Genomic DNA, 57,001 nt, shown 5'->3' with positions numbered 1-57,001 from the left:
GTGATATGTACGCGTTCGCCCCACGGTCCGGCGCCCTTCGCTCTGCCTGTCAGCTGACTTTTCCAGGTGAAGCTAGGCTTCTGCGCAGCTGGCTGTCAATGCTGAAGCCAGCCCTTTACGATGGCGGGATGGAGTGGCTTGAGGCGAGCACGGAGAACTGCCCCGTCCAGCGCACGCTCGACGTGATCGGCGAGAAATGGACGCTGCTGATCCTGCGCGACGCCGTCAACGGCGTCCGCCGCTTCGACGACTTCCACCGCCACATCGGCCTGTCGGAAGCCGTCCTCAGCGACCGCCTCCGCAAGCTGACCTCGGCCAGCATCCTGAAGACCGTCCCCTACCGGGAGCCCGGCAGCCGCTCCCGTAACGAATACCGCCTGACCCGCAAGGGCTGGGATCTGTGGCCCGTGCTGATGGCGCTGAGCCAGTGGGGCGAGGCATACGCTCTTGGCTCCGAGGGTCCTGTACTGGACGTCCGCCACACCGAGTGCGACGCCCCGGTCCGCGTCGTCGTCGAGTGCTCTGCGGAGCACTCCACCCTCACTCCCCGTGAAGTCACCGCCCGGCTGGGAACAGGCGCCCGTCTCCGGTCGTGAACCGTCGAGCCCGCGGTTCACGTGTGAGGAATCCCGGCCGTCGCCTGCCGGACCTGGACGAGCTCGCGTGCGTCGCGGACCTGTGCGCTGCCGCAGGCCATGGTGGCGTCCGTCCATCGTCCCGATCCGGCAGGCGCGCGGATCTTGCGACTGCCGTGCCCGAGCCGCTCGGTCAGATCTTGGTCTTCTCCCGGACCCATACGCCGATCTGTGCGATGGCGGCGTCGACCTCCGGAACCCGGCCGGCACCGTAGACGTAGGAGTGCTGGCCTCCCGGGACCACCACGGTGGCCGTGTCGATTCCGGCGTCCTTGACGCGGGCGGCGAACTCCTCGTCCTCGCCGGCCAGGACCTCGTACGTTCCCCACGAGACGAGCGTCGGGGGCAGACCGCTCAGGTCCGCCCGGTGCAGGTTGATCCGGGTGTCCGTGAACTCGATGCCCGTGCCGCCGATCCAGGCGTCCCGGAAGAACTCCAGCAGTTCCTTGCTGAGTATCTTGTCCGTTCGGGCCTTGGTCACCATGGTCTCGTTCGCGATCTCGAGGTCGCACCAGGGGGAGATCGACACGATGGCGCCGGGCAGCGGCTGCTTCTTGTCGCGGAGGCGAAGCGCCAGGGCGACGGCGATGAAACCGCCGATCGAGTGGCCGATCGTGATGATGTTGCCCGGCTCGTACCCTTCGGACAGCAGCCAGTTGAAGGCCGCCTCAGCGTCGTCCACCTGCGCCGGGTACTTGTGTTCCGGTGCCCGCCGGAAGTCCAGGACCAGCACGGGTGCCCCTGCGGCCTTGGCGATGTGACCGGCGAGCTTTCGGTCGACGAACGCCGACGACAGGACGGAGCCGCCGGCGTGACCGTGCAGGAGGACGTAGTCGGTGTTGGCGTCGACCGGTTCGCACCAGATTCCCGCCACGCCCCCCGCGTCCACCTCCCGGTAGGTGACGCCTTCCGGCTCCCGGGCCTTGAGATGGACGCTCTCCGACACGATGCGCATCGCATCCAACTCGGACTCGGGAATCGTCAGTCCGGCCATGAATTCCGCGAACTCGACCGCTTCCGGGCTCAGTTCGACAGCAGTGTGATCAGTCATGTGGCACCTCCGTGGGGCCATCTGGGCATGCCGGCCCGCCAGGACCGGTATCGCCGGGTTTTGTCAGGCAGTGAGGGTGGGGTAATCGGTGTAACCGGCCTCGGCGCCGCCGTAGAAGGTGGCGGGGTCGGGGGTGTTCAGCGGCGCGCCGGTGCGTACGCGCTCGACCAGGTCGGGGTTGGCGAGTGCCATCACGCCGACGGTGACGATGTCGGCCAGGCCGTCTTCGATGTCCTTGGCGCGGGTGGCGATGTCGGTGCCGGCCCGGTTGAGGACCAAGGCGTTCGGCCACAACTGGCGCAGGGTGTCCAGGAGTTCGTCGTCCCCGCCGTGGCCGATGTGCAGGTAGGCGAGGTCGAGCGGGGCGAGGGCGCGCACGAGTGCCGGGTACAGCTCGTGGGTGTCGCTCTCCGCGATGTCGTTGAACGGGTTGCCGGGAGAGATCCGGAAGCCGGTGCGGCCGGCGCCGATCTCCTCGGCCACGGCGGTGGCGACCTCGACGGCGAAGCGGATGCGGTTGCCGAGGGAGCCGCCGTAGCGGTCGGTGCGCCGGTTGGTGTTGGTGGCGAGGAACTGGTGCACGAGGTAGCCGTTGGCGCCGTGGATCTCGACCCCGTCGGCGCCGGCCGCGATGGCGGCCGCCGCGGCGCGCCGGTAGTCGTCGACCGTCGCGGCGACCTCATCGGTGGCCAGTTCGCGCGGTACCGGTATCTGCTGAAGGCCTGACGAGGTGAACATCTCGCCCGCCGGCTGGACCGGGGAGGGTGCGACCGGCTGCCGGTGGTGGGGGGTGTTGTCGGGGTGGGACATCCGCCCGACGTGCATGAGCTGGATGACGATGCGTCCGTCGGCGCCGTGCACGGCATCGGTGACCTTGCGCCACCCGGCGATGTGTTCCTCGGAGTAGATGCCGGGGGTGAGCAGGTAGCCCTGGCCGTCGGCGTTGGGCTGGGTGCCCTCGGTGATGACGAGGGCGTGCGAGGCGCGCTGGGCGTAGTACTCGGCGTTCAGTTCGGTGGGTGTGCCTTCCGAGGTGGACCGGTCCCGCGTCATGGGGGCCATCGCCAGCCGGTGCGGCAGGGAGATCTCCCCGGCGACGACCGGGTTCCACAGAGCGTTGAGCATGGATGTGTCCTCAAGTAAGGGATGAGAGAAAGATGCGGGGCGGCGGCTGCCTGCCGCGCGGGGAGCACGTACGCGGTGAGTGACCGCACACCTGGCCGCCGCCGAGGGGACGCAGGACCCCGGCTGTTGGTAGAGGAGGGGCCGGACGCCGAGAGCGCCGGCGCCGGCGCCGGCGCCGGCGAATGAGTGGGGCCGAAGTGTCGGCCTCGCTTTATATTACGATAGGTATCTAAAGCCGTCCCGTCAACGGTCTCCCGGTCGAGCACGAGCACGACCCAGCCTCCCGGCCCTTCCGGGAGCACGGCGTGAACGGCATCCGCGTCACCGATCCGATGAAGTCTTGACGCTCCTCTGCTGAGTTTACTTTTCCATACTCAGTGGGTAGCGTCATGGCCATCAGGATGACCACCGGACCCCACACACAGAAAGCCGGTCGGCATGAAGGCATTCGTCGTCGAGAAGTACGGCAAGGACGGCGTCCGCGCCGCAGAGCGGCCCGAGCCGCCGGTCGGAGACCGGGACGTCCTGGTCAGAGTGAGCGCCGCCGGCATCAACCCGCTGGACAAGCTGGTCCGTGACGGGGAGTTCAAGCAGGTCCTGAAGTACAAGCTCCCGTTCGTGCTCGGCCACGACGTGGCCGGTGTCGTGACGCGGGTCGGCTCCGCCGTACGCGGCTTCCAGGTCGGGGACGAGGTCTACGCCCGTCCGCGCGACCTGCGGATCGGAGGCTTCGCGGAGTTCATCGCGATCGACATGGACGATGTCGCGCCCAAGCCGGCCTCCCTCACCCTGCAAGAGGCAGCCGCGGTGCCGCTGGTGGCCCTGGCCGCCTGGCAGATCCTCGTCGACCGTGCCCAGGTGCAGCCGGGCCAGAAGGTGCTCATCCACGCCGGTGCCGGCGGCCTCGGCTCGACGGTCATCCAGCTCGCCAAGCACCTCGGCGCCATGGTGGCGACGACCGCGAACACTGATTCCGAGAAGTTGGTCAGGGACCTCGGCGCCGACGTCGTCGTCGACTACACCCAGGAGGACTTCTCCAAGGTGCTGTCCGGCTACGACCTGGTGCTGGACTCCGTGGGCGGCGCGAACCTCGAGAAATCACTGGCCGTGCTCAAGCCCGGCGGCCTGGCCGTCAGTGTCGTAGGCCCGCCGGACGCCGGCTTCGCCAAGCAGCTCGGCGCCCCCTTCTTCATGGGACTGGTCATGAACGCGCTCAGCCGCAAGGTGCGTAAGAAGGCGAAGGCGCGGGGCGTGCGCTATGAGTTCTTCTTCATGCAGGCCAACGGCTCCCAGCTGCGCGAACTCGGCGCCCTCTACGACAGCGGGCGGCTCCGCCCGGTCATCGACAGCACCTTCCCGTTCGACCGGACGCTCGAGGCGATGGCACACGTCGAGCAGGGCCGCACCAAGGCCGGCAAAGTCGTGGTCTCGATGGTGCCCGACAACGGCTGAGACCGTGCCGGCCACCGGCCCTGCGTCCGGCCATGGACATGCATGCTCAGGACGGCAGCTTCGGTCCTCCGGACGACGCACGCTGCCACTGGGGAGTGCGGTCCTTGTCGACCAGGGCCGCGCGGACTCCCTCCAGGAAGTCCGGCGTGCGGATGGTCGTGCGCGTGAGGGCCAGTTCGGCGGCAAGGCACTCGCGCAGCGTGCGCTGCCTGCCCCGGGCCAGCAGTGCGTGAGTGATCTCCAGGCTCTGCGGCGAGGCCGACTCCAGGGCGGCCGACGCGGAGGCGGCCCAGGGGGTGTCGAGGTGGCGCAGGCGCTTCTCGATCTCACCGAGGGACGGCGCGCCGAACGCCCAGTCCACGTCTGCGCGTACCTCCGCCAGCCTGCTCCGCGCCACCGGGGGGCGGCCGGCGAGGCGGTTCAGGACCACGTCCACCGGGTCGTCGGGGTGGTCGGCCAGGGCATGCGGGACGGCATCGAGCCCGTCCGCGGGGACGAAGTGCGTGGCCAGCCCCGAGTACAGGGCGTCGGCCGTGTCGAGCCGGTGCCCCGTCAGTCCCAGGTACATGCCGATCGCGCCGGGCAACCTCGGCAGGAAGTAGCTGGCCCCGATGTCCGGGAAGAAGCCGATCCCGGTCTCGGGCATCGCCAGCACCGCGCGCTCGGTGACGACGCGGAAGCCGCCGTGGACGGACAGACCGAGACCACCGCCCATGCACACGCCGTCGATGAGCGACACGACCGGCACGGGATACTCGGCGATCCGGGCGTTGAGCCGGTACTCGGAGGCGAAGAACCGCTCACTGGCCTCGGCGTCCCCGGCGAGGCTGTGCTCACGGATGGTGCGGATGTCTCCACCGGCACAGAACGCCTTCGTGCTGGTGCTCGCGAGCACCACGGCGGACAGCGGCGTGTGCTCCCACTCGGCGAGCACACGGTCGATGGCGGCGACCATGCCGGTCGTCAGGGCGTTGAGCGCCTCGGGCCGGTTCAGGAGGATGCGGCCGACGCCCCGGTGGACGTCGGCGAGTATCTCGGCCGCAGCGGTGTCAGTCATGGGTCGTCATCTCGTTTCCGCGCGGGGTGGGCACCTCAAGATCCTGACACAGGGCTGCCGGCGCGGTCGGGATCATCGGTTTCTGCATGGGCGGATCCTTCGCCCTCATGGCGGCAGGCAGCGGCATCTTCGACGCCGCGTCCGCCAACTACGGCCAGCTCCCCGAAGACATGGACCAGGCCCTGGCCGGTGCCTGCCCCATCGTCGCCAGCTACGGGGGCCGCGATCGACCGCTCAAGGGAGCGGCGGCCAGGCTCGACTCCGCCCTCGACAGGCTCGGCGTCGTACATGACGTGAAGGAGTACCCACAGGCAGGCCACTCCTTCCTCACCGACGAACAATTCGGCCCGCGTCTGTTGCACCCGCTGTACCGTGTCGCCGGGTTCGGACCTGTCCCAGAAGCCTCTGTTGACGCATGGCTACGCATTGAGGCCTTCTTCGACACCCACCTCAAGCACACGACCAAGGCCTGATCCCACCTCAGGGTGCCCCAAAACTCCGCAGTTCATCAGCGAGATCGTCCACGGAGGCCATCAGTCGGTGGCGGACCATGGCGGGTTCGCCATGGCCGAGGTCGGCAACGACGGCTCTCTGCAACCGCACACCGTGTGACGCCGCACGGGAACCCGGTCGGCGGCTCGTTCGGTCAACCCGACGAACGTCAGATCCGGCCGACCCGGCCGCTCTGTGGCGGTTGCTTCACGGCATCCTGCTGGCCGATTCAGTCCTTGCCGGCAACGAGGTCCCGCACGATTGCCGGACGCGAGGTGTTTGTACCGTCGGCAGGACGCGGTCGCGAGACCGGCCCTGCCGACGACGGCGGCGCGGGACGGGAACGGATCGGTGTTCGCCGTCATGTCCCGCGGCCGCCGTCTCCGCTTTGCCGCCTTCAGGACTTGGTCGGCTTCACCTTCCTGTCGGCGCCGTTCACCCGCACGGTGATGTTCCCCTGGTTCCGTGCCCGGTCGGCCACGATCTTGTAGGACGTGACTTTCCCGTCCCGCCATTCGCAGCTGACCTCGTAGCCGCCGCGGGCGCGCAGTCCGGTGAAGGAACCCCCGGCTTTCCAGGCGTCGGGCAGGGCAGGCAGCAGGTGGATGACGTCGTCGTGGCTCTGCAGGAGCATCTCCGCGACGGCGCCCGTGATGCCGAAGTTGCCGTCCATCTGGAAGGGCGGGTGGTTGCAGAACAGGTTGGGCAGCGTGTTGTAGGTCAGCAGCCCGCGCAGCATGATCTGGGCGCGTTGCCCGTCACCGAGTCGGGCGAAGAGGGCCGCCCGCCAAGGCCAGGTCCACGAGCGGCGGCTGTCACCCGACACCGTCGCGGCCGTGAACGGAACGCCTTCCTTCTCGCCGCACCGGGCCTTGAGCGAGACGAGGGCGGCGGCCGCGAAATCGGGCGTCTTCGGTGTGATCTGGCGGCCCGGGTAGACCGCGAAGAGATGCGAGGTGTGGCGGTGGATGTCGGTCGGGCTGTCGATGTCCTCCTGCCACTCCTGCAGCTGCCCCCACTTGCCGATCTTGTTCGGTGCGAGGCGCGCCTGCATGTCCGCGACCTTGGCCCGGTAGTCGGGATCGGCTTCGAGCGCGGCCTCGCAGTCGAGGTAGTTCTGGAACAGGTCCCAGATGATCTGCTGGTCGTACATGACGCCGTCCTCGCGCGGCCCGTGTTCGGGGGACCAGCCGTTCGGTGCGACGAGGAGTCCGTCCTCGCGCTCCTTGAGATGGTCCTCCCAGAACTCGCAGATCTCCTTGATCATCGGATAGGCGACGGTACGGAGGTACGTCATGTCCTGGGTGAACGCCCAGTGCTCGTAGAGGTGTTGCGCGTACCAGGCGCTCGCGACGGTGTTCCACTCCCAGGCGTTGCCGCCGAAGATGCTCTGGCTGGTGCGGGCGGTCCAGCCTCGTGTGTCCTTGCCGAAGGCGTTGCGGGTCGCCACGCGGCTGGGCACCGCCACCTGCCTGATGAACTCGATGAGTGCTTCGTGGGACTCCGGCAGGTTCGTCGTCTCGGCTCCCCAGTAGTTCATCTGGATGTTGATGTTGGTGTGGTAGTCGGAGGCCCAGGCCGGTGAGTTGCTGTCGTTCCACAGACCCTGGAGGTTGGCGGGCAGGCCGTTCGGGCGCGAGGAACTGATCAGCAGGTAGCGGCCGTAGTCGAACATCGCCTGTTCGAGGGTCGGGTCCTCTCCGCCCGACGCGTAACGCGCGAGCCGGGCGTTGGTGGGCAGGGCGATGACGGCGTCGTCGGAGGTGCCCCAGTCGACGGAGACGCGGTTCATGAGCGCACGTGTCTCGGCGGTGTGCTCCTCGCGCAGTTCCCTGTAGGACCGGGCGGCCGCCTTGTCGAGTGTCCTGGTGATGACCGGTTCGGGATCGGTTCCGCGCCATCCGGCGGCGGCGTCGAGCTTGTAGTCGGTGCGGGCGTCGAGCAACAGGGTCAGGCTTGTGCAGCCGGTGAACCGGAGGGCCGACCCGTCGGCGCGGAAGTCGCCGTCGGTGTGCACGACCTGGACGGTGCACGCGTGCTTGAGGCCGTTGCCCATGACTCCGCGGAAGGCGATCCGCCGTGCGGCGGCGTCGACGGTCGTCGGGGCCCCCTGCTGTCCGGATGTCAAGGAGATCGCTCCGGACAATCCCCGGTCGGTGTCCGAGGTGTACCGGAAGACCATGACGTCCGCGGACCGGCTGGCGAACGCCTCCCTGAGAACGCGCCGCCCCGGCGCGCCGAACCGGGTGACATGGGTACCGTCGAAGAAGTCCAGGGCGCGCTGGTAGTCGACGAACGTACGCAGCGTGCGCGTGTCGAATCCCCTTCCTTCCAGGGCAACTTCCGCGATCTGGAAGCCGGTGGACGACTCGCCGGGGGTGAACGTGAGCCGGTAGGCGCGGTAGGCGGTGCTGTTGGTGACCCGGAACGCCCGGGTCTCACCGCGGTCGGCGAAAGGCGCGCCGGGGTTCTGCGTGTCGAGGGTCACCCACGCTCGCCCGTCCTGCGACGCCTCGAGCGTCCATCGCCGTGGGTCGTCCTGCGGACGGTCCGGGCCCGCCGTCAGCGTGTACGAGGTGACGGCGACCGCACGGGGCAGGTCGGCCTGCCAGACGACCGAGGGTGCGGCAGCGTCGACCCGCCAGACCGTGGCCGGCTCGCGGTCCACCGAACACGAGATGTCAGCGGTTTGGGATCCGGCCCCGGCCCCCGATCCCTCGGCGTGCCCGCTCGGCGACGACAAGTACAGCGCGGCGCCACCGAGGTCGACGCCGGACAGACCGATCTCGGCCACCTGGAAGTGGCTGACCCCTGCTTTGGGGACGAAGTCGAACCGGTAGAAGCGGTACGACCCGCTGCTGGCGCAGGTGAATTCCTTCGTCTGGAATCGGCTTTCGAAAGGAGCCGGCAGGGTACGGCTGTCCAGCGTGGTCCAGGTGGCGCCGTCGGCGGAACCGGAGAGCTTCCACTCCTGCGGATCGCGCTGCGGCACGTCGTTGGCACTGGTCAGCCGGTAGGAGGCGACCGCGACGGGCTCGGGGAGCTCGACCTGCCACTGCACCTTCGAACCGGGCCCGTCGATGCACCACTTGGTGCTCGCGTTGCCGTCGTGTGTCTTGTCCACGCCCTCCGACGAGGAGGTGCGGTACGGCCCCCCGGGGGCCGTGACCTTCGCGCGGCCGGTGAAGGTGACGACGACGTCGCCGAAGTTCCGGTACGAGCCGAAGCCGGTCATGCTGGTGTCGAACGCGCTGTCGGGCTTGCCCGCGAGCGCGTTGTCGTAGTTGTTGACCCCGCCCCACAGACTCTGCTCGTTGAACTGGATGCGCTCCTGGTCGGGGTCGGCGAACAGCATGGCGCCGAGACGGCCGTTGCCGATCGGCAGGGCCTGCGACTGCCAGTCCAGGGCGGGGACCGAGTAGTTCAGCGCCTTGCGCGACAGGGTCGGCCACCGGACGACCGCCGGGGCAGCGGAAGTGGCGGCGAAGGCCGGCCCCGCAGGGGTGCCGCCGGCCAGTTGAGTGATCAGGGGTGTGAGGGCGAGGGCGCCGCCCAGCTTCAGGACGCTTCTTCGCTGCGGGTGCGATGCATGGGTCACGGCAAGATCTCCCAGCCATGGATGTTCGACACGAGGGGAAGTGCAACCTCTTCGAGTCCTCCGAGAGGCACGTCATCTTTGCCGCGGCATAGATCGGATGTCTAGAGGGCTGCAGCACCAACTCACGCGAATAGGCAAGGCAACTCGGCAGGCCCCTATGGCGTGATGAGGAAAGAACTGCCCGCGCGGCGACCTAGCCCGGAAACAGTAGAAGTCAGCGAGGAGCTCTCCAATACATCGGATGTAAGCCACCTTGGCTGGCCGCGCCAATGAACGGCAGGCGAGCTCCCGACTCCCTGCAGATTCCCGATCGTTGGCGGTCATGGACGGGGCCGGAGTGCCCGCCCCGGCCGGCACTGCCCGACGGCGTCTTAGGAACCCCGCCCTTCAAAGAACGACTCTTTGACGAGGTGAGCAGGGCGACCTACTGAGTTGGGTCGACTACGCGCTTGCCTCGGGCGTGGCCGGTCTCGACCGCGCGGTGGGCGTCCTGGACTGCGCTCAGCGGGTAGATCTGCTCGACTACCGGGCGCAGTTCGGCGCGGTCCACATATCCGACCAGTGCCTCCATGTCGTCGCGCCGCATCTTTTCCGACATGAAACGCATCCGAGGGCCGGGGAGCAGCACGGAGAGCAGGGCGAACGGCAGGCCCTTCATCGTCATGGTGACGGCGCGGCCTCCCCTGCGCACCATCCGGTGGTACTGACGCGCGGAGCCTCCGTGGCAGTCTACGAGCGCGTCGAACTCCCCTGTCAGGGCGCCGGGCTTGACCGAGTCGTAGTCGAGGACCTGGTCGACTCCGAGCTCACGGCAGAAGTCGGCATTGCGGGCACTCGCGACGGCTGTGACGCTCGCGCCCATGACCTTGCCGAGTTGGACGGCGGCACTGCCGACTCCGCCGCTGGCGCCGACCACCAGCAGTCGCTGGCCGCTCTGCAACCGCAGCCCGTCCCGCAGGACCTGCAGAGCGGTGAGCCCGACGGCCGGCAGCGCTGCCGCCGAGACGAGGTCGATGGTGGTGGGCGCGGCCGCCATCTGCTCCGGTCTCGCGACGAGGTACTCGGCGACGGCACCGGTCCTGCGCATGCGGATGCCCAGGAAGCCCCATACCCGCTGCCCGAGTTCCAGACCTTCGACGCCCGGGCCGAGCGCGGCCACCTCTCCCGCGTAGTCCACGCCGGTCCCGCGAGGGAAGGACCCCAGCCGGAGCCGTCGCAGCTGAGTGTCGATGGGATTGACGCCGGACGCGTGCACCTTCACGAGGACCTGGCCGCGCGCCGGAGTCGGCACAGGGACATCGCGGATCTGCAGCACTTCCGGCCCACCGGAGCGGTCGATCTGAGCCGCTCTCATCGTACCGTTCGGCATGGTCATGCTCCTGTCTGAATTGTCGAACGCGGGGTCGGCCACTGGCCAGGAGCGCGTCGCGGACGCCTCCTGCGGCTACGGCCTTCTAGGGGGTGGGTGCCGCGGTCAGCAGGGAGGCGAACCGGGCTTCGCGGCTCCACCACTGACGAAGTCGGGCAGCGGCACCACGGGTAGCCAGCCTTCGCCAGTGGAGCAGGACGGCGGGTTGTCGTCGGGGGGAAACGGGTTGGGACGGGGAACCAGCTGTGGGGGCCTACGCGGGGATCGTCATACGGCGGTCCACCCGGCCTGAGGTGGATCGCGGCGGCGTCAGACCGGGTCCTCGGTCGGGATGTTGCGGACCACGTCGAGCGCATCGTTGACGAAAGCCGCGTCCGGTGGGCGGCTTGGGGCGGACGTATTCCTTGTAGAAGGGGAAGACGTCGTCGCGTGCGCCCTGGGAGGTGCGGCCGACGTAGAAGTGGCCGGATCTGCCGAGCCGCAGCCGGTCAGCGGGGTGACCGCATGCTGTGCCGACCGCGCGGTAGTGCTCGACGAGGGGGCGGACACGTCGGATGTCCCCGCCGATGAGGCCCAGCGCCATGGGCAGGCCGAGGCGTCCGGCGCGCTCCACGCTGGAGGGGGTGCCGCCCACGCCGAGCCACAGCGGCAACTGCGCCTGCTGGGGCGGGGGCTGGACGGACAGGCCGTCCATGGCCGGGCGGAACCGCCCGCGCCAGGTGACGTGTTCGGGGTTCTCACGGATGGTGAGCAGCAACCGCAGCTTCTCCGCGAACACGTCGTCGTAGTCCTCGAGGTCCACGCCGAACAAGCGGAACGCCTCGACGAACGCGCTGCGCCCCGCGATGATCTCGGTGCGGCCGTCGCTGATCAGATCGAGGGAGGCGAAGTCCTGGTGCAGCCGGACCGGATCGGCGGTGGACAGCACCGACACGGCACTGGCCAGCCGGATACGGCTGGTGGCCTGGGCGATCGCGGCCAGCGGGACGGCGGGGTTGGCGACGGCGAAGTCCCAGCTGTGGTGCTCGCCGAGACCGAAGACGTCCAGGCCGGCCTGGTCGGCGGCGACGGCGTAGGAGACGATCTCGCGGGTACGGCGCCCCGGGTCGTGCAGTTTTCCTGTGGCGGGGTCGGTCTGCAGGTCGGACAGGGAGATGATGCCCAGTTCCACGGTCGCCTCCGGTAGGCGGACAGGGGTGGGGAGGGAGCGGCCCGGCCGGCGTGGTCGCGGGCCGGGCCGCTGTGAAGGGGCGGGGGACCGGGTGGTCAGAAGGAGTAAGGCCCGAACCGGCCCCACATGATGACCGCGGCGACGATGAGCAGGATCGCGTTGAACCCGATGGCCTGTGGCTCCTTGCGGCGGGCGTGGACGCCCATGGCCAGGACCATGATCACAGCCAGGCCGGTGGCGGCCAGCGGGGTGAGCGTGGTGGCGATGCCGAAAGCACCCGGCAGGATCAGCCCGAGGCCGCCGGCGAGTTCGGCGACGCCGATCAGACGCACTACGGGTGTCGAGACGTCACTGACCCACGGCAGCTGGGATATGAGCTTTTCCCGGGGCTGGGTGGCCTTGAGGACGCCCGCGGCCACGAACATCGCGACGAGGACGCCCTGCAGGATCCACAGGAACACGTTCATCGGAGCGGAAACCTTCTTCTTCGGTCGCGCCGCGGCGGGGAACGCCGCGGCGGATGAGGAGTGAGCGGGTCAGGCTTCAACGAGGGAGAGCCGGGAGGCGTCAGGCGGTGAAGACGCGCTCGGCTTCGTCGCGCTGGGTGTGCAGGTCCCAGTAGAGAGGGGCGATGTCCTCGGCCTCGGCGGTCGGGATTTCGGGAGGGCCGCCCGCGCCGATCCACACGCCGATGGCGACGTGCGCGGCCTGGATACCGGTGCCGGCCAGCTCCTTGTGCAGGTTGAGCGCCCAGTTGCGCAGCGCCGCCTGGGCGGGGTTGACGTTGCCGAGCATCGGGATGGGGTCGACCGAGCCGGCGCCGTTGGTGAAGAGCAGGGTGCCCGCGCCGGCCTCACGCATCGCGGGCAGGACGGCCTGGGTGGCGGTGATGGCGCTGTGGAGCAGGAAGTCGATCCATCCCTGCACATCGGAGGGGCTGGTCTGGGACGGGGAGGTGAGGGTCATGGAGCTTATGGAGCCGTTGCCCGGAGAGGGGGAGTGCTCCAGGACGTCGATGCCGCCGAAGCGGGTGGCGGCGTCCTTGAGGGCCTGGGTCAGCGCGTCGTGGTCGAGCACGTCCGCCGGGAACGCCGCGGCGGTGATGCCCTCGGCGGTGAGCCGGCCGACGAGGTCGTCGAGCTTGGCACGGTTGCGGGCGATGAGAGCGACGTCGTAGCCGCGCGAGCCGAAGGTGCGGGCGATGGCGAGTCCCATTCCGGGGCCGGCTCCGACGATGGCGATGCTGGGCACGGTGAGGTCCTTTCGTGTTGCGGTGGAAGCGTCTGGGATACGGACTGGTCAGGCGACGGTGATGGCGATCTTGCCGACGGCGCCGGCGCCGAACGCGGCGAACGCCTCGGGGGCCCGCTCCAGGGCGAACTCTGAGTTCACCGACACCTTGAGGGCGCCGGAGGCGACCTGCCCGGCGAGGGTGGACAGGGTGTCGGCGGTCGGGTTGGACCGGAGCACGGCGGTCTGCAGCTTGCGGTCCTCCGAGGCCTCGGGGACTGGGGCGAGGGTGAGGGCGGAGGCGATGGCGCCGCCGTCGCGGGTGAGCGCGGTGAGCTCGGCCAGGTCGCCGGCGAGGTGCAGCACCGCGTCCACGCCGTCAGGGGCGATCGCCCGGACCTGCGCGGTCATGTCCTGGGTGTAGTCGATGACGGTCACCTCGGCGTCGGTCAGCGCTGAGACGAAGCCGCTCTCGGAACCCGGCTTGGCCGTGGCGAGCACCCTCGCGCCCCGGGCCGCGGCCAGCTGCACGGCGATGGCACCCACGCCGCCGGTGGCACCGGAGATCAGCACCGTGCTGCCCTCCAGCGGGCCGAGCAGGGCGAGACCGTCGAAGGCGGCGGTGCCCGCCAGCCCGAGCGCGCCGGCGTCACGCACCAAGACCCCGTCGGGCCGGTGGGTGATGCCGATGGCAGCGGGAACGGCGACGTACTGCGCCATCGAACCGGCACCCAGGTACGCCTTGGCGTCCACGCCGAACACGGCGTCGCCGACCGCGAAACCCTCGACACCCTCACCGACCGCCTCGACGGTGCCGGCGAAGTCCTTGCCGAGGATCAGCGGGAAACGGTGCTCCATCATGCCCTGCAGGTATCCGGCCACCGTGCCCAGGTCGAACCCGTTCACCGAGGACGCAGCCACCTTCACCAGCACCTCACCGGCCTCCGGGCGGGGCACCTCCACCTCGGTCACCTCGGGGCTGCCGGGTACCTGCGCCAATGTCACAGCGCGCACTGATCATCAACTCCTTGACCTGGGTATCGCCCGATTCGGAAAGGGCTATCTGATTCGCAATCCGGAATGGCCTGTCCGGTTCCGCCGGTACCCACGATAGCACTGAAAGTGGACTGGGCATTCCGATTCGGTAGACTGAGTGTCATGAACCTTGGCGCCCAATCCAGTGATGACCCTGCCGCACAGCCTCTCCGCAGCGACGCCGAGCGCAACCGCGCGCGGATCGTCGCCGCCGCGCGCACGGTGTTCAGGCGTGACGGCCTGCATGCCTCCATGGCTTCCGTGGCCCGCGAGGCGGGGGTGGGCATCGCCACTCTGTTCCGCCGGTTCCCGACAAAGGAGGAACTGGTAGCCGCGGTCTTCGCCGACCGTATGGACGCCTACGTCGACGCGGTCGGCGTCGCCCTCGACGACCCCGATCCCTGGCGCGGTCTCGCGGGGTTCATCGAAACCGGCTGCGCGATGCAGGCCGCCGATTACGGCTTCGCCGACGTGCTGACCATGACCTTCCCCACAGCCAAGGCTCTGGAGGAGCGCCGAGACCAGGCGTACGAAGGCGTCGTCCAGCTCATCGGCCGCGCCAAGGCCGCAGGACGTCTGCGTGAGGACTTCACCCCCGAGGACCTGGTGCTGGTGTACATGGCCAATGCCGGCGTCGTCAACGCCACCGGCGACACTGCTCCCGACGCCTGGAAACGCGTCGTCGCCCTGATGCTCCAGTCCTTCGAAGCCCCCGCCCGCGGCCCCCTGCCCGACTCGCCCGAGCCCCACGCCCTCTACAGGGCCATGCTCCGGGCCAGTCAGGCGTGCTCTGCCTCGCCGGAACCCGGGAGGAAAGACTGATAGGTCACGTGCGCCCGGATGCGCATCCAGCGGCTCGGCCCGGTGGCCGGCACCGTCGGTCCGAGGCGCCCAGGCCGACAGCCAACGCATCTGTCAAGCTCACGGGATGACTGGCAGCGCAGGTACGACTGATCTTCCGGGAGGATGATGACGCCGCCCGCCGGCCTCGCGCTGCTCGGTTACCGCTTGAGCTGAGCCAGCAGCTGTCTTGCTCTGATGTCAGGGCCTCTCGCTGGGGTACCGCAGCATCGCCTGCTCGGGAGCACGGGCCGTGACGATACGGCTGGATCGGCTCCCCTCGCTACGAGGAAAGGGGGAGCCAGGCATGGAGAACAACAGTCAGACCGACACGGCCCCACTGGTGGCGATGCTCATGGCGCGTGCCGCCGTGAACTGAGGCTGATCCTGGAAACGCCTGTGCGCGACGGTGGCCGCGGAGCTCGGGATCACCGGGGAGACGCTGCGCACGTGGGTCCGCAAGGACAACACCGGTCAACAGGCGCCGGTCACGCGAAATGGCAGCGGGCCAGAGAGCCCAACCGAAGAGCCGGCCCAGCTGCGGGACGAGAACGCCCGGATGCTCAGGGGCGAGGAGGAGTCATCATAGTGCGGGGCAGAGTCAGCCGCTGCGGGCACGGTCCGTGCGCTGAGGGCCCTGGCGCTTCTCTTCCACTTCCGTACAGGTCATTCGTACATGCGTGGGTGCCTCTTTGTCGGGCGTGGTGCGCGTGCGGGGCGCACCCGTAGGGGGAGTTCTGGAGGTGCGCCCTTGGGGCTACGACAGCGGCTGCCGACGGCAGGTCCGCGGGAAGGAGGGCATCCTCTTCAAGTTGGCGACGACCGCGGTCGACAAGCCCAACGAGGTTGGGCGCCGGGCTCTGTTCCCGGTGGTCGGGGAGAAGACGCTGCGCGAGCTGGTGACTGGGGCGAAGGCGAACGAGAAGGTCTTCAAGGCCAAGGTCCGCACCACCCTGCGCTCCTCGTACAGCTCGTACTACCGGCAGATGCTGCCCCCGCTGCTGAACATGCCGGGCTTCAGGTGCAACAACACCGCCTACCGGCCGGTGATGGACGCGATGAAGCTACTGAAGAAATACGCCGATGTCGACGGCAAGACCCGCTTCTACGACGCCGGCGACGAAGTGCCCATGGACGGCGTGGTGCGCAAGGACTGGCGCGAGGCGGTCGTTGACGACAAGGGCAAGGTCGAGCGCATCCCCTACGAGCTGTGCGTTCTGGTCGCGCTGCGGGACGCCGTACGGCGCCGCGAGATCCACGTCGCGGGCGCCGCGCGCTGGCGTAACCCGGAGGACGACCTGCCCGGCGACTTCGAGGCCACCCGTTCCGTGCACCACGCCGCGATCCGGCAGCCGCTGAACCCGAGGGCGTTCATCGCGGACCGGCGCGAACTTCTTGACGGCGGTGGCTGTGAGGCCGACCTTGAACTCCTTGCTGTCGGCCGGGTCGGGGATGCTGGGCGTGCCCAGCGCCACCAGCCGCTCGACGCCGTGTTCGTGCATGGCCGCGACGATGTGGCGGTAGCCGGTGACCAGCGGCGGGGCGTCGGCCCTTTTGGTTGTCGGGCCGAGCGTGCTGAGGACGGCGTCGCTGCCGCGTACCGCCTCGGTGATGGCTGCGGCGTCGTCGAGCTGTCCCTGGACGGCGGTGAGCCGCTCGTGCGTGGGCAGTTTCGAGGGGGTGCGGGCGTAGGCGGTGACCTCGTGGTCCTCGGCTAACCGGTAGCCCAGGGCCCCTCCGACCGCGTTGAACTCACGACCGAACACCTTGAGCAGGAGCTCCCCGAGTTCCTTCCTTGCCGCCACGGCCTCCGGGCTTCTCCCCTTCAGAGGCCTCTCCGCGAACGCTGCCGTGTGCTCCGACATCGCCTGCCAGTCGCGGTAAACCTCTGCCGCCAGCTCAGCGGTCTGCGCGGAGCTGGTCTTGCGCTCGCACTCATAGGTGTCCAGCAGGTCCGGGTAACCCCACCCGCAAAGGACGGCGGCCAGCTTCCAGGTGAGGTCGACCGCGTCGAGCGCACCGGTGTTCATCCCGAAGCCACCGGTCGTGGGCAGCTGTGGGCCGCGTCACCGACGAGGAGGACGCGCCCGTCACGGAAGCGCTCGCGCACCCCGATCCTGTTCGTCCAGGGGAAGACGCCGCTGAGGAACTCGAACCGTACCTCGCGATCGCCACCGAGCCTGCGGACAGCATCAGAGATGTCTTCCTTGGTCCCACCCTGCCGATGGACCATCAGGGTCACCCGGAACATGTCACTGCCATCGAGCGGCCACAGCGCCACAGACATGCCGCTCCGCTTGATGAGTGCGTAGTGGCCACCGGTCCTCACCGGGTAAGCCTCGGCCAGTTGTGGGCTACGGATCAGGGCTTCCACCGAGTGGCCCAGGTCGTTCCACACCTCTGCGCCTATACCCAACGCCTTCCGCACCCCGCTGCGGGCCCCGTCACAGGCGAGCAGGTAACGAGCCCTGAAGGCGTGGGTCCGCCCAGCCCCGTCCGTCGCCTGGACGGTGACCCCGGAGTCGTCCTGCTCAAGAGAGGTCACCTCCCATTGGAACCGAAAGTCGACCAGGGGCTGCTGCCGCGCCATGCCGGCGAGGATCGGGTTCAGCCATCGCTGGGGGCAGCGTTGATAGGAGGTCGGGCTGTACGCGGCGGGAGGGGCGTCGTCGATCGCAGGCCACGGCATCCGCACGATCTCGGGCTCGTACACTCCCGGGCCGTACACCACGTCCAAGACACGGTCGCGCGGCCAGCCGCAGTTCCGTAGCTCTTCCTCGATACCGAAACGGCGCATGAGCTCCATCGTGCGTACGTTGGTCGCCGTGGCCCGCGCATCGGGAACCGAACCGTCCGTCTTTTCGAGCACCAGCGTCCTGATCCCTCGGATGGCCAGGTCGGTCGCAGCGACAGAGCCGGTCGGACCACCACCGACCACGATCACGTCGTAGGGCGAGTCATTCTGTTGAGCGGTCACCATGTGCGCTTCCACATCCTTTGCGGCAGAGCAGTCACCATCGGGGTGAACCGGTACTCCGCGGCACCTCGACGGAGGAGTACTTGGTCCTGCCGAACTCAAGCCGTCGGCAGGCTCTCCGCGCTGCCGCTGCCGCTGCGGCTGACGGGCGCCAGTTCATCCGTCAGCCGCCGCCGTGCGCGGTCAGTGTCGGCGCTGGTCAGGATCAGGCACCGGCGGCAGGTACGTCACCCACGAGGTCGCGGCCGTCGCCCTGGGCGGGCGCCGCACTTGCGGTCTTCTCCTCTGCCTTCACCTGCCATGCCGGCCTCTTGCGCAGCAGCATCAGGCAGCCCAGAGCCACGACGTTCGCCGCCGCCATGTACGTCCCGATGAGCCACGACTTCCCGCTCTCGGTGAAGATGGCCGTGGCGATGATGGGTGCCAGACCACCGCCCACGATGGAACCGAGCTGGTATGCGAGCGAGATGCCCGTGTACCGGATCTTCGGCGGGAAGTTCTCCGTCAGCAGCGCCGGTATGCAGCTGAAGGAGAGGCAGCTGGAGGTGACCACCAGCACACCCCCGAGGGTGGCGAGCATGAGGTTGCCGGAGTCGAACAGCGGGAACAGGAGCAGCGCCGTGAGCCCCTGCATGACGGCCCCTGCCACGAGCACCGGCCGGAGACCGAAGCGGTCGGCGAGGCGGGCGAAGTAGACCACGGCAGGGATGGCGACGACACCGCACGTCATGGCGATCCACAGCAGCGAGGAGCGGCTGTATCCGACGGCACTCGTGCCGTAAGTCAGCGAGTACGTCTGGACGATGTAGGTGGAGATACCCGGTACACCGGCGACGATCAGGGTCTTGAGCAGCGTGCCGCCGTGTGAGCGCAACACCTCCAGCACGGGCACCGCCTCCGGTTCCTGGGCGACCGACGCCTCGAACAGAGGGCTTTCGCTCAGCTTCCGACGGGCCACCAGACCGATCACGATGAGGACCACGCTGCTGACGAAGGCGATCCGCCAGCCCCAGACGGTGAAGGCGTCCCCGGTGGCAGCCTCCAGTCCGATCAGGACGAGGTTGGACAGCACCAGCGCGAACGCGGGCCCGACGGCCGGCGCGGAGGCGTACAGAGCTCTCCGGTTCGGCGGCGCGTGTTCGATGGCCATCGACACGGCACCGCCCCACTCGCCGCCCATGGCGAGGCCCTGGACGATGCGCAGGGCCACGAGCAGAGCAGGTGCCCACACCCCTATCTGGGCGTAGGTCGGAACCAGCCCGACACAGACGGTCGAGATGCCCATGATCACAAGCGTTACGACGAGCATCCGCTTCCGGCCGATGCGGTCACCGAAGTGACCGGCGATGACGCCTCCGAGCGGCCGTGCCACGAATCCCACCGTGAACGTCGCCATGGCCCCGAGTTGCCCCACCACCGGGTCCCCGGTGGGGAAGTACAGCGGACCGAACACCAGGACTGCGCAGAGCGCGTAGACGAAGAAGTCGTACCACTCGAGCGTGGTACCGATGAACGTTGCCAGGACAACTCGACGAGCTTCCCGCGCTTTTGTGCGCGCGTCGTCATTGGCGTGCGACAGGGACATGGCTTGTTCCGCTTTCGTGAAGAGGGCGACCCGATGCCCGGGTCAAGAGGGAAGTGCTGCACGGTTGCCCCGACGGGGCACCATGGGCCTGCTGAAGATTTCGTGGTTCCGTGGGGCTGAAGACTTGGCAATTCAGCGCCCTTACCCGGCCGTTTCCAGTTGTCAGCCGGTCTTTTCGGATTCCTGGATGAGGGGGTAGTCGGGCATCCAGACCACGTCGAAGCGCTTCTCTGTTTCACCCAACTGTTCAGCGGTGGGGGCCCCATGAGGATCGAGATAGTGGAGGGTTCCCTCGAAGCCACCAGGTGCGTAGAACGCGATGAAGCGGGTCTTGGGGGCGGCGAACGCCCACGAGTGGGCCCAGCCAGTCGGCAGCAACCCGAAGTCACCTGGGTGGAGATCGGTGACTATGCGGTTGCCTTTCCTGTCGTCCTGCCAGACGCGGAGAACGCCACTCAGGACGTAGACACCCTCGGTCGTGTCGTGGTGGTAATGGGGAGGCGTGGGCGGTGCCGTGTCGCCTTCGCAGTACGTCAGGCCCATGTGGCCTTCGGTGTCTTCCTGGCGGGTGAGCAGCGTGCGGAGGCTGCTGCGGACAGCGATGTGCTCACCCTCTCCGGCCCTGAGCACATAGGGAGCTCCATTACCGACTTTGTCGAGGGATATGTATCCGGGAATACGCGTTCCTGCATCCGTCATTGATGACTCCTTGCAATGCTCTTACGGTTTCGTCGGCGCGTGGCTTTCCTGCACTGGGACTGCGCAGTAAGCAGAAGTGGTCCCGCCCGGGCAACTCAGGGGTGGCCTGATGCGCCTGGGGGAGGCTGGCGTCGTCGCGCACGAGACGGCGGCCGGGGAGGCCCCATGGAGAGCCGCCGTGAGGAAGCTACCAATGCATGCGGCCGCATACAATAGTCGCGATAGCTACCACCTTGCATGCACTAGTGCTATCGTTCGCACGCCACCGAGGCGTCATGCGCGGTCACTGACCGGACACCTGCCGGACGTGTGGCAGTGATCTCCCTGAAACGGGCTTCCGGCACCCGATCGCCAGCAAGAGGGCAAGGAGGACCTGCATGTCAGCCGTCTCTACCCGACGGGGCACGCTCTGCCTGACCGTCGACAATCTCGGCATGGCACTCGCTGTCGGTCGAGGTTGTGCGGCTCGCCCGGACGCAGACGAGCCCGGACTCCGCCGCGGCGTGCCGGCCTTCCTCAAGCTGTTTGCGGAGCTACGCCTGCGGGCGACCTTCTTCGTCGAAGGGTGGAACGCGTTGCATCACCCCGATGTGATCGAGCGGATCGCCTCGGCGGGACATGAGATCGGACTGCATGGTTGGGTGCACGAACGCTGGGCGGATGACCTTGACGACCGGGCCCGTGAACAGCTGCTGTGGGACGGCACGGCAGCGCTGCGACGTGCGGGCTTCACTCCCGTGGCGTTCCGCGCACCCGGCGGTTACCGCGGCGGCCGCACGCTCGAAGTGCTGAGCGAGCTCGGGTACCGGATCGACAGCAGCATCGACGCCGGCACCGGCATGCCGGGCACCACTCCCGAGATCATGCTGCTGCCGGGCGGACTCGTGGGCGTTCCGTGGACCTGGGACATGATCGACTTCTGGCAGTACGAGATGCGGCCGGACGGCGCCCAGAAGCCCGGCCAAGTGGCCGAAGACTGGCTGGACCTGCTCGAAGCTGCCGCGGAACGCGGCGGGTTGGTCACGCTGATCGTCCATCCGTTCGTGACCGGGGTTGATGCAGAGCGGATGGCGGGGCTCCGTCGCGTACTGGAGCACGCCGTCGAGCACCCACGCATCGACGTTCTTAGCGCGGGGCAGGTGGCTGCACGCACCTGAGACGGCTGTCGGCGAGGGGACGGACAGGCGCCGAACGGCGAAACAATCGTTGAGGAGAGCGAAACGTGGAAGAAGGAAGCCCGGACAACACTCGAAGCGGTGCTGAGCCCCTTGGTGCACAGCGTGACGGTGTCGGCTGGGGGACGGAGGATGGCGTCAGGGACGGAGCTCTCCAGCCGGTGATTCTCCGCGTGTACAGCGACGCCGCAGGTGAGAGCCATTTCGAGGACATCCGGATGCCGGGGGGTCACCGGCGTTCCGATGTGTCGACGTCTGTCGCCTGGTGGTCGGAGAGGATACCGGTGCGCAATGTGATCTGGCGGCGCGTGGAGGAGGAGGCTCCGCCCACGACACCGCACAACGCACCGCGACGCCAACTGATCGTGCCACTCTCCGGCGGAGTGGAGTTGGAAGTCAGCACGGGAGAGCGTCGCGCCGTACTGCCCGGACAGATCATTCTCGTGGAGGACACCACGGGGAAGGGGCACGTCACGCGCGCCCTTGATGACTCGACGCGCGTCACTCTGATACTTGAACTCGGTGACGAGGAACTTCTCGGAGATCAGTGACCTTGGGCTACGCGCTCGCTAGGAGTCGAGCGCGACTCGGTCGTCGGCGTACGCCATCGCCTCGTACAGCCGAGAGGGGGTGTAGTCATGGGCTCGCGCTGCCGCTTCGATCAGTTCGGGTTCTCCGCTCGCCACCGCGTCGACGATGCGGGCGTGGACGGCGAGACGCTCGTAGAGGTACTGCCGGAGGTTGTGCGTCGGCACGACGCGTTTCAAGTGCGATGCGATCGCGTCGAGCAGGTTGAGGTAGAGCGTCCGCAGGACGTCGTTCTGGCAGCAGGACGCGATCTGCCGATGCAGTTCCCAGCCGGCTCGGAAGAACTCCTCCGGCTCGTCGATCAGTCGCGACATGCTCAGGACGCGTGCGCGGAGGTCGTTCAGGACGGACGGCCTCGCGTGCCGGGCCGCGTCGAGAAGCAGGGGAAGTTCGAGGACCTCCAGGGTGGCCGCGGTGTCGCGCAGGGACGTCGATTCGGACGTCACCGCGAGCACGGTTTCCCCGAACGGCAGGAACTGCTCGAGGTTTCCGGTGGCCGTCTCCTCGGCTTCCTCGGCTCCCGGCTCGTCGAGCACCTTACGCATCAGGGTGGTCAACGCGGCAGCCTCCTCGTCGGTGAGACGCATGCCGAAGTGCTTCTGGACGGAGGAGTGGTGAACCGACAACACCCTGAAGTAGACGTCCTGTCCATGCTCGGTCAGTACGACGTCCAAGTTCCTTCGATCGCGCTCCGAAGGTCGGCGCTCGACCAGCCCTTCCTCCTCCATCCTCTTGGCCAGCCTGCTGACGCCGCTCTGACTGAACCGCGAGCGTCGCAGCAGTTCGTTCTGGGGAAGGGTGCCGCCGGCCTCTGTCAGCCTGGTGATCACGGAGTACCACTCCAGCGGGATCCCAGCGGTCTCTTCGAGATCACGGGACAGACTACGCACGACCTGGGCGCTGGCGTCCCGGACCACCTCCCACGCCCTCAGCCGTGCACTGTCCAGATCACGTCCTGCGCTGCCCTTCCCCGTAAACATATGCGGCAGCATACACCTCGGGCCCGCAAGAGCATCGCCTCCCCGAGATGGATGCTTGCAAACTCATACACTCCATGGTCCGGTCAGCTTTGGGCAGCCGCTCAGGGGGCCGGCGCAGTCGGAACCGGCGATCACGGCGCCGGTGCCATGGCGCGCTCCAGCAGATGCCCCAGCCATCGCCATAGCGCTCGACGCTTCCCTTCGTGCCAGGGCTAGCACGATCATCGTCTGGAGCGACGTCACACGGGCCGAACACCCGCGATGCCCCATCGTCAGGAAGGAGCGCGGCAGAGGAAGGCCTCGCCACAGGCCGTCAGCGTCGCACCCGCGGCATCCCCAGCCCGATCCACGAGATGATCTCCCGCTGGATCTCGTTGTTGCCGCCGCCGAAGGTGAAGATGACCGCCGAGCGGTAGCCGCGTTCCAGCTCGCCGTGGAGCACCGCGCCCGCCGAGCCCTCCTTCAGCGCGCCGGGGGCGGCGACGATCTCCATGAGCCAGGCGTAGGCGTCGCGGCGGGCCTCGGAGCCGTAGACCTTGACGGCGGAGGCGTCCTGCGGGGTGAGGGTGCCGTCCTGGACGGCACCGACCATCCGCCAGTTGAGCAGCTTCAGCGCGTCCAGCCGGGCGTGGGTCCGGGCCAGCAGGCGGCGTACCCAGGGCAGGTCGGCGACGCGGCGGCCGTCGGCGAGCTTGGTCTCCATCGCCCAGCGCTGCACGTCGTGCAGGGCGCGGATCGCCATGGTGCCGTGGGCGGCCAGGGTCACGCGTTCGTGGTTGAGCTGGTTGGTGATCAGCCGCCAGCCCTCGTTCTCGGCGCCCACCCGGTGGGAGACGGGAACGCGGACGTTCTCGTAGTAGCTGGCCGTGGTGTCGTGCGAGGCGAGGGTGTTGATGAGGGTGCAGGAGTAGCCGGGGTCGGTGGTCGGCACCAGGAGCATGGTGATGCCCTTGTGCGGCGGGGCGTCCGGATCCGTACGCACCGCGAGCCACACCCAGTCCGCCGTGTCGCCGTTGGTCGTCCAGATCTTCTGACCGTTGACGACGTAGTCGTCGCCCTCTCTCACCGCGCGGGTCCGCAGGGACGCGAGGTCGGTGCCCGCGCCGGGCTCGCTGTAGCCGATGGCGAAGTCGATCTCGCCGGAGAGGATCCGCGGCAGGAAGGAGGCCTTCTGCTCCTCGGTGCCGTACCGCATGATCGTCGGACCGACGGTGTTCAGCGCCATGAGCGGCAGCGGGACGCCGGCCTGGGCGGCCTCGTCGAAGAAGATGAACTGCTCCATCGCGGTCAGGCCGCGCCCGCCGTACTCCTCGGGCCAGCCCACGCCGAGCCAGCCGTCCGCGCCGAGCCGCCGGATGGTCTCGCGGTAGAACCGCTTCTGGGCGGCCGGGTCGCCGTGCCGGGCATACGCGTGGTCCGGGACCAGTTCGGCGAAGTAGGCGCGCAGTTCGGTGCGCAGCCGCTGCTGCTCGGGCGTGTATTCGAGGTGCACGGCGCCTCCAGGCTCCCAAGGCCGGTCCTGTCGGCGCACACGGTAGAACGCGTTACAGAAATTGGGAATGGCGAGGGACCGGGAACATCCCGGCCCAGCCCGCGAAAAGCCTCCTCAGTTCAGCGTGGCGAGGAAGTCGGTGCACGCCCGCGCGCACGCACGGCAAGCCGCCGCCGAGTCCTCCGCCCCCGGCTGCCGGTCGAAGACGTGCGCTGCTTCCAGGCACACGGTCCGGCACCACTCCACCTGGACGCGGATGGTGGTCTCGTCCACCTGGTTCTGCTCGGACAGCACACGGCAGGTCGCGTCGCAGACCTCCGCGCACATGATGCCCTTGCGTCGTACGAGTTCCTGGTTCTCGGTGCCGTCGGGATCCACGAGGCTCGCGCGCAGCGCACACGCCCGGGCGCACTCGGTGCACGCCTGGGCACAGGCGAAGCGGTCCTCCAGGAACCGGAAGAGCTCCTGCTGGGATGTCGTCACACCGCGCGGGTAGCCCCGCCGATGCCGGTCAAACCCGGTGCCGCCAAGGGTTCCGTACGGTTTTCCGGTCCCGGCCGCCGGGCACCCGGCAGGCCGGGAACGACGACGCACGGAGGTGAGTCACATGCCCGGACGAGAGGAACTTCCGTCGACCCTGGAGCGGTCCGCCAAGGAAGCGCAACGCACCTGGATCAAGGCGCACGACTCGGCCGTGGAGCAGTACGGAGAGGGCGAGCGCGCGCACCGCGTGGCCTTCGGGGCGCTGAAGCACACCCACGAGAAGGTCGGCGACCACTGGGAGCGCAAGGAGGGCGGCCGCAAGGGCCCGTCGGACCCGCGCTCGGCCCGGCCCCGGCAGCAGGGCGGCCGCAGCGGCGAGGGTGTCGACGAGCGTGCCTCGAAGGAGCACCTGTACGCCCTCGCGAAGCGGCTCGGTGTCGAGGGGCGGTCGCGGATGTCGAAGGCGGAGCTGCTGGACGCCGTCCGCAAGGAGAACCGGTCGAAGACCCGGGCCGCACGGTCGGGGTGAGCAGGTTCATGGTGAGGACCAGGGGTACTCGCGAGCCATGAATACCGCATGGATGGAGATGGCCGCGGGCGGGGACGCCCCCGGCTTCGGGTTCGTCGTGACGGGTCTTGTGGTCGTGGCCCTGCTGCTGGGCGCCTTCATCCTGGGCCTCCGGTACAAGCGCCGGCGCCCGCCGCGGCCCGACGAGCAGCCCAGGCTGCCCGACGGTGGCCCCGTCCGGGAGACGATGGAGCGCAGGGAGCCCGACGAGGTGCCCCGCGGCCAGGACCGTCTGACTCCGCACGAGCTGAAGACGCACGGCAACCAGAGCGACCGCAGGAGCGCGACCCAGGAGCGTCCCCGCTGGAACGAGGGCAGCAGCGGCTCGTTCGGCAGCGGCGGCCCGGGCGGCCGCTGATCCCCGCTCCCCGCACTCCGCTCCGCACCCCACGTCGTACACGTCGTACACAGGGAAGTGAGAACCATGGCTGATCCCGCCCGTAACACGCTGCCGCTGCCGGACTACGACCACCTGCCGATCGGCGGCCTGGAGAGCCGTGTGCGGTCGCTGTCCGCGGACGAGGTGGAGGAACTGCTGGCGTACGAGCGGTCGCACGCCGACCGGCTGCCGGTGACCGAGCTGCTGGGGTCCCGCCTGGAGCAGCTGCGCGAGGGCGCGGAGCCGACGGCCGGTGATCCGGGCGCGCTGCGTCCCGAGACGGGCGAGGGACACGGGGGCTCCCCGGTGTCGCCGGCCACGTCCCCGCAGCCGTTCAGCCCGCCGCCGCACGGCACGCCCGACCAGCGGGGCAAGCCGAAGGGCGACCGCACGTAGCGTCGCCGCCGGACAGCGCTGACAGAAGGGCCCGTGCCTGCGCACGGGCCCTTTCGCGCGCCCACCGCTCAGGGTGAGGTGGATCACAGCAGGCAAGTGCAGCGTGACGTGGGGTCCAGCGTCTTTCCAGTGGTGCAGGGGGTCACTGAGACGCGGGACGGTGGGGATGGAGCAGGTTCGGGCGGACGGCTTCGACGAGTTCGTGGCCGCCCGTTGGTCGGCGCTGCTCCATGTCGCGCGGCTGCTGACGGGCGGCGACCGGCAGCGGGCCGAGGACCTGGTGCAGGAATCACTGGTGAAACTGTGGTTCGCCTGGCCGAAGGTGGCCGAGCAGGCGCCGGAGGCGTACGTCCGCACGGTGCTGGTGCGGTTGGCGGCGCGCTCGGCGAAACGGCGCTGGTGGGGCGAACGCCCGGTGGAGCAGCTGCCGGAGCTGGCCGAGCCGGGTGATGTGTCGTCCACCGTGGCGGAACGCTCGCGGCTGGAGGCCGCGTTGGCCCTGCTGTCCGCCAAGCAGCGGGCCGCGGTGGTGCTGCGGTACTACGAGGACCTGCCCGAGGCCCAGGTCGCCCAGGCGCTGGGTTGCCCGGTGGGCACGGCACGGTCCCACGCCTCACGCGGAGTCGCCCGGCTCCGCCAGATCCTGTCCGACGCCGTCAGGCCCGTGGGGTGAAGGGAGAAGCGATGGACGACTTCGAGCGGGACCTGTCGCGGCTGCTGCGCGACACCCAGCAGCACACCCCCTACGAGCCCGAACACCGACGGCGGCTGCAAGCCGGCATCCGCTCCCGCCGCCGGTCGAGGCTGCTGTGGAAGGCGGGCGGCTCCGCCGTGGCGGTGGCCGGGCTCAGCGTGGGGCTCGCCCTGCTGCCGAGCATGCTCACCAGGGCCCAGCCCGCCGATCACCGGCCACAGCCCGCGACGAGCCGGGCGCCCTCGCTCGACAGCGAGCCCACATCGGACTCCCCAGACCCCAGTACGACCCCGACCGAACCGGAGTCGTCCGCGCCCGCGACCACGCCCGGCGGCAGCACGCCACCCGGCAGCCCGAGCCCGACGACCAGCCCCACCCCGACGGCCACGGTCTCCGGGAGCCGGACCACCTCGGCGCCTCCCACGCCGCCCCCTTCCCCGACGCCCACGACGGCTCCGCCGTCCGCCCTGGAGGAGACACAGGAGCCTTCCGCATCGGCCACCGAGTAGCCGCCTGAGCGGCCGTTCCCGTCGGCGGTGTCAGCGCCCCGGACCCGTCACCGCTCGAACACCGTCCCGCACCACCGCCACCGCACCACCGCCACGGGCGCCTTCGGCATGCCCGGAACCGGCGCTCGCGAACGTCCGGCGCCAGAAAGAGACCGTGAAACAGCCATGAGAACCGTACGGCGGCCGGCCCTGCTCGACCGCCCGCCAACCGAGCTGTCCGCGCTGCCGCGCCGGGCACCCCTGTCCGCGCGTCACCCGGACCCCGTCCTCGACGTCGTCGTCCCCGTGTTCAACGAGGAGAACGACCTGGAGCCCTGCGTCCGGCGCCTGCACGCGCACCTCGCCGAGACCTTCCCCTACTCCTTCCGGATCACCATCGCCGACAACGCCAGCACCGACCGGACCCCGTACATCGCGGCGCGGCTGGCCGCGGAGCTGCCCGGCACGGACTGGATCCGGCTGGCCGAGAAGGGGCGCGGCCGTGCGCTGCACGCTGCCTGGTCGCGCTCGGGCGCCCCGGTGCTGGCGTATCTCGACGTGGACCTGTCCACGGATCTCGCGGCGCTGCTGCCGCTGGTCGCGCCGCTGATCTCCGGTCACTCGGACATCGCCATCGGCACCCGGCTGGCACGCGGTTCGCGGGTGGTGCGCGGGCCGAAGCGGGAGATCATCTCCCGCTGCTACAACGGTCTGCTGCGCGGCACGCTGGCCGTGGGCTTCTCCGACGCGCAGTGCGGGTTCAAGGCGGTGCGGCGGGACGTCGCCGAGCGGCTGCTGCCGCTGGTGGAGGACCGCGAGTGGTTCTTCGACACCGAGTTGCTGGTCATCGCCGAGCGCGCGGGGCTGCGGATCCACGAGGTGCCGGTGGACTGGGTGGACGACCCGGACAGCCGGGTGCGCATCCTGTCCACGGCCCTGGCCGACCTGCGCGGCATGGCCAGGCTCGGGCGGGCCCTGGCCTGCGGGCGGCTGCCGCTGTTCGCGTTGCGCCGCAGCGGCGGCGACCTCGACGGCGACTTGCCGGCGGGCCTGGCCCGGCAGGTGGTGCGCTTCGCCGCCGTCGGAGTCGCCAGCACCCTGTGCTACCTGCTGCTCTACACCGCGTTCCGGCCGGCGGTGGGGGCGCAGGCCGCCAACGCGCTGGCCCTGCTGGCCAGTGCGGTCGCCAACACCGCCGCCAATCGGCGGCTCACCTTCGGGGTGCGGGGCCGCGTCGGCGCGCTGCGCCACCACCTCAAGGGACTCGCGGCCTTCCTGGTCGGGCTGTCGCTCACCAGCGGTTCGCTGGCCGCCCTCCACCATGCCGCCCCCGGGGCCGGCCACCGGGTCGAACTCATGACGCTCGTCGCCGCCAACCTGGCCGCGACGCTGCTGCGCTTCCTCCTCTTGCGGGCCTGGGTGTTCCCCGGCCACGACGCCCGCCCCACTCGCCGTACGACAGGATCCTCATGAGCACCGTCGAGCTGCGTCGACCGCCGTCCGGCCTCGACGACACCCCCGAAGTCCCGAGCGGCGCCCGGGAGTTCCGCCGACGGCTGCGCGAGGCCGCCGTGCGTTACGGACCCGTGCTGCTGACGTACGGCGTGCTGAAGCTGGCCGGGTTCGCCGTCTTCATGTACCTGCTGGACTCCGCGGGCGACTTCCGGAAGAAGAACCCGCGTTTCGGCGGCGGCGCACACCCCTGGGACGTCCTGGCCAGCTGGGACGGCTGGTGGTACCAGCAGATCGCCCAGCACGGATACGACCCGGCCCTGAAACCGGTGCCGGGGGCCACGGGCCTGATCACCCTGGAGGGCAACTCGGCGGCGTTCTTCCCGCTGTACCCGACGCTGATGCGGCTGGTCTCGGAGTGCACCGGACTGGGCCTGTACGGCGCCGGCATGACGGTCTCGGTCGTCGCGTCGTTCGTCGCCGCCCTCGGCATCCACGCCGTGACGCGACGGCTGGGCGGTCACCGGGCCGGGCTGGTCGCGGCCGGGCTGTGGGCGGTCTGGCCCGGTTCGGGCACGGAGTGGTCTGGCTACTCGGAATCCCTCTACACGGCCCTCGCCGCATGGGCCTGTCACGCCGTCATGTCCCGCCGCTGGCTCACCGCCGGGCTGCTGACCTGCGCGGCCGGGCTGTGCCGGCCCACCGCCGCCGCGCTGGTCGCCGCCCTCGGAGTCGCCGCGCTGCTGTCCCTGCGCCGGCGTGCGGACGGGGTCCTGCGTCCGCTGGGCGCCGTGGCGATCGCGCCGCTGGGTCTCTTCGGCTACCTGGCGTGGGTCAACTACCGCCTGGGCGACATCAACGGCTACTCCAAGCTCCAGGACGGCGCCTGGGCCCACAAGTTCGACTGGGGAGTCCACTCGTTCAACGTGCTGACGTCCCTCCCGGTCGGGCACTTCGACTACCTCTACGCGATGCCCTTCCTGGACGTCATCGGGGTCTGCGTGGTGCTGACGGTACCGGTGCTGACCGTGCTGCTGCTGCGTCTGAGACCGCCCGCCGTGCTCGTCGTCTACACGGTTCTCTCGTACCTCATGGTGATGGCCACCCAGCAGTACTTCGGCAACGTCTCGCGCTATCTGCTCCCGCTCTTCCCGCTGTTCATCCCGCTCGCCCTGGCCATGCGCCGGCTCCACTGGCCGTCCCTCGCCACCGTCCTGGGCACCGCAGCGCTGGCCTCCGGGTCGTACGCGGGGTATGTGCTGTTCGAGCTCGGAGTGCCGTAGAACAGCCCTTCGCCCCTCGCGCGTGCCACCGAAACATTCCCTTCACGCAGGAAGTATTTAGGGGTAACGACCGCTGCCTACCGTGCCTGCCTTGTCAGTCCCCAACCCGCAGCAAGGAGGCGTGGCATGAGTACCGAGCCACGACTGGCCGAGGTCACCGAGCCGGAGCCCGCGCAGAAGGCAGCACCGGGCGCCGACCAGGCCGTCAAGGAGACCCTCGAGGACTACACGCTCCGCTTCGCGCCGCGCAGTTACCGGCGCTGGACCCCGATGGTGGTGGCGACGACCGCGCTCGGCGGCATCGCCTACATGGCCGACTTCTCCATCGGCGCCGGCATCGGTCTGGCCCACGGGACGGGCAACGCGCTGCTCGCGATCGCCGTCGCCGCCGTCGTCATCTTCGTGACCGGCTTCCCGCTGGCCTACTACGGGGCCCGCTACAACATCGACCTGGACCTGATCACACGCGGCTCGGGCTTCGGCTACTTCGGCTCGGTCCTCACCAGCGTCATCTTCGCGAGCTTCACCTTCATCTTCTTCGCCCTCGAGGGCTCGATCATGGCCCAGGGCCTGAAGCTGGGCCTCGGACTGCCGCTGTGGCTGGGCTACTTGGTGTCCACACTCATGGTGATCCCGCTGGTCATCTACGGCATGACGGCGCTGAGCAAGCTCCAGGTGTGGACCACCCCGATCTGGCTGCTGCTCATGGTCGGCCCGCTGGTCTACCTCGTCGCCACCGACCCGGGGACCGTCGACCGGTTCCTCGCCTACGCGGGCACCGACGGGGACGGCGGCGTCAACACCGCCTCCGTGCTGCTGGGCGCGGGCGTGTGTCTGTCGCTGATCGCGCAGATCGGCGAGCAGATCGACTACCTGCGCTTCATGCCGCCCAAGACCGAGGCGAACAAGCGCAGTTGGTGGACGGCCGTGGTGATGGCGGGCCCGGGCTGGGTGGTGCTGGGCGCGCTGAAGCAGGCGATCGGCGTGTTCCTCGCGGTCTACATCATCGCCGAGGTCGGTCCCACCGCCGCGCCCGAGCCGATCCAGCAGTTCAAGCACGCCTTCGACGCGATGATGCCGTCCTGGCTCGTCCTTCCGCTGGCCGTGGCCCTCGTCGTGATCAGCCAGATCAAGATCAACGTGACGAACGCGTACTCCGGCTCCCTCGCCTGGACCAACTCCTTCACCCGCGTCACGCGGCGCTACCCGGGCCGGCTGGTCTTCGTCCTCGTCAACCTCGGCTTCGCGCTCGCCCTGATGGAGGCCGACATGTTCAGCTTCCTCAACAGCATCCTGGGCTTCTACTCGAACTGCGCGATCGCCTGGGTGGTCACCGTGGCCACCGACATCGGCATCAACAAGTACGTGCTGAAGCTGTCCCCGCACGCCCCCGAGTTCCGCCGCGGCATGCTCTACGCCGTCAACCCGGTCGGGGTCGTGTCCTTCGTCGCGGCCTCCGCTCTGTCCATCGCCATGTACTTCCACGGGCTGGGCGACACGCTCCAGCCGTACTCGCCCGTCGCCGCCGCCGTCATCGCGTTCGTCGTCACCCCGCTGATGGCCGTGGTCACCAAGGGCAGGTACTACCTGCGCCGCACCGACGACGGCATCGCCGAGCCGCCGCTCGACGAGGACGGCAACCCCAGCGCCGTCACCTACGAATGCCACGTATGCCGGCAGTCGTTCGAGCGGCCGGACGTGGCCGCCTGCCTGACGCACGACGCGGTCGTCTGCTCGCTCTGCCTGAGCACCGACAAGGTCGGCGACCACGTCCTGCCGGAGGCACCCGCCGTCGTCTGACCGGGGTGGGGCGGAGGCAGCGAGGCGCCTCCGCCCCCTCGGCGCGTTCCCACGGCGACTCCGCCGCTCCCGGTCGACGGCGGCTCCACCCCGCGCTCGGGGGTACCAAGTCGGTCTCGGAGTCCCTTCACCGGCCCTCGCGAAGGGGCGTGCTCCCGCACCGGACGGCATACTGATCTTGCGTTGCGCAGTGCTGCGGGCCGATGGTCGGAGAGGAGATGACGGGACGTGACCAGCGAAGGACCGGGCGGCGGACGGGGAACGCCCGACGAGGCGGACGGCACTCCCCCGATCCCGGACGACGTGTGGCAGAAGTTCCTCACGGACAGCGAGCACGCCATACGCGCCTCCGCCCCCAGGGAGCCTTCCGCGCGGGAGCGGGCGGCCGGACGGCGGCTCCAACCCCCGTACGCCGTCGGTGACCTGTGGCAGCCGGAGGACCTGTGGGTCCGCGTGGCCTGGGGTGACCTGGACCGCCGTGCGAAGGTCCGGCGTGTGGGACGGGTCGTCGCCACCGCCGCCGCCGTGGCTCTGGCGCTGGGCGCCTGGTCCCAGTTGTCCGCCGGCGCGGGCACCCGGCCCGGGACGGGGACCGTGCGGCAGGTGGAGGGAGCGACCGCGAGGCAGCCCACTGCCACTCCCTTCCCGTCCGGATCTCCCGTCCCGGCGCCCTCCAGGTAGCACACGCAGGACGGGTGCGGTCCCGCACAGCCGCCTAGGATGACCTCACAGGCCGGGATCTGGACGCTCGTCCGGGCGCGGCCCCCCACAGGCGGAGTCATCGGAAACGCGCACGCCGACGGAAGGGGGACGGACATGAGCGCGCCACGCCTCAGCAGTACGCCGTTGCCGGGCATAGGTGTCCGCTACGACCTGACCACCCGGGACAGCCGCCGGCTGTCCGTGGTCGCCCACCGCGACGGCCACCGGACGATCAGCGCCTACCGCGAGGACGACCCGGACGCCTGCGACCTGTCGGTGCGTCTGACGGCGGAGGAGGCGGCGGCGCTCATCGACGCGCTGATGCCCGCGCACCACACGCCGAACCTGCTGTCCACGACCGACCTGGGGCTCGTCGCCGAACGGATCGAACTGTCCGGCACCTCGCACTGGAACGGCCGGCTGCTGGGCGAGTCCCGGATCCGCACCGACACCGGCGCGTCCATCGTGGCGGTGCTGCGCCGGGCCGAGGCGATCCCCTCCCCCACGCCGGACTTCCGGCTCGCCGGCGGTGACACGCTCATCGTCATCGGGACCCGCGAGGGCGTGGAGGCTGCCGCCGCGATACTCGGGCGGGAGTGACCCGCCATGCATTCCTCCGCGGTGTTCCTGATCGAGTTCGGCTGCCTCATCCTCGGGCTCGGGCTGCTCGGCCGCCTCGCCGGGCGCTTCAGCTTCTCGCCGATCCCGCTCTATCTGCTGGCCGGACTGGCCTTCGGCGAGGGCGGACTGCTGCCGCTCGTCGCCAGCGAGGACTTCGTCGCCATCGGTGCCGAGATCGGCGTCATCCTGCTGCTGCTCATGCTGGGTCTGGAGTACACGGCCACCGACCTCGTCTCCAACCTCAAGACCCACTACCCGGCCGGGGTCGTCGACGCCCTCCTCAACGCCCTGCCCGGTGCGGTGCTCGCCCTGCTGCTCGGCTGGGGACCGGTCGCGGCCGTCGTGCTGGCCGGTGTCACCTGGGTCTCCTCCTCCGGCGTCATCGCCAGGGTCCTGGGCGAGCTGGGGCGGCTCGGCAACCGTGAGACCCCGGCCATCCTGAGCATCCTGGTCCTCGAGGACCTCTCCATGGCGGTCTACCTGCCGATCGTCACCGCCCTGCTGGCCGGGGTGGGCCTGGCCGCGGGCGCCGTCACGCTGGCCATCGCCCTGGGCGTGGCCACGGTCGTGCTCGTCCTCGCCGTGCGCTACGGCCGCCATGTCTCCCGCTTCGTCTCCAGCGACGACCCCGAGAAACTGCTGCTGGTGGTGCTCGGCGTGACACTGGTCGTCGCCGGGCTCGCGCAGCAGCTCCAGGTGTCCGCGGCCGTGGGCGCCTTCCTGGTGGGCATCGCGCTGTCCGGCGAGGTCGCCGAGGGCGCGACGAGCCTGCTCGCGCCGCTGCGGGACCTGTTCGCCGCGGTGTTCTTCGTCTTCTTCGGCCTGCACACCGACCCCGCCAGCATCCCGCCCGTACTGCTGCCCGCTCTCGCCCTGGCGGCCGTCACCACCGCGACGAAGATCGCCACCGGCTACTGGGCCGCGCGCCGCGCCGGGATCGGACCCAAGGGCCGCTGGCGCGCCGGCGGCACGCTCGTGGCCCGCGGCGAGTTCTCCATCGTCATCGCCGGGCTGGCCGTCACGTCCGGCATCGAGCCCTCCCTGGGCCCGCTGGCCACGGCGTACGTCCTCATCCTGGTCCTGCTCGGCCCCCTGACCGCGCGCTACACCGAGCCCATGGCGACCGCCCTGACCGGCCGACTGCGCCGCAAGCGGACGACGTCCGGCACAGCGTCGGCCCCTGCCCCACCGGGCGCCCACGAGACCCTCGACGACCAGGACATCGTCGGCCGCACGTGACGGGCCCGGGGGGACGGACGACCGATGCGCTTCGCTACCAGCAGTCCACGCCCTCTGCCGCCTCGACGCCGACGGCGCGCACGCGTCGGCCCGCACGACTGACGTGGGGGGCGCCTGCCTGGCGGGGCGCCTGCACCGGCAGGGCGCCTGCACCGGCAGGGCGCCTGCACCGGCGGGGCGCTGCGCCCGGCAGCCACCCGCGGGCCGCCGCCCGTCGGGCCCTCGCTCGGGGTGGGCACCTGAGTGCGGGTAATGCCGTCGCCCCGTGAGGCCCGGCACACGGCAGCCTCCGCGCGTCCGGCGACGACTACGACTGCGCTCCCGTGCCGCCGTGCAAGGGTGCCACGCGCCCGCGGGGCGCCCAGCCGCACTTCCGCCGCCCGCCATACGAGCGCGCCGCGCGCAAGCCCCCACAGGACGACGGCGTAAGGCCCCGCTCCCATGCCCGGCACACGGAGGCCCGGCACACGCCAGCCTCTGTCGGCCAGCGGCGCGCGGCCGCGTCTCTCCCCGTCCACCACGCGGAAGCCCGGCGCACGGAGGCCTCCGTCGGTCAGCGGTAGGCGGTTCCCTGGCCGCCACGCGAAAGCCTCAGCGGCGCACAGGCGCGTCTCACCCCGTCCGCCACGCGGAAGCACCCCGACCGTGGCGCTGTGTCGAGGTGTGGTCAGCCCGTCTTCCAGCCGCGGCGGGTGTCGATCCGTTCCCATTCCGCGTCCCACTGGGCCATGCGCCGCCGGTCCAGGGACAGCCGGGTCAGCCAGGCAACGCCCAGCACCATCCCGCCCGCGAGGGCTCCTGCCAGGCCGCCGCCCACGGACGTGTGCAGCCAGGCCTCGCCGTCGGACACCGGTGGCGTCGTGATGTCACCGCTCCTGTTCACCCACAGGGGGATCGTGCTCCCGGCCGGAGTCCTGGGCGGTACCCGCGCCTGCTCCGTGTGCGTCGAGCCGTCCGGCGCGGTCCACCGCACCTTGGCCCACACCCGGTGGTCGCTCGCCGCGCGGGCCGGTGACGGACCCGGCGCGTCCTCGACGGCGACCGCGGAGACCTGACGGCTCTCCGCCCGCTGCCGTTCGACGGCCTGCTCGACCGCCCCCGCCGCCAAGAGCCCCGCGCACACGCCGCCGAGCAGGGCGAACACCCAGCCGGCGAGCACGACCCAGGCTTCGACGACGTCGATACGCCGTTTGAGCGCGTTGCGCCGCCACCGCCACCACCGCACGGTCATACGCTCTGTGGTTCCCATCGGCCGACACCCCCTCGTGAGCACCGGCAGCACCCTTCCAGTGTGCGCCTGAACCGTGCCCCTGTCGGCGTATGGCTCAGCCGGAAGGCGCGGCGATCCGTGCCCGGTCGCTCGCGTCACCGGACAGGAAGGACGCCATCGCCCGCCCTTCCTCGGCGACGGACTCGCGGTCGGTCCGGGAGAAGCGGCGCAGCGGGGTGACCAGGACGGTGTCCGCCTCGACGGTCCAGGTCGCGGCGACCCGGCCGTCGACGAGGACGACGCGGGCGCCTGCGACCGACAGGCCGCGGTGGGCGTCGTCGATGATCCGGCCGCGGTCGTGGTAGCCGAGGATCGCGTTGTCGAACGCCGGCAGGAACCGCACCGGCGCGGGAGTGCCGGGGTCGGGGCGCGGCGCGTCGGGGAGGTCCAGCAGTTCCCGGCCGCGCTCGTCGCGGAAGGCGACCAGTCCCCCGCGCAGGGCGGAGACCGCGGCCGGCAGTCCCGCCAGTCCGCACCAGGCGCGCAGATCGGCCGAGGCGGCGGGTCCGAACGCGGCCAGGTAGCGCCGTACCAGCGTCTGTCCCACGGGATCGGAGTCGTCGGGAACCGGCGGGTCGATCTCGCGCCCCAGCCAGGAGGAGACCGGCGCGTAGCGCACTCCCGCCGTCGTGCGCCACAGTCCGCGCGGCGGCAGCTGCACCATCGGGAGCAGGCCGGCGACCAGCATTTCGCCCAGGGGCCGGGTCCCCGCCGCCGGCCAGCGGGCGGCGACGGCGCGTGCGAGGTCGCCCATGGAGCGGGGTTCGCCGTCGGCCATGACCTCCCGCCCCGCCGCCGCGAGTTCACCGAGGTCCACGCCCTCCAGCTCGCGGCGGTACGTGCCGAGCACCCGTTGGCGCAGCATCGTGTCATGGCGGGCCCGCCAGGCCACGAGGTCGTCGGCGGTGACGAGGTGGACGGTGCGGCGCATGAGATGGGTCCGCACCACGCGTCGCCCGGTGAGCAGTTCCGACAGCACCGCCGGGTCGAACGCCCGCAGCCGGGACCAGAGCCCGATGAACGGCTCCTGAGGTTCCTGCGCCTGGAGACCGCACAGGTGCGCGACGGCGTCGAGGACCGGCAGGTCGGCGCGGTCGAGGAGCAACTGCCGCGCGAGGGTGGCGCGGTTGAGCGCCCGGGCGTCGAGAACCGTCAAGGGAGCACCTCGGCCTTCGAGTCGTGTGCCGACCGGAGGTTCGAGGGGCCCGGGCGGCTTGCCCGGTCACCGTGGCACGCGATGCGGTCAGGTTGTGACCGCATCCACCGACTGACCCTCGCACCCCTGGATTCCCTAGTTTTCCTATAGAATTACTAGGGAAGCATTGACGGGGGCCGAAGGCGCTGCACACGATGATGTGCGTGCCTCAGACATCGACTTGAGGAGACCTCTGCCATGGGCGTTGCCCCTGCGCCGTCCGGCTCCGACGCGGAATCGGACCGGACCGGGCCCGGGATTGCTCACTGGCTGCGCGTGGCCCGCGAGACGGCGGACGACCTGGCCACGGACGCGGTGGCCAGGGACCAGGCGGGCAAGCCCCCGTTCGACGAGGTGTCCCGGCTGCGCGAGTCGGGGCTGCTGACCCTCCTCGTACCGGCCGGGCTCGGGGGCGGCGGCGCGGACTGGCCGACGGCGTACGCGGTGGTCCGGGAGATCGCAGCGGCCGACGGCGCGATAGGCCAACTGCTCGGCTGTCACTACTTCATGTCGTGGAGCGCCCGGTTCTTCACCGAGCCCGCCCTCGCCGCCCGGCTGGAGCAGCGGTCCGCCGCTCAGGAGTGGTGCTGGGGTGGCGGTCTGGCGCGTCAGGAGCCTGCTCTGACGCTGGCCGGGGACGGGCGGGACCATGTGCTGACCGGCCGTCAGAGCTTTGCCGCCGGCGTCCTGGTCGCCGACCGCCTCGCCGTGCGGGCGGTGCGGGCCGACACGGGCGAACCACTCGCCGTCGTGGTCGATCCCGCACTCCCGGGCGTGGCGGTCGACGGCGACGCCGACCCTTTCGGGCAACGGCTCGCGGCCGGCGGAAGCGTGGAGTTCGACGCCGTGCCGATCGCCGCCGACGACGTCCTGGGCTCGCTGGCCGCGGACGAGGACGTCCTGTCACCCCTGACCGCTCTGGTGTCGCCGGTCGGGCGGCTCCTGTCGGTGCAGTTGCGTCTCGGCATGGCGGAGGGAGTGCTCGCGGAGGCCCGCGAGTACAGCAGGACCGGCCGGTCCCTCTGGCACCCGGAGTGGCCGGTCGGCTCACCTCAGGACCCGCAGGTGCTGACCGTGTACGGGGAGCTCACCGTGCTCACCCGCTCCGCGTCCGCCCTCGCCGACCAGGCGCGGGACGCCGTGCACGACGGGCTGGCCCGTGGTGAGGGTCTCGGCTACGACGAGTACGCGGAGATCTCCGTCCTGGTCGCCATGGCCGAAGCCGCCGCGTCCAAGGCCGTGCAGGAGTCCACCGCCCGTGCCCTCGACATCATCGGTGCCCGTTCCGCGTCCTCACGGCTGGGCTTCGACCGCTTCTGGCGCAATGCCAGGACCCACACCCTGTACGAACCCGTGGCCCACCGGCTCCGCGATGTCGGGGACTACTTCCTCAACGGTGCCCACCCGCCGTTCGTGCTCCCCGTCTGACGGGCCGCGTCTGCCGGACCCCACATGACGGACCCGCAGGACATGACGGACCCGCAGGAAAGGACCCCGCACATGACCACCGGCACCGGCTTCGACGTCCGCAGGATCGGCGGGCGCATCGGCGCCGAGATCCTCGGCGTGGATCTCTCCGGCCGGAGTCCGGCGGCGCGGCGGACCGGGTACGGCGCCAGTGCCCGCGCTGCGCCTCGGTCGCCGGGCGCCGCGGCCAGGACGCACGCCCCCGGTGGCAGCGCACGAACCCGCGGCCGTGACGCCGTACAGACGGCCCGGCCGCCCGCGCGGCCATGACGGGCGCGTGGGGGTACCGCCCAGGCCCTTGAGGCACTGGGGGAGGCACGACTGCCCGCAGCTCGGCTGCCCGCAGCCTGGCGCACCCCGCCGTATACGGCGCCCGCCCGCTGCCCCTCAGGCGCCCGCCGGGCCGTGGGTCGCCCGGCGCCCGGCGGCCACGGCTGCTCCCGCGAGCGCCGCGGCGACGGCCGTCCTGCGCAGCGCGGTGCGTCGTCGGCCGCCCCAGCCGCCGTGCACCGACCCCTCACCCTCGGCCGGTACGTGCAGCGTCCCGTGCGTGGCCGGGGCCTCCTCGTCGTGGGACAGGTGGGTCTTGTCCGTCTGCCGTGCCATGGCCCGCTCCGCGAGGCCGGGTGCCATCCGGGCCTGGCGTACCAGTGCGCGGCCCGCCGGACCGACCACCACTTCGCGACGTGGCCGGCTGACGAGTCGCACGACGGCCCGGGCGACGCGCTCGGGGCTGTACACGGGCGGCATGGCCACGACCTTGCGGCCGGTGTAGTTGGCCGCCTGCTGGAAATGCGGCGTGTCGATGGTCGCGGGCAGCACCGTGCACACGTCGATGCCCTTCACGCCCTCCACCCGGAGCTGCTGCCGAAGACTGGAGCCGAGCCCGCGGACGGCGTGCTTGGACATGCCGTACGGGTGGCTGTACGGCTGCGCCACGGCACCCACGATGGACGCGATGTTGATCAGCGTGCCGCTGCCCTGCTCCCGCATCACCCGCAGAGCCGCCCGGGCCCCGTGCACGTAGCCCATGACGTTGACGTCCAGGACCTTGCGGAAGTCCTCCAGCGGTACGTCCTCGAAGCGGCCGAAGGCGTTGACGGCCGCGTTGTTGACCCAGACGTCGATGCGGCCGAACTCCTCCACGGCCCGGCGCGCCAGGTCCTCGACCGCCTTGGCGTCCGTCGTGTCCGTCGGCACGACCAGTGTCCGTGCCCCACGGTGCTTCGCGCAGGCGTGGGCCGTCGCCTCCAGCGCCTCCTCACGCCGCGCGGCCAGCACCACGGCACACCCCTTGCGCGCGAACGCCTCGGCCGTGGCGCGTCCGATCCCGCTGGACGCTCCGGTCACCACCACCACGTGATTGCGCAGGCCCATCGCATACCTCCTCACGTCTGCCCGGACCGGGCGCTTCCTGCCCGGCTCCGCGGCGGAACGAGTACCCGGCACCGCCGAGTCACCCCGACATCATGGTTTGCCATGGTTTGTCATCCCGTGGTCGCGGCACTCGGGGCACGCGCGAGCGTCCAGCCGGCAGCGTCCGGCCGACGCCGCGCGAGCCCGCCCCGGTGACGGGGCAGAACAGAGGGTGACCGATGACGACGATCGGTGTGGAAGAGGAGTACCTGCTCCTCGACCCGGTTACCGGGCTGCCGGTGCCCCTGGCCGACAAGGTGCGTGCGGCGGCGGGCCTGGCGCATCTCGTGGCCGACCAGGAGGTGCAGTGCGAGCTGCTGCAGGCCCAGGTCGAGGTGGCCACGCCGGTGTGCGGCACGCTGGAGGAGGCAGGGGGACATCTGCTGAGGCTGCGGCACGCCATCGGGGCGGCGGCCGAAGCGCACGGCTGCCGGATCGCGGCCTGCGGAACGCCCCCGCTGCGCCATCGCCACCCGGTGGCCGTCACCGACCAGGCCCGCTATCGGGCCATGCTCACCCAGGCGCCCCAGCTGGTGGCGGAGCAGCTGGTCAACGGCATGCACGTGCACGTGGCCGTGCCCAGCCGCGAGACGGGCGTGCAGGTCCTGAACCGGATCCGGGTCTGGCTGCCGACCCTGACGGCCATGTCGGCGAACTCCCCGCTGTGGGACGGCCACGACACCGGCTTCGCCAGCTGGCGCACGGTGATCTTCGGCCGCTGGCCGGTGAGCGGCGTGCCTCCGTTCTTCCGTGACGTGGCCGACTACGACCGGCGCCTGACGCAGCTGCTGGAGACGGGTGTGATCTCGGACAGCGGGCAGTTGTACTGGCAGGCCCGCCTGTCGGCCCGGTATCCCACCGTCGAGGTGCGGTGCCTGGACGTTCAACTGCGTGCGGACGACGCGGTCATGCTCGCGGGTATGACCCACGCCCTCGTGGACACGGCCATCAGGGAAACGGCCGCCGGGGCGCCGGTGCCCGACTGCGAACCGGAGCTTCTCCAGATCGCCCTGTGGCATGCCGCCCGTCACGGTCTGAGCGACACCCTGATCTGCCCGGGCGGCCGGCCGCGCCGCGCCGGGGACGTGCTGTACCAGCTCCTGCGGCACGTCGCTCCGGCCCTCGACGCGTCCGGCGCGACCCGGCAGGTGACGGCCCTGGTACACCGGCTCCTCCAGAACGGGACGGGAGCGGACAGACAGCGCGCCGCTCTCGCCGAGGGCGGTATCCGGGCCGTCACCGACCTGATCGGCACGGAGAGCAGCATGTCGTGACTCCCCCGGGGCCCGTCACACCGCGGCGATGCCCTCCATGCCGGATTCGTCGAAGGCGGGCAGGCCCTCGGCCGTGGTGACCTTGGTGAGCGCGCCGTCGGCCTCGACGCGGAAGCCGTCGACGGTGCCCGAGACGGCGTTCTGGACGTAGACGAACTTCTCGTCCTCCGTCACGGCGAGGTCGATCACGCCCTGTGACGTGGCGGAGGGCGGAGTGGCGATGCCCACCCCGTTGGTCAGGCTGAGCGTGCCGTGCTTGTCCATGCGGTAGCCGGTGACGGTGGAGTTGCCGGTGTTGCCGCCGTAGAAGTGGTCGCCCGCGCGCTCCAGCCAGCACAGGGTCTCCTGGCCGTTGGCGAGCGGCTCCTGGATGATCTTCAGCTTTCCGTCACGCTTCACCCGGTACGTGGTGACCGTGGACTTCTCCGCCTCGGCGACCAGCATCCGCTGCCCGCTCCGGTCGAAGGTGATCGCGAAGGGAACACCGCCCGCGGAGTCGTTGACGACGGGCTGCGCGACGGCGGGCAGACCGTTTCGCTTCATCGGGAAGACCTCGACGGTGTTGTTGCCCTTGGTCGTGACCACCAGGTTGCCTCCGTCCGGGGTGAACTCGACTTCGCCTGGCGAGGTGTCGAAGCGCGGTATCTCCTCGTTGTCCAGGCCCAGGGAACGGTGGGACCCCTTCAGCGGCTTGAGTCCCTCTCCGGTGATCCTGAAGCCCTGGACACTGCCCTCGCCACCCGCGTTCATGACGTACGCGACCTTGCCGTGCACCGCGATACTGGCGGGGAACTCCCCACCGGACGCCACGACTTGCCGGTCTTCGAGCCGCTGTCCCGCGACACGGAAGGTCGTCACCGTGTTGCTGCCCGCGTTGACCGCCAGCAGTCTCCCCGAGGCGTCGTCGTAGACGAGCGAGCCCTGCGAGGCCAGCGAGTCGGTGGGGGCGTCCACCTGGTCACCGCCCTTGCCTCCGGTCCCGTAGGTCCCCGCGGGTTTCAGGGTGCCGTCGTCACCCCGTGCGAAGGCGTGGATGGTGTTGCCGTCCAACTCGTTGCCCTGGACGAAGACGGCGTGGTCGGCCCCGGCAGCGGTACCGGAGTACTGACCGGCCGAGGCCAGGGAGACAGCCACCGTGGCCGCTCCGGCGATGGCGAGGGCCCCGCCGCCGAACAGGATGCGCCGTGTCCTGGGCTTGGCCCGGTGACCCCTGCGGCTGCTGCTGTGCATGTTCACGTCCGTTCCTCGATCTGTCCGCGCCGCCCGTGCGGCGGAGTCCGCGACTGCGGACGGGAACAGAGTGACCAGAGGGACGGGTACGCCGATGCGGAACGGCGGTCGCGTCAGACTCTCGTAAGAGTCCTGCCGCGGGTCACCGCAGGGCGCTGTGATGGCGCTGTGAGTCGGCTACGTCCGTGGTGCGGCCTCGCGCCGGTCAATTCTGCCCGGCCTGTCTTTGCACCTGTTCCAGGACGTGTTTCGCGGAGCCGGCCCCGCTGAAGAGCTTGGGCCCGTGCTGGTTGAGCAGTTGGTTGACCCGCTCCCAGTTCGTCGTCGTACGCAGCGGAATCGCCGTGGCGTTGGCGGCTTCGAGAACCTCTCGGGCACCGGCGAGGCGGGCGTTCTCGTACCACGCGTGCTGCGCCGACTCACGTGAGGGATAGGCACGTCCCACCTCGCCGAGCCACTCCAGTTGCTTCTTGGCGGTCATCAGCGTGATCGCCTTGAACGCCCGCTCCGGGTCCGGGCAGGACTTGGAGATGCCGAACCCGGAACCGGACGAGTACGTCCTGCTGCCGTCCGGGCCGGCGGGAAGCGTGGTCAGGCCCACCTGGAAGCCGGCCTGGTTCTTCAGGTTCAGCAACGCCCATGGCCCGCTGGTGCCCATGGCCACGTTGCCGCTGAGGAACTGCCGGTCGACGAACGCGGGATCGACACCGGGCAAGCGGGGGGCGACCTTCTTCCTGGCCGCCAGGTCGGCGTACCACTGCACGCCCTCGATCATGGCGGGGGTGGTGAGTCGGAGGTTGCCCTCCCCGTCGGTGGGCTGCGCCCCGGTCTTGGTCAGCACCATGGGAAACATCCACACATCCTGAGGCCCCGCCACGAACCCGTATGTCCGGTTCCCGGTCAGCTTGCGGGCGGCCGACTCGAACTCGGCCAGAGTCCACCCCGGCTCGGGCTCGGGCAACCCCGCGTTCCGGAACATGTTCTTGTTGTACGTGAGGATCACCGGGCCGACGTCGTACGGCAGGGCGTACTGCTTCCCGTCGGCGCTCAGTCCCTCCATGACGGACTCGTCGAAGTCCGTCACATCGAACTTGTTCTTGGCGATCAGATCGTCGAGCGGCAGCATGCCCTGGGTGTAGCCCGTGGTGCGGAGCGCCTGCATCGAGACGATGCAGGGCGCGTCGTCGCTGCCGAAGCGGGTGCCGAGCTTGGCGAAGTAGTCATTGAAGGACGAGGTCTCGAGCTTGATCGCGATCTGCGGATCCTCGCGGGACACACGGTCCGCGAGTTCGTGCCAGACCCGCTGTTCCTCACCGCCGTCGGCCCACATCGACCAGGTCAACGTCGTCGAGCCGCCACCGTCGGCGCCGCACGCCATGACCAGCGTCCCGGCCAGCGCCAGGGCGACGGCTGCCCTCACTGCGATGCGCGCCCCTGCCATGGCCCGTCCATATGTTCCTTTTAGTGACAGTACGAACAAATTATGACATAGGGCATTACGCACCTGCCGCTGCCGCACCGTACGGGCTGGAGGGGTACCTGATGACGGGCCAGTACATCTAGGGCCGGTCGTCTCCAATGGTGACGATGCCCTTCGTCCTCACGCCGGTCTTGATGTCGTAGAGGACGTCGCCGGTGGACTTCTTCCAGATCTTGATGCGGAAGGTGTCCGGGCCGTCGGTGGCGGTGACTCGGAAGGCGTAGCCGCTCTTGCCGCCGACCGTGCCGGTGCCCTGGTAGACGGCCTGGGAGCCGTTGACCACGAGCCAGTCGGAGCCGGTCGAGCGGAAGGTGAGCCGGGCGGATCCGAAGACGAACGTGGCCTTGCCGGTGGGGACGGTGGCTCCCTTCCGGTACTGGGCGCCGAGAGTGAACGCCGCCTTTCCGGTCAGCCCCGGCCCGGCCGGGTAGGCACCGGCCGGCGAGGTGATCGTGCCGACGCCGGCGGCGGGCCCTGCGGCACGGTCGTAGACGATCAGCTCCGCGAGCGTGGTGGTGTCCGTGCCCCCGTCGTCGTCGGTGAGCGTGACGACCGGACGGTGGATGCCCGCGTCGTCGTAGACGTGGGCGGCGCGGCAGCCGGAGTCGGTGACCGTGCCGGTCGTCGGTCGGCTGCCGTCCTTCCAGTCGACCTCGCAGGTGTGGCTGTCGGCCGTGCCCGCGTCGGCGAACGAGGCCGTGACCACGGCGGACCTGCCCGCCGTGAGGGGCGAGCCGGGCCCGTCGGCGGACGTGATCGACGGGGCGGCGTTGGAGACCTTGACGGTCGCCGTGTCGGTGCCCCGTCCGCCGGTCAGGGTGACGTGGAAGGTCCCGTCGTCGGTGCAGGTGAGGGTCGTGCGGGCCGCCGCCGGGTCCTTGACGGAGCACGGGGCGCCGTCCTGGACGGTCCACTTGGGGGTGCCTGCCCCGGAGACGGTGCCCGCGAGCGTGATGGCCTCGCCCTCGGCACCGGTGGTGTCCGGCCCGGCGTGGACGACGGTGACCGGGTCGATGCCACCGAGGGTGGGTACCACCTTCTTGATCAGGCCGTCGGTGTCGAACTCCAGCTTGTCGATGGTGGTTTCGCGGTGGGTGCCGTCACCGCCGGGGATGGCGAAGCGGTGGTAGGCGATGTACCAGTCGTCGGTGTTGGGGACGTGGACGACGGAGTGGTGGCCCGGTCCCTTGATGCCCAGGGACAGGTCCTTCTCCAGGATCACACCCTGCTTGGTCCACGGGCCGGTGGGCGAGGGACCGGTCGCGTAGGCGACGCGGTAGTTCTCGTCGCGTGTGTCGTTCTCCGACCACATGAAGTAGTAGGTGCCCTTGCGCTTGATGACGAAGGTGCCCTCGTTGTAGCCGCTCGGGGTGATGTCCTGGACCTTCGAGGTGTCGATGGAGGTCATGTCGTCGCCCAGCGGGACGACGTAGGCGCGGCCGTTGCCCCAGTAGAGGTACTGCTTGCCGTCGTCGTCGGTGAAGACCGCCGGGTCGATCATCTGGCCGCGGAAGTCGCCGGCCTTCAGCAGTGGCTTGCCCAGGGCGTCCTTGAACGGCCCGGTGGGCGAGTCGGACACCGCGACGCCGATGTTCGCGTCGGCGCAGAAGTAGAAGTAGTACTTCCCGTCCTTCTCCGTCATCGCCGGCGCCCAGGCCCGGCTGTCGGCCCAGCTGACGTCCGGCCCCAGGTCGAGGATGACGCCGTGGTCCTTCCAGTGGACCAGGTCCGTGGAGGAGTAGGCCTTGAACTGCGTGCCGCTCCAGCCCTCGAAGCCGTCGGTCGTCGGGTAGATGTAGAAGGTGTCGCCGAAGCGCACGATGTTCGGGTCGGCGTTCAGGCCCGGCAGGACCGGTGTCTTCATGATCAGCGCCGAGACCTTCCAGGTGCGCTTCTTGCCGTCCGACCCGGTGACCTCGTACGTCACCGGCCGGGTGAAGTCGCGCACGCTGCCGGAGGCGGGGCTGATCGTCGCGCCCTCGGCGAGCGCGAACTCGGGCGCCAGCGCGGTGAGATCGGTGCCCTCCTTCATCGGCAGGGTGATCGTGCCGCCCGCGTTGTCGATGAGTGCGTCGACCTTGAGCGCGGGGTGCGTCGCCTTGGCGATGCCCGCCGTGTTGCCGCTGAGTTCCATGACCTCTGCGCCCGTGAGGGCACGGTCGTAGATGCGGAAGTCGTCGACCTCTCCGCCGAAGTAGGGGTCGGCCGCGTACAGGGACCGGCCGATGTAGCCGCTGTAGTCCTTGGCCGCGTCGTACAGCTCGGACGGCTTGATGGTGGTCGCCGTGCGGGCCGCTTCGACGCCGTCGGCGTAGAGGATCATCGTGCCGGTGGCGCCGTCCAGGGTCACCGTGACGTGCCGCCACTGGCCGGGCGTGAGCTGCGAGCCGGCCGTCAGCTTCGACTCCGCCGACCAACTCGCCTTGGTGATGGCCGAGTAGAGGCTGGAGCCGCCGTTGGACGGAGTGGCGAAGAGGTACTTGTCGCTGTCGGGTCCAAGTCCGAACAGCCACTGGAAGCTGCTGCCGCCCTTCCACTTGGCGTAGGTCGACACCGTCACACTGCCGGCGTTCTTCAGCACACCGTTCGGGATCTTCACGTACGGCGAGCCGGAGTCGCCGGACATCTTGAACGAGCCGCCGTCGACACCGGTGCCGAATGCGGGCGTGCGCACATAGGTGCCGTGGTGGCCGTGCCCACTGGAGTCACGGGCGATGCTGCCGCCGGTCTCGTCGAAGTCGTAGTGCAGCAGCAGGTCGGCCGGGACGTCCGGTCCCTCGTCGGACACGGTCACCTCGGCCCGGACGGGGATGGCGGCACCGCTCGGCAGGCTGCCGGTGACGGTGAAGGTGCCGGCCTGGGCGTACTTCGACGCCGGTATGTCCTCCCAGTCCACGGAGACGGGCCGCTTGACGCCGTCGGCGTACTCGGCGATCACCGTGGCCGGCAGGACCGGGGCCCGGCCGACCCGCGTCTTGACCGACACGTCCTCGACGCTCTTCACGACCTGGTCCGGCTGGTAGGCGCGCAGCAGCCGGTCGTACTCGGCCTGGGTGACCGGCAGCACGGTGCCGTGGCGGGGCTTGGCGGGCAGGTCGTAGCCGGTGGAGGGGGTCCAGGTGCCGGAGTCGAGGTCGGTCGTCTCGAACGGGATGTACCCGCGGCCGCCGAACTCGTCGAGGAACGCGTACCACTTCTCCTCGGTGTTGGACTTGAACACCAGCGGCCCCTCGGCGGCGTTCATCGCGCCCTTGCCGATGCCCTCGGCGACCGCCGTCCAGGACGGGTTCAGGATCGAGTCGCTCTTCTCCTGGAAGATGAACTTGCTGTTGGGGGTGGAGGAAGTGTTGTTCCGCTCGTCCTTGGACAGGCGGTAATACGTCCCGTCGTGCCGGATCATCGTGGAGTCGATGACCGAGTAGCCGCGGTCGATCCAGACCTTGGGCTCGCTGAAGGTGTGGAAGTCACGGGTGGTGGCGTACATCATGCGGTTGTACGTGTCGCCGGAGTGGTCGGCGTTGTCGTACAGCTTCGACGCCCAGAAGACGACGTACTCGCCGCGCTCGGCGTCGTAGAAGGCCTCCGGCGCCCAGGTGTTGCCCGCGCTGTCGGGCGAGACCCTGACCAGGCGCTGGTTCGTCCAGTGCACCAGGTCGGTGGACTCCCAGACCATGATGGACTTGCTGCCGGTGCGCTGGGAGGCGTCCCAGTCGCCGTTGCCGTAGATCCTGAGGTCGGTGGCGATCTGGTAGAACTTGTCGCCCTCCGGGGAGCGGATGATGAACGGGTCGCGCAGGCCCTTCTCACCGAGCGTGGAGGTGAGGACCGGCTTGCCGTCGTTCAGCTCCCGCCAGTGCAGGGGGTCGTTGCCCTTGCTGAGGGCGGCGTAGAGCTGTTCGCCGTCGGAGGTGCCCTCGCCGGTGAAGTAGCTGAACATGTAGCCCTTGAGGGCTGCCTCGGCGGGCAGTTCGGGCACCTTGGCCGTCATGACGCGGGTCGCCTCGGCCTCGCCCTTGGTGACGGTGGCGGTCAGCTCGACGGTGGTGGCGCCGTCGCCGTGCGCGGGGCGGTGGACCTCACCGTCGGCGGAGACGACGTCCGGCTTCGCGGAGGACCAGGTGACGGCCGTGCCGTACGCACCGCGCTTGGGCAGGGTGAGGTTGCCGCGGACGTCGTCGATGTTGTGGACCGTGAGAGCGTCGGCCGCCTGCCGGGTGGCGGCGGCGTCGTCGAGTGCCGGCCGGACCGTGACCTCGAAGGTCTTGGTGCCGGTCACGGTGCCCTTCTTCAGGGTCGCCGTGAGCGTGGCGCGGCCGTCGGGCGAGCCTGCCTCGGGGCGGGTCACCTTGCCGGTGTCCGACACCACGGACGGGTTGTCGCTGTCCCAGCTGATGGAGGAGCCGCCGGCCGTGCCGGTCTTTGGCAGCTCCAGGTCGGAGGTGACGCCGCTGGTGTCACCGAGGCTGAGGGCGTCCTTGTCCTCGGCGACGCCCTGCGTGGCGACGGGGAGGGAGAGCTGCTCGACCTCGGAGCCGGCCAGGGCCCGGTCGTATACACGGAAGTCGCGGATCCGGCCCTTGAAGAGCTTGTCGCCGTCGTAGACGGACTTGCCGATGTAGTTGGCCTTGGTGGTGCCGGAGCCGATCGCGCCGGGCGTGGTGGTGACCGAGGTGTTGCGGCCGACCTCGACGCCGTCTTCGTAGAGCACGCCTGTGGAGCCGGTCTGGGCGTACGTGACGTGCTTCCACACCCCGCGGGTCAGGTTGTGCGAGTCGGACGGCTTGGTGGTCTGCTCGGTCGACCAGTTGCCCGTCGCGACGGAGGTGCGGAAGGAGTTGCCGGTGGTGAACAGGTAGCCGTTGCCGGTGCCCGCGCTGGTGTTGCCGAAGCCGTACAGGAAGTAGGGCGTGCTCTGGGCCGGGTCGATCAGTACGTCCATGGAGACGGTGATCGAGTCCATGCCCTTCATGACGTCGTCCGGCACCTTGATGTAGGTGTCCGAGCCGTTGAAGGCGAGCCCCTGACCGGATGCCGACCAGTCGGCGGTACCGCTGACCGTGCCGTTCCGGCCGTTGCCGGAGGCGTCGGTCACGGTGCCGCCGGAGCCGGAGTCGAGCTTGTACCACAGGGCCAGGCCGTCGGTGATGTCCGCGGCTTCGGCCGCCGATGCCGCCTGCGTCTCCGATGCCGCCTGCGCGGGAGCGGTGGGTCCGGCGAGGGTGAGCAGCATCGACGCGGCGGTCAGTCCGGCGAGATGGCCCGCCAGGCGTCTCGCGCGGCTGCGAAGTCGTGCGACGTGCGTCATGTCGAGGTTCCCTGCTGAGGCATGGCTGATGACGGACAAGGCGGAACGAACACGAGGAGCCGACGAGGCGACGGCAAGTCCTTGTCGCGGACCTGTCGTTACACGGAGGTGAACTGTGTTGCGAGAGTGTCAGTCGGCGCCCCGGGCAGCGTCAAGAGGTTCCGAACAATGTCCGACAGGTCGAACGAACTGCCGTGGCTGCGGTGCCCTCCCTGGTCGCAGTGTCACTGAGAAGGAGACGGCCCCATCGCCGTGAGGCGGTACCTGGTCTCGGCCCGTGTCTCGAATGCGAGCACTCCTGGTTCCGGGTGCCGTACCCGAACGGGGCGCCCGTGCGCGGTCACCTGCAACCGGGTCGCAGACCTCACGAGCACTCGATTGCCCGAGCGGGAACGCAACTCACCACCCACCAACGCGCCCTCGCGCCACTCCAGATCCACCTCGAAGCCGCCGCGCGCGAGCAGGCCGCGCACCCGTCCGTTCGCCAACCCCGGAGGCAGCGCGGGCAGCAGATGCAGCTCACCCGCGTGGGACTGCAGCAGCCACTCCGCGACGCCCGCCGTCGCCCCGAAGTTGCCGTCGATCTGGAACGGCGGATGCAGATCGAAGAGGTTCGGCGCGGTGCGCTCGGGGGTGAGCAGATCGGCCAGCAGCTTGTAGGAGCGTGCGCCGTCCTCCAGCCGCGCCCAGAAGTTGATCTTCCAGGCGAGTGACCACCCCGTACCCGCGTCTCCGCGCTGCTCCAGTGTCCTGAGGGCCGCTGCGAACAGGTCGGGGGTGTCCCTCTTGGTGATCTGGTTGCTGGGGTGCAGACCGTACAGGTGGGAGACGTGCCGATGCTCCAGCTCCGGGGCGGTGGCGTCCCAGTCCTCCGACCACTCCTGCAACTGGCCCTGGGCACCGACCTTCATGGGCGGCAGCTTCCCGCGCGCGGCCCGGACCGCGTTCCGCATGGTGCGGTCCTCGTCGAGCAACCGCGAAGCCTTGAGGAATCCGTCGAAGAGGTCGCGCAGGATCTGGTTGTCCATGGTCGGTCCGGCGCACACGGACACGTCCGGGTGGTGGGCGTTCTCCGGGGAGACCGCGGGGCAGGTGACGAGGTGCCCGGTTCCCGGATCGGTGACCAGGGTGTCGAGGAAGAACCGCACCGCGCCGCGCAGTACCGGGTAGCGGCGATGCAACGCCTGCTTGTCGCCGGTGAAGCGATAGTGCTCCCAGACGCCGGTCGCCAGCCAGGCTCCCCCGGTTTGCCACATGCCCCAGAAGGCGCCGTCCACAGGGGCCGTGCCGCGCCAGGCGTCGGTGTTGTGATGGGTGACCCAGCCGCCGGCTCCGTATTGCACCTGGGCGGTTCTCGCACCGGCCTCGGCCAGGTCCCCGAGCATGTCGAAGACCGGCTCCCAGCACTCCACGAGGTTGGTGACGGGTGCGGGCCAGTAGTTCATCTCCGTGTTGATGTTGATCGTGTACTTCGAGTCCCAGGGCGGACTGAGCGAGTCGTTCCAGATGCCCTGGAGGTTGGCGGGCTGGGTGCCCGGCCGCGACGAGGAGATCAGCAGGTAACGCCCGTACTGGAAGTGCAGCGCTACCAGGTGAGGGTCGGCGGCGGTGGCGAATCCCGCCACGCGTTCGTCGGTGGGCAACGTCGCGGCATCGGTCCTGCCGAAGTCGATTTCCACCCGCCGGAACAGCTCCTGGTAATCGGCGACGTGACGTCTCAGCAACCGGGCGTGCGGGAGGCCCGACGCGGCGTTGAGCGCGGTGGTGGCCCTGGCGATGTGGTCACCCGTCGGGTCCTGGTAGTCGGTGTAGCTGGTGCCGATCGAGACCAGCAGGGTGACGGCGTCGGCTCCGGTGACTTCGAGGGTCCCGTTGCCGCTGGTGACGGTCCCACCCTCGGCGTGGGCACGGGTCAGGGCCCGGAACCGCACCTGTCCCTTGATGCCCTCACGGGTCTGCGTCGTTCCGTCGATCGCGATGGTGATCCGGTCGGGCGACGACGCAGTCGTGGTCTGGGGGCTGTCCAAGGCGGCCGTGAAGGAGAGGGACCCCGGGACATCGGCCGTCAGCCGAACGACGATCACCTGGTCGGGATGGCTGGCGAAGGTCTCGCGGCGATACGTCACCCCGCTCCGCCGGTACCGGACGGAGGTGACCGCCGAGTCGAGGTCGAGTGTTCGCCGATAGTCCTCCGCCTCGCCCTCGGCGGCGAAGGCCAGCCGCAGGTTACCGACCGGCTGGTACATCAACTGGCCCTCGGGGATGCCGAGAAAGTCCGAATCGATGAGGGACTGGGCGGCGCTCCACTCTCCGGCGAAGACGCGCCGGCGGATCTCGGGCAGGGCGGCCAGAGCCTTGGGGTTCGCCGGCTCATACGGACCGCCTGCCCACACCGTGTCCTCGTTGAGCTGGAGTAACTCGGCGTCCGTACCGCCGAAGACCATGGCGCCGAGCCGCCCGTTGCCGATGGGTAATGCCTCCAGCCATGCGGAGGCCGGCCGGGGATACCAGAGCACGAAGTCGCCCGGGCGCGGGCCGGCTTCCGCAGCGTCCCGTGGCGGCGTCCGGTCGGCGTCGGCTCCCCCAGCGGCATACGCGCCGCCGGACGGCACGAGAGCCGCAACGCCCGCTCCGGCTGTGGTGGACAGTGCGAGGAAATCTCTGCGATCCATGCCTCAAGCGTCGAGTCATGGGATGTCTGCTGTCGACCCGTAGGGGCCATATCCGAAAGTTTCAGCGGCCCTGGGACGAGGATCATCAGCCAACTCACAAAGGACGACCCTCCGCGCCTGACCGCCCGTCATCGAAGTCGGCATCGAGCCGGCACCAGCAGCGCCGCAACCCGCTGTCGACGGCTGTGAAACGTCAAGATCGACAACTGGTCAAGCCTGACACGGCCTGCGAGGATGAAGACCAGAGGCGCACATACCAGTCTCAGCAGGAGGTTCCCGTGAAGATGCTGATCAACGTCCCGGAGACCGTGGTCGCGGACGCGCTGCGTGGTCTGGCGGCTGCCCACCCGGAGCTGACCGTGGACGTGGAGAACCGGGTGATCGTGCGGCGGGACGCTCCCGTGGCCGGAAAGGTGGGGCTGGTCTCGGGCGGTGGCTCGGGGCACGAGCCGTTGCACGGGGGTTTCGTAGGGCCCGGCATGCTGTCGGCCGCCTGTCCGGGCGAGGTGTTCACCTCGCCGGTGCCCGACCAGATGCTGCGCGCGGCCGCCGCCGTGGACAGCGGGGCCGGGGTCCTGTTCATCGTGAAGAACTACACCGGTGACGTGCTCAACTTCGACATGGCCGCCGAGCTGGCCGAGGACGAGGGCATCCAGGTCGCGAAAGTGCTGGTCAACGATGATGTGGCGGTGACCGACAGCCTGTACACGGCCGGGCGGCGCGGTACCGGCGCGACCCTGTTCGTGGAGAAGATCGCGGGCGCCGCCGCCGAGGAGGGCATGCCGCTGGAGCGGGTGGAGGCCATCGCCCGGCAGGTCAACGAGAACTCCCGCAGCTTCGGTGTCGCGCTGAGCGCGTGCAGCACGCCGGCCAAGGGCAGCCCCACCTTCGACCTGCCGCCCGGTGAGCTGGAGTTGGGCATCGGCATCCACGGCGAACCCGGCCGGGAGCGGCGGGCGATGATGACCTCCGGTGAGATCGCGGAGGCCGCCGTCGAGGCGGTGGTGGAGGATCTGAGGCCGCGCAATCCCGTGCTGGTCCTCGTCAACGGCATGGGCGCGACGCCGCTGCTCGAGCTGTACGGCTTCAACGCCGAGGTGCACCGGGTGCTCGCCGCCCGCGGCGTCGCCGTCGCCCGCGTTCTCGTCGGCAACTACGTCACCTCCCTGGACATGGCGGGCGCCTCCCTCACCCTGTGCCAGGTCGACGAGGACATGCTGCGGCTGTGGGACGCGCCGGTGAAGACTCCCGGTCTGCGCTGGGGCCTGTGACGCGGAAGGGGCAGAGGATCACCACGTACCTACCAGGCAAGGAGACCCAGTGCTCGACGCCGATTTCTTCCGCCGTTGGATGACGGCGACCGCCGCGTCCGTCGACCGTGAGGCGGAACGGCTCACCGCCCTCGACTCGCCCATCGGGGACGCCGACCACGGCAGCAACCTCCAGCGCGGCTTCACGGCCGTGAGGGCGGCCCTCGAGAAGGAGGCTCCCGGTACGCCCGGCGGTGTCCTGACGCTGGCCGGACGCCAGCTGATCTCGACGGTCGGCGGTGCCTCGGGGCCGCTGTACGGGACGCTGCTGCGCCGTACCGGCAAGGCGCTCGGGGACGCCGCAGAGGTCAGCGCGGAGCAGCTGGCCGAGGCGCTGCGGACCGGGGTGGACGCGGTCAGGACGCTGGGCGGTGCCGCGCCGGGCGACAAGACCATGATCGACGCGCTGGTGCCCGCGGTGGACGCGCTGGGCGATTCGTTCACGGCGGCCCGGACCGCCGCGGAGGAGGGCGCCGTGGCGACGACCCCGTTGCAGGCGCGCAAGGGCCGGGCGAGCTATCTGGGCGAGCGCAGCATCGGGCACCAGGATCCTGGTGCCACCTCGGCGGCGCTGCTCGTCGCCGGACTCGCGGAGGCCGCCGGTGAGTGACGAGCGGCTCGTGGGGATCGTGCTGGTGTCGCACAGCGCGGAGGTGGCCGCGTCGGTCGCCGAGCTGGCGAAGGGGCTCGCGGGCGGTGGCCCGGCGGTGCCGGTCGCCCCGGCGGGCGGTACCGAGGGCGGTGGACTCGGCACCAGTGCCGAACTGATCGCCGCGGCGGCCGCGTCCGTCGACCGGGGTGCCGGCGTCGCCGTCCTGGCCGACCTGGGCAGTGCGGTGCTCACCGTGAAGGCGCTGCTCGCGGAGGGTGACGAACTCCCGGAGCAGACACGGCTGGTGGACGCTCCGTTCGTGGAGGGAGCCGTCGCCGCGGTCGTCACGGCGGCCACCGGGGCCGATCTGGCGGCGGTGGAGTCGGCCGCCGCGGAGGCGTACACGTACCGGAAGGTGTGAGACCGGGCCGGGCGCGCCGGAGAACGGCGCGCCCGGCGACCGTCACCGTCGACCGCCGGGCGGCAGAGGTTTACCTGACGTCGCCCCTGACACCCCGTCAATCACTCAGCGGGGCTGCCGACGAGCCGCCTCGCCAGCCGCTCCCCCGTCGCCACAGCCGCTGCCTGGTCCTCGATGCGCGACACGCGGACGTTCTTGAAGACGATGTAGGTGACGCCGGACGGCGTGCCGCCGCCGTGCGGGTCCGCGCGGATACCGAGGCCCTTGGCGGTCCCGTAGGACGCCTCTCCGATGATGTTCCGCGGGCCCGTGTCGCCGACGACCGCGTACTGCACCCGGTCGCGGTGGACGACGGCCACGACGGAACCGCCGCCCACACCGTACTCCCGGTAGTCCCAGATGCGGCTCGGGGCGGGCACGACGATGAAAGGGAGGCGTTCGGCACTGAGGGGGCGGCCGTCGGACTGCACGTAGGCGGTGCTGTCGGAGAAGTAGGGGTCCGTGCGGCGATTGCAGCGGGGCCCGGGCCGGCCGTCGCAGTCGATGTCCATATCGGCCTTCCAGAACACGGCGCCTCGCGTGCCGCAGACCGGGATGTCCGCGGGTGCGCCGCTGTCGCTGCGGTACCGGCCGCGGGAGACCGGAGCGCAGTCCCGCACCTTGGCCAGCAGGTCGGCGGCGCGGACGGGGGGCTCGCGCCACTCCGCCGGCTGGGGCGGGAAGGCGTGGGCTGTCGTCGGGGCGAGCAGGGCGGCGCTGGCCGCGGCCACTGTGAGCGACTGGACACGCACGATAGTGAAGCCTCTCCTGGGGAACCTGACGGGCACTCAGCCAATCTGGCCCCGGGCCGATCACCCGGCCACCGCTGGGGGGCCGGACGGTGCACGGCCCCAACCTCCGACAGGGGCCGGGGGCCTGAATCCGTGTGAGAACCCAGGCCGGCCCGGCCACCCGCGCCGGCGCGGCGTCTGCGACGACAGCGGTCCGCGCGACAGGCCCGAACTCCACCGTGTCCACCAGAAGTTCGGCCGTGAGGACCTTCAGCATACGTAACCCACCCGGGTGGTCACCAACGACGGGAGGTGACGCCCCGACAGAGGGCTTCCTCGCCCGCCCACTTGATGTGATCCCGCCAGCCGCGCCATATTGGTCCGGACCATTTCCGAGTGCCGCCCCGGGGAGGCAGTGTCGTGCGAGGCCTTTCCCTTCTCCCCTCCCACCTCCTTCGCATCGCGCTCTGCGCGGCTCTCGTTCTGGTCGCCTCCTGCGACCGGCCCGGCACGGACGAAGGATCAGGCGGCTCTCCGCCCGGCGCGCCGACAGGCGTCACCGCGGCGGCGGGCACGGCGACGAGCGTGCACGTCATGTGGAACACGACCGCCCGGGCCGAGGTCTACGAGGTGTATCGCGGCACCACGAAGGTCAGGGAAGTGCCGGGCTCCAGGCACATGGTGGACGTCACCAGGCTCCGGCCCTCCACCCTGTATGTCTTCACCGTGCGGGCGCGGGACGCCGAAGGACGACTGGGACCGCGCAGCCGGGCGGTCCGGGCGAGGACACCCGCGGCCGTCGCGGACGACCACTCCGCGCCCACCCGCCCGTCGGCGCCGCACGGCCGGGCGGCCGGCAGCCGGGCGGTCCAGCTGTCCTGGTCCGCCTCGACGGACGACCGGGGCGTGGCGTCGTACGACATCCATCAGGGGGACACGAAGATCCACAGCGTGGCCGGGTCCCAGACGGCCGCGGTGGTGACGGGGCTGCGGCCCGGCACGGCCTACTCGTTCACCGTCCTGGCCAGGGACGCGGCCGGGAACGTCTCCCCCGCCGCTCCCGCCGTCCGTGTCACCACGCCGGGCACGGACGACGGCCGGGCGACGGCCCCCACCGGCTTCCGGGCGACGAGCCACCGCGCGGACGGGGCGTACTACATCGACCTGAGCTGGGTGCCGCCGCGCGTGGACGGTGAGGTCACCGAGTACCAGATCCAGCTGGACGGCCGGCCCGCCACCTCTCTGGTGTACGGCGGGGACGCGCCGCGTGACCGGGCCACGTACAGCTTCTACGTGGGACGGGACGCCGGTGCAGACCACCGGGTCCGGGTCCGGGCGATGCTGCCGGACGGCACCTGGGGAGGCTTCTCGGCGGAGCGGACGGTGACGACGGGTCCGGGGCGCTGACGCGCTCCCCGGCATGGTCCGGCCGTGGGAACCCGTCACCTGCCCGGCGGCACCCGGCGTGCGCCCGGGGCCGGGGACGCCTTGGCTGACCCTGCAGGCAGCACGGGCGTTCCCCGACCCTCGGCGGCGCAAGGGATGTACCGCCAACCGTGCCGCCGGAGGGCAGTCCACATGCGCAACTCATCGCCACTTCTCCGCTCCGGCCTGACCGTGGCAGCCGCCGCCGCGCTGCCCCTCGCCCTGGCCGCGGTGCCCGCCGCCGCCGGCCCGGGCATCTCCGTGAGCACCACGGGTTCCACGGTGTCGGTCACGACCAGCGCGTGCACCCAGATCAACGGCAGCTGGGGCACCGCCTCGCTTCTCACCAGCAGTCAGGGCAGCTTCGCCCAAGGGCGCCAGGTGACCCTGTCGGGGACGTCGACCAGTCAGTCCGCCGCCTGGTCGAACGTCTCCTCGGGGACGTACACCGTCATCGTCATCTGCTCGGACGGCACCACCGCGGGCACGCAGTCGGTCGTCGTCTCCCCCACTGCCTC

Annotated in this window: 49 protein-coding genes and 1 pseudogene (2 of these 50 only partly in view); 26 read left to right on the top strand and 24 right to left on the bottom strand. The window is 70.2% G+C overall.

The annotated features are described in order from the left end of the window. Positions 1-24, bottom strand: the start of a protein-coding gene (locus ABZ192_RS26090; RefSeq protein ID WP_356926884.1) for a PaaI family thioesterase. 477 nt of this gene lie to the left of the window's left edge; the window shows 24 of its 501 coding nt (coding positions 1-24); it begins with the start codon at positions 22-24; its stop codon lies beyond the left edge, outside the window. 104 nt (positions 25-128) lie between these two features. Here ABZ192_RS26090 and ABZ192_RS26085 point away from each other — a divergent pair, with 104 nt between their 5' ends. Then, positions 129-596, top strand: coding sequence for a helix-turn-helix domain-containing protein (locus ABZ192_RS26085; protein ID WP_356926883.1), 468 nt, complete (start codon positions 129-131; stop codon positions 594-596). 172 nt (positions 597-768) lie between these two features. On the opposite strand, the gene ABZ192_RS26080 is transcribed toward ABZ192_RS26085, so the two are convergent. Beyond that, positions 769-1,686, bottom strand: a complete 918-nt coding sequence (locus ABZ192_RS26080; protein WP_356926882.1) for an alpha/beta hydrolase — start codon at positions 1,684-1,686, stop codon at positions 769-771. A 63-nt stretch (positions 1,687-1,749) separates the two neighbouring features. After that, the gene (locus ABZ192_RS26075; RefSeq protein ID WP_356926881.1) at positions 1,750-2,811 is read right to left on the bottom strand and encodes an alkene reductase; all 1,062 of its coding nucleotides are present in this window, start codon (positions 2,809-2,811) and stop codon (positions 1,750-1,752) included. A gap of 438 nt (positions 2,812-3,249) precedes the next feature. Between ABZ192_RS26075 and ABZ192_RS26070 the strand changes: the two genes are divergently transcribed. Next, positions 3,250-4,263, top strand: coding sequence for an NADP-dependent oxidoreductase (locus ABZ192_RS26070; protein WP_356926880.1), 1,014 nt, complete (start codon positions 3,250-3,252; stop codon positions 4,261-4,263). 46 nt (positions 4,264-4,309) lie between these two features. On the opposite strand, the gene ABZ192_RS26065 is transcribed toward ABZ192_RS26070, so the two are convergent. Continuing rightward, the gene (locus ABZ192_RS26065) at positions 4,310-5,320 is read right to left on the bottom strand and encodes an enoyl-CoA hydratase/isomerase family protein (RefSeq protein ID WP_356926879.1); all 1,011 of its coding nucleotides are present in this window, start codon (positions 5,318-5,320) and stop codon (positions 4,310-4,312) included. Between the two features lie 71 nt (positions 5,321-5,391). Here ABZ192_RS26065 and ABZ192_RS26060 point away from each other — a divergent pair, with 71 nt between their 5' ends. Next, complete coding sequence (locus ABZ192_RS26060; RefSeq protein WP_356926899.1) at positions 5,392-5,793, top strand: dienelactone hydrolase family protein; 402 nt, start codon at positions 5,392-5,394, stop codon at positions 5,791-5,793. 416 nt (positions 5,794-6,209) lie between these two features. Here ABZ192_RS26060 and ABZ192_RS26055 read toward each other — a convergent pair whose 3' ends face one another. The 6 genes from ABZ192_RS26055 to ABZ192_RS26030 form a co-directional block, all read right to left on the bottom strand. Further along, positions 6,210-9,410, bottom strand: a complete 3,201-nt coding sequence (locus tag ABZ192_RS26055; RefSeq protein WP_356926878.1) for a glycoside hydrolase N-terminal domain-containing protein — start codon at positions 9,408-9,410, stop codon at positions 6,210-6,212. Between the two features lie 424 nt (positions 9,411-9,834). Then, the gene (locus ABZ192_RS26050) at positions 9,835-10,779 is read right to left on the bottom strand and encodes an NADP-dependent oxidoreductase (protein ID WP_356926877.1); all 945 of its coding nucleotides are present in this window, start codon (positions 10,777-10,779) and stop codon (positions 9,835-9,837) included. A 253-nt stretch (positions 10,780-11,032) separates the two neighbouring features. After that, complete coding sequence (locus tag ABZ192_RS26045; RefSeq protein WP_356926876.1) at positions 11,033-11,950, bottom strand: LLM class flavin-dependent oxidoreductase; 918 nt, start codon at positions 11,948-11,950, stop codon at positions 11,033-11,035. A gap of 95 nt (positions 11,951-12,045) precedes the next feature. Next, positions 12,046-12,417, bottom strand: coding sequence for a DoxX family protein (locus ABZ192_RS26040; protein ID WP_356926875.1), 372 nt, complete (start codon positions 12,415-12,417; stop codon positions 12,046-12,048). 100 nt (positions 12,418-12,517) lie between these two features. Continuing rightward, positions 12,518-13,201 carry an SDR family oxidoreductase gene (locus ABZ192_RS26035; protein ID WP_356926874.1) on the bottom strand — a complete coding sequence of 228 codons (684 nt, stop codon included), beginning with the start codon at positions 13,199-13,201 and terminating at the stop codon, positions 12,518-12,520. Between the two features lie 48 nt (positions 13,202-13,249). Continuing rightward, complete coding sequence (locus ABZ192_RS26030; protein WP_356926873.1) at positions 13,250-14,194, bottom strand: NADP-dependent oxidoreductase; 945 nt, start codon at positions 14,192-14,194, stop codon at positions 13,250-13,252. Positions 14,195-14,338: 144 nt separating this feature from the next. Between ABZ192_RS26030 and ABZ192_RS26025 the strand changes: the two genes are divergently transcribed. Beyond that, on the top strand, positions 14,339-15,037 hold the full coding sequence (locus ABZ192_RS26025) for a helix-turn-helix domain-containing protein (RefSeq protein WP_356926872.1): 699 nt from the start codon (positions 14,339-14,341) through the stop codon (positions 15,035-15,037). A 427-nt stretch (positions 15,038-15,464) separates the two neighbouring features. Then, positions 15,465-15,644 carry a hypothetical protein gene (locus ABZ192_RS26020; RefSeq protein ID WP_356926871.1) on the top strand — a complete coding sequence of 60 codons (180 nt, stop codon included), beginning with the start codon at positions 15,465-15,467 and terminating at the stop codon, positions 15,642-15,644. A gap of 475 nt (positions 15,645-16,119) precedes the next feature. Here ABZ192_RS26020 and ABZ192_RS26015 read toward each other — a convergent pair. The 3 genes and pseudogenes from ABZ192_RS26015 to ABZ192_RS26005 form a co-directional block, all read right to left on the bottom strand. After that, positions 16,120-17,981: pseudogene (locus tag ABZ192_RS26015) on the bottom strand (FAD-dependent monooxygenase); the annotation flags it as partial. Positions 17,982-18,237: 256 nt separating this feature from the next. Beyond that, positions 18,238-19,617, bottom strand: coding sequence for an MFS transporter (locus ABZ192_RS26010; protein ID WP_356926870.1), 1,380 nt, complete (start codon positions 19,615-19,617; stop codon positions 18,238-18,240). Positions 19,618-19,779: 162 nt separating this feature from the next. Next, entirely contained in the window at positions 19,780-20,316 is a 537-nt protein-coding gene (locus ABZ192_RS26005) for a quercetin 2,3-dioxygenase (protein WP_356926869.1), read from the bottom strand. A gap of 377 nt (positions 20,317-20,693) precedes the next feature. Between ABZ192_RS26005 and ABZ192_RS26000 the strand changes: the two genes are divergently transcribed. Next, on the top strand, positions 20,694-21,473 hold the full coding sequence (locus ABZ192_RS26000; protein ID WP_356926868.1) for a polysaccharide deacetylase family protein: 780 nt from the start codon (positions 20,694-20,696) through the stop codon (positions 21,471-21,473). A gap of 65 nt (positions 21,474-21,538) precedes the next feature. After that, a complete protein-coding gene (locus ABZ192_RS25995; RefSeq protein ID WP_356926867.1) occupies positions 21,539-22,042 on the top strand; it encodes a hypothetical protein in 504 nt (167 codons plus the stop codon). A gap of 18 nt (positions 22,043-22,060) precedes the next feature. On the opposite strand, the gene ABZ192_RS25990 is transcribed toward ABZ192_RS25995, so the two are convergent. The 3 genes from ABZ192_RS25990 to ABZ192_RS25980 form a co-directional block, all read right to left on the bottom strand. Continuing rightward, positions 22,061-23,059, bottom strand: a complete 999-nt coding sequence (locus ABZ192_RS25990) for an FCD domain-containing protein (protein ID WP_356926866.1) — start codon at positions 23,057-23,059, stop codon at positions 22,061-22,063. Between the two features lie 313 nt (positions 23,060-23,372). Continuing rightward, the gene (locus ABZ192_RS25985; protein ID WP_356926865.1) at positions 23,373-24,551 is read right to left on the bottom strand and encodes an acyl-CoA dehydrogenase family protein; all 1,179 of its coding nucleotides are present in this window, start codon (positions 24,549-24,551) and stop codon (positions 23,373-23,375) included. A 114-nt stretch (positions 24,552-24,665) separates the two neighbouring features. Then, complete coding sequence (locus ABZ192_RS25980) at positions 24,666-25,034, bottom strand: ferredoxin (RefSeq protein ID WP_356926864.1); 369 nt, start codon at positions 25,032-25,034, stop codon at positions 24,666-24,668. 124 nt (positions 25,035-25,158) lie between these two features. On the opposite strand from ABZ192_RS25980, the gene ABZ192_RS25975 reads away from it, so the two are divergent. The 11 genes from ABZ192_RS25975 to ABZ192_RS25925 all read left to right on the top strand — a co-directional run bounded on the left by ABZ192_RS25975 (position 25,159) and on the right by ABZ192_RS25925 (position 34,656). Next, on the top strand, positions 25,159-25,563 hold the full coding sequence (locus ABZ192_RS25975; protein ID WP_356926863.1) for a ChaB family protein: 405 nt from the start codon (positions 25,159-25,161) through the stop codon (positions 25,561-25,563). 37 nt (positions 25,564-25,600) lie between these two features. Next, a complete protein-coding gene (locus ABZ192_RS25970; RefSeq protein WP_356926862.1) occupies positions 25,601-25,960 on the top strand; it encodes a DUF6479 family protein in 360 nt (119 codons plus the stop codon). Between the two features lie 66 nt (positions 25,961-26,026). Continuing rightward, complete coding sequence (locus ABZ192_RS25965) at positions 26,027-26,377, top strand: hypothetical protein (protein WP_356926861.1); 351 nt, start codon at positions 26,027-26,029, stop codon at positions 26,375-26,377. Positions 26,378-26,543: 166 nt separating this feature from the next. Further along, positions 26,544-27,050, top strand: a complete 507-nt coding sequence (locus ABZ192_RS25960) for a SigE family RNA polymerase sigma factor (protein WP_356926860.1) — start codon at positions 26,544-26,546, stop codon at positions 27,048-27,050. An 11-nt stretch (positions 27,051-27,061) separates the two neighbouring features. Then, the gene (locus ABZ192_RS25955; protein WP_356926859.1) at positions 27,062-27,580 is read left to right on the top strand and encodes a cellulase; all 519 of its coding nucleotides are present in this window, start codon (positions 27,062-27,064) and stop codon (positions 27,578-27,580) included. 165 nt (positions 27,581-27,745) lie between these two features. Further along, positions 27,746-29,032 (top strand): bifunctional glycosyltransferase family 2/GtrA family protein, encoded by a 1,287-nt coding sequence (locus ABZ192_RS25950; RefSeq protein WP_356926858.1) that lies wholly within the window; start codon positions 27,746-27,748, stop codon positions 29,030-29,032. Then, the gene (locus ABZ192_RS25945) at positions 29,029-30,294 is read left to right on the top strand and encodes a hypothetical protein (protein WP_356926857.1); all 1,266 of its coding nucleotides are present in this window, start codon (positions 29,029-29,031) and stop codon (positions 30,292-30,294) included. Before ABZ192_RS25950 ends, ABZ192_RS25945 begins: the two co-directional genes overlap by 4 nt. A 126-nt stretch (positions 30,295-30,420) precedes the next feature. Continuing rightward, positions 30,421-32,094: an allantoin permease gene (locus ABZ192_RS25940; RefSeq protein WP_356926856.1), complete on the top strand. Its 1,674-nt coding sequence runs from the start codon at positions 30,421-30,423 to the stop codon at positions 32,092-32,094. A 228-nt stretch (positions 32,095-32,322) separates the two neighbouring features. Next, positions 32,323-32,775 carry a hypothetical protein gene (locus tag ABZ192_RS25935; protein ID WP_356926855.1) on the top strand — a complete coding sequence of 151 codons (453 nt, stop codon included), beginning with the start codon at positions 32,323-32,325 and terminating at the stop codon, positions 32,773-32,775. A gap of 135 nt (positions 32,776-32,910) precedes the next feature. Then, a complete protein-coding gene (locus ABZ192_RS25930; protein WP_356926854.1) occupies positions 32,911-33,396 on the top strand; it encodes a TrkA C-terminal domain-containing protein in 486 nt (161 codons plus the stop codon). A 6-nt stretch (positions 33,397-33,402) separates the two neighbouring features. Then, positions 33,403-34,656, top strand: a complete 1,254-nt coding sequence (locus tag ABZ192_RS25925; RefSeq protein ID WP_356926853.1) for a cation:proton antiporter — start codon at positions 33,403-33,405, stop codon at positions 34,654-34,656. Positions 34,657-35,323: 667 nt separating this feature from the next. Here ABZ192_RS25925 and ABZ192_RS25920 read toward each other — a convergent pair. Together ABZ192_RS25920 and ABZ192_RS25915 are read right to left on the bottom strand one after the other, a co-directional pair. Beyond that, complete coding sequence (locus ABZ192_RS25920) at positions 35,324-35,905, bottom strand: hypothetical protein (protein ID WP_356926852.1); 582 nt, start codon at positions 35,903-35,905, stop codon at positions 35,324-35,326. A gap of 76 nt (positions 35,906-35,981) precedes the next feature. Continuing rightward, complete coding sequence (locus ABZ192_RS25915; RefSeq protein WP_356926851.1) at positions 35,982-37,082, bottom strand: winged helix DNA-binding domain-containing protein; 1,101 nt, start codon at positions 37,080-37,082, stop codon at positions 35,982-35,984. Between the two features lie 237 nt (positions 37,083-37,319). Here ABZ192_RS25915 and ABZ192_RS25910 point away from each other — a divergent pair, with 237 nt between their 5' ends. Next, the gene (locus ABZ192_RS25910) at positions 37,320-38,549 is read left to right on the top strand and encodes an acyl-CoA dehydrogenase family protein (protein ID WP_356926850.1); all 1,230 of its coding nucleotides are present in this window, start codon (positions 37,320-37,322) and stop codon (positions 38,547-38,549) included. Between the two features lie 72 nt (positions 38,550-38,621). Next, positions 38,622-38,858 (top strand): hypothetical protein, encoded by a 237-nt coding sequence (locus tag ABZ192_RS25905; protein WP_356926849.1) that lies wholly within the window; start codon positions 38,622-38,624, stop codon positions 38,856-38,858. A 117-nt stretch (positions 38,859-38,975) separates the two neighbouring features. On the opposite strand, the gene ABZ192_RS25900 is transcribed toward ABZ192_RS25905, so the two are convergent. Further along, positions 38,976-39,965, bottom strand: a complete 990-nt coding sequence (locus tag ABZ192_RS25900; protein WP_356926848.1) for an SDR family oxidoreductase — start codon at positions 39,963-39,965, stop codon at positions 38,976-38,978. Between the two features lie 218 nt (positions 39,966-40,183). On the opposite strand from ABZ192_RS25900, the gene ABZ192_RS25895 reads away from it, so the two are divergent. Further along, complete coding sequence (locus ABZ192_RS25895; protein ID WP_356926847.1) at positions 40,184-41,278, top strand: glutamate--cysteine ligase; 1,095 nt, start codon at positions 40,184-40,186, stop codon at positions 41,276-41,278. Positions 41,279-41,293: 15 nt separating this feature from the next. On the opposite strand, the gene ABZ192_RS25890 is transcribed toward ABZ192_RS25895, so the two are convergent. From ABZ192_RS25890 to ABZ192_RS25875, 4 genes are all read right to left on the bottom strand, one after another. Beyond that, on the bottom strand, positions 41,294-42,508 hold the full coding sequence (locus tag ABZ192_RS25890) for a beta-propeller fold lactonase family protein (RefSeq protein WP_356926846.1): 1,215 nt from the start codon (positions 42,506-42,508) through the stop codon (positions 41,294-41,296). A gap of 205 nt (positions 42,509-42,713) precedes the next feature. Next, on the bottom strand, positions 42,714-43,949 hold the full coding sequence (locus tag ABZ192_RS25885; protein WP_356926845.1) for a sugar ABC transporter substrate-binding protein: 1,236 nt from the start codon (positions 43,947-43,949) through the stop codon (positions 42,714-42,716). A gap of 118 nt (positions 43,950-44,067) precedes the next feature. Then, positions 44,068-49,293, bottom strand: a complete 5,226-nt coding sequence (locus ABZ192_RS25880) for a family 43 glycosylhydrolase (protein ID WP_356926844.1) — start codon at positions 49,291-49,293, stop codon at positions 44,068-44,070. Between the two features lie 224 nt (positions 49,294-49,517). Continuing rightward, positions 49,518-51,965, bottom strand: a complete 2,448-nt coding sequence (locus ABZ192_RS25875; RefSeq protein WP_356926843.1) for a glycoside hydrolase N-terminal domain-containing protein — start codon at positions 51,963-51,965, stop codon at positions 49,518-49,520. Between the two features lie 278 nt (positions 51,966-52,243). On the opposite strand from ABZ192_RS25875, the gene dhaK reads away from it, so the two are divergent. From dhaK to ABZ192_RS25860, 3 genes are read left to right on the top strand one after another with little or no spacing between them, the layout of a single operon-like run. Beyond that, entirely contained in the window at positions 52,244-53,236 is a 993-nt protein-coding gene (dhaK, locus tag ABZ192_RS25870; protein WP_356926842.1) for a dihydroxyacetone kinase subunit DhaK, read from the top strand. Positions 53,237-53,285: 49 nt separating this feature from the next. Continuing rightward, complete coding sequence (gene dhaL / locus ABZ192_RS25865; RefSeq protein WP_356926841.1) at positions 53,286-53,885, top strand: dihydroxyacetone kinase subunit DhaL; 600 nt, start codon at positions 53,286-53,288, stop codon at positions 53,883-53,885. Beyond that, complete coding sequence (locus tag ABZ192_RS25860; protein ID WP_356926840.1) at positions 53,878-54,288, top strand: PTS fructose transporter subunit IIA; 411 nt, start codon at positions 53,878-53,880, stop codon at positions 54,286-54,288. The genes dhaL and ABZ192_RS25860 overlap by 8 nt, the downstream gene beginning before the upstream one ends. Before the next feature lie 101 nt (positions 54,289-54,389). On the opposite strand, the gene ABZ192_RS25855 is transcribed toward ABZ192_RS25860, so the two are convergent. Then, positions 54,390-55,079, bottom strand: a complete 690-nt coding sequence (locus ABZ192_RS25855) for a glycoside hydrolase family 75 protein (protein ID WP_356926839.1) — start codon at positions 55,077-55,079, stop codon at positions 54,390-54,392. 438 nt (positions 55,080-55,517) lie between these two features. Here ABZ192_RS25855 and ABZ192_RS25850 point away from each other — a divergent pair, with 438 nt between their 5' ends. After that, on the top strand, positions 55,518-56,465 hold the full coding sequence (locus tag ABZ192_RS25850) for a fibronectin type III domain-containing protein (RefSeq protein ID WP_356926898.1): 948 nt from the start codon (positions 55,518-55,520) through the stop codon (positions 56,463-56,465). Between the two features lie 171 nt (positions 56,466-56,636). Continuing rightward, positions 56,637-57,001: the 5' portion of a hypothetical protein gene (locus ABZ192_RS25845; protein ID WP_356926838.1), read on the top strand. It continues 178 nt past the right edge of the window; only the first 365 of its 543 coding nucleotides appear in the window; it begins with the start codon at positions 56,637-56,639; its stop codon lies off the right edge, out of view.

Origin of the sequence: Streptomyces sp. NPDC006235 (genome assembly GCF_040613735.1) — a bacterium.
Classification (GTDB): Bacteria; Actinomycetota; Actinomycetes; order Streptomycetales; family Streptomycetaceae; genus Streptomyces.
The sequence above is the reverse complement of the archived record's forward strand: the minus strand, read 5'-3'. Positions and strand labels throughout refer to the sequence as shown.

Excerpts from the sequence above, each read along its gene's own strand:
- ABZ192_RS26085 (WP_356926883.1), top strand. The coding sequence starts at position 129 with ATGGAGTGGCTTGAGGCGAGCACGGAGAACTGCCCCGTCCAGCGCACG.
- ABZ192_RS26080 (WP_356926882.1), bottom strand. The coding sequence starts at position 1,686 with ATGACTGATCACACTGCTGTCGAACTGAGCCCGGAAGCGGTCGAGTTC.
- ABZ192_RS26075 (WP_356926881.1), bottom strand. The coding sequence starts at position 2,811 with ATGCTCAACGCTCTGTGGAACCCGGTCGTCGCCGGGGAGATCTCCCTG.
- ABZ192_RS26070 (WP_356926880.1), top strand. The coding sequence starts at position 3,250 with ATGAAGGCATTCGTCGTCGAGAAGTACGGCAAGGACGGCGTCCGCGCC.
- ABZ192_RS26065 (WP_356926879.1), bottom strand. The coding sequence starts at position 5,320 with ATGACTGACACCGCTGCGGCCGAGATACTCGCCGACGTCCACCGGGGC.
- ABZ192_RS26050 (WP_356926877.1), bottom strand. The coding sequence starts at position 10,779 with ATGCCGAACGGTACGATGAGAGCGGCTCAGATCGACCGCTCCGGTGGG.
- ABZ192_RS26040 (WP_356926875.1), bottom strand. The coding sequence starts at position 12,417 with ATGAACGTGTTCCTGTGGATCCTGCAGGGCGTCCTCGTCGCGATGTTC.
- ABZ192_RS26025 (WP_356926872.1), top strand. The coding sequence starts at position 14,339 with ATGAACCTTGGCGCCCAATCCAGTGATGACCCTGCCGCACAGCCTCTC.
- ABZ192_RS26010 (WP_356926870.1), bottom strand. The coding sequence starts at position 19,617 with ATGTCCCTGTCGCACGCCAATGACGACGCGCGCACAAAAGCGCGGGAA.
- ABZ192_RS26005 (WP_356926869.1), bottom strand. The coding sequence starts at position 20,316 with ATGACGGATGCAGGAACGCGTATTCCCGGATACATATCCCTCGACAAA.
- ABZ192_RS26000 (WP_356926868.1), top strand. The coding sequence starts at position 20,694 with ATGTCAGCCGTCTCTACCCGACGGGGCACGCTCTGCCTGACCGTCGAC.
- ABZ192_RS25990 (WP_356926866.1), bottom strand. The coding sequence starts at position 23,059 with ATGTTTACGGGGAAGGGCAGCGCAGGACGTGATCTGGACAGTGCACGG.
- ABZ192_RS25975 (WP_356926863.1), top strand. The coding sequence starts at position 25,159 with ATGCCCGGACGAGAGGAACTTCCGTCGACCCTGGAGCGGTCCGCCAAG.
- ABZ192_RS25970 (WP_356926862.1), top strand. The coding sequence starts at position 25,601 with ATGAATACCGCATGGATGGAGATGGCCGCGGGCGGGGACGCCCCCGGC.
- ABZ192_RS25965 (WP_356926861.1), top strand. The coding sequence starts at position 26,027 with ATGGCTGATCCCGCCCGTAACACGCTGCCGCTGCCGGACTACGACCAC.
- ABZ192_RS25960 (WP_356926860.1), top strand. The coding sequence starts at position 26,544 with ATGGAGCAGGTTCGGGCGGACGGCTTCGACGAGTTCGTGGCCGCCCGT.
- ABZ192_RS25955 (WP_356926859.1), top strand. The coding sequence starts at position 27,062 with ATGGACGACTTCGAGCGGGACCTGTCGCGGCTGCTGCGCGACACCCAG.
- ABZ192_RS25950 (WP_356926858.1), top strand. The coding sequence starts at position 27,746 with ATGAGAACCGTACGGCGGCCGGCCCTGCTCGACCGCCCGCCAACCGAG.
- ABZ192_RS25945 (WP_356926857.1), top strand. The coding sequence starts at position 29,029 with ATGAGCACCGTCGAGCTGCGTCGACCGCCGTCCGGCCTCGACGACACC.
- ABZ192_RS25940 (WP_356926856.1), top strand. The coding sequence starts at position 30,421 with ATGAGTACCGAGCCACGACTGGCCGAGGTCACCGAGCCGGAGCCCGCG.
- ABZ192_RS25930 (WP_356926854.1), top strand. The coding sequence starts at position 32,911 with ATGAGCGCGCCACGCCTCAGCAGTACGCCGTTGCCGGGCATAGGTGTC.
- ABZ192_RS25925 (WP_356926853.1), top strand. The coding sequence starts at position 33,403 with ATGCATTCCTCCGCGGTGTTCCTGATCGAGTTCGGCTGCCTCATCCTC.
- ABZ192_RS25920 (WP_356926852.1), bottom strand. The coding sequence starts at position 35,905 with ATGGGAACCACAGAGCGTATGACCGTGCGGTGGTGGCGGTGGCGGCGC.
- ABZ192_RS25910 (WP_356926850.1), top strand. The coding sequence starts at position 37,320 with ATGGGCGTTGCCCCTGCGCCGTCCGGCTCCGACGCGGAATCGGACCGG.
- ABZ192_RS25905 (WP_356926849.1), top strand. The coding sequence starts at position 38,622 with ATGACCACCGGCACCGGCTTCGACGTCCGCAGGATCGGCGGGCGCATC.
- ABZ192_RS25900 (WP_356926848.1), bottom strand. The coding sequence starts at position 39,965 with ATGGGCCTGCGCAATCACGTGGTGGTGGTGACCGGAGCGTCCAGCGGG.
- ABZ192_RS25895 (WP_356926847.1), top strand. The coding sequence starts at position 40,184 with ATGACGACGATCGGTGTGGAAGAGGAGTACCTGCTCCTCGACCCGGTT.
- ABZ192_RS25890 (WP_356926846.1), bottom strand. The coding sequence starts at position 42,508 with ATGCACAGCAGCAGCCGCAGGGGTCACCGGGCCAAGCCCAGGACACGG.
- ABZ192_RS25885 (WP_356926845.1), bottom strand. The coding sequence starts at position 43,949 with ATGGCAGGGGCGCGCATCGCAGTGAGGGCAGCCGTCGCCCTGGCGCTG.
- ABZ192_RS25880 (WP_356926844.1), bottom strand. The coding sequence starts at position 49,293 with ATGACGCACGTCGCACGACTTCGCAGCCGCGCGAGACGCCTGGCGGGC.
- ABZ192_RS25875 (WP_356926843.1), bottom strand. The coding sequence starts at position 51,965 with ATGGATCGCAGAGATTTCCTCGCACTGTCCACCACAGCCGGAGCGGGC.